The following is a 57,671-nucleotide window of genomic DNA, read 5'->3' as shown; positions in this document are numbered from 1 at the left end:
TTTTGATCAATAAAAATTACGACATTTGTTATAATGAAAACAAATTGGACAGGTTTATTAGAGTATCTTCAATTCCTCATCAAGAGAAATCCTGAATAATGGCTCTACCGAATTGAGATAATTAGTCAATTGAAAATTGACCTGATTATCTATTCTTCAATTCAAATTTTCGAATTATCTAATTTACAAATTATCTAATTGAAAAAGCCATGCCACTATATCATAAACTTGGGGATTTCCCTCAAAAAAGACACACGCAATTCGAAAAACCAAACGGCGGATTTTATTATGAACAGCTGTTTGGAACAGAAGGTTTTCACGGACATTCGTCTCTATCTTATCATGTTCACAGACCAACGCAGGTTAAAGAAATACTAAACTCTTATTCGGTTGAACCAAAAATTGCAATCGGAAAAAACATAAAATCCCTTTTGTTTAAAGGTTTTGAATTGAAACCTGAAAATGATTTTCTGGACAGCCGAAAAGCAATGTTAGTCAACAAAGACTGTATTATTGGTTTAGCAGCGCCAAAAGAATCGCTTCGAAATTATTTCTATAAAAATGCCGATGCCGATGAAATGCTTTTCATCCATAAAGGAAAAGGAAAATTAAGAACCATGTTAGGAAATATTCCGTTTGAATATGGCGATTATTTAATTATTCCACGCGGTATTATTTATCAAATTGATTTTGAAACAGAAGAAAACCGACTATTTTATGTAGAATCATATTCTCCATTTTATACTCCAAAACGTTATAAAAACCAATCCGGACAGCATTTAGAACATTCTCCATTTTGCGAGCGTGATTTTATCCTGCCAAATGAATTGGAAACACACGACGAAAAAGGTGATTTTTTGATTAAAATCAAAAAAGAAGGCATGATTCACGAAGTGGTTTATGCAGCGCATCCTTTTGACGTTGTGGGCTGGGATGGTTATAATTTCCCTTATGGATTTTCGATTCACAATTTTGAACCTATAACCGGACGTGTACACCAGCCGCCTCCGGTACACCAAACTTTTGAAACAGCAGCTTTTGTTGTTTGTTCTTTCTGCCCAAGACTTTACGATTATCATCCAAAAGCGATTCCGGCACCATATAATCACAGCAATATTGATTCAGATGAAGTTCTCTATTATGTTGATGGTGATTTTATGAGTCGTAATAATATTGAGCAGGGCCATATCACTCTGCACCCAAAAGGAATTCCACATGGTCCGGCACCAGGTGCAATGGAACGCAGTATTGGCCATAAAGAAACTCAGGAATTAGCTGTTATGGTTGATACTTTCAGACCTTTAATGGTTACGGAAGAAGCAATGGGTCTAGACGATGGACAATATTATAAATCGTGGACTGAATAATTAATCAATGTGATAATTTGATAATTAGAAAATTAGGAAATGTGGCAATTTAATAATCAAATATTGTAATTTTAAACTTACAGAATTAATTATCTAATTAACACATTCTCTAATTATCAAATTAAACAAAATGACTTTCAACGAGAAGTATAAAGACAATGCTCTTTTAATAAAAACATTCAATTTTGCATTAAATATAATTGACTACACAACCGAACTTCAAGATCAAAAGAAATTCGTGATTGCAAATCAGTTATTAAAAAGCGGAACATCAATTGGAGCCAATTCAAAAGAATCTCAAAACGCAGAAAGCAAGGCAGATTTTATTCATAAATTAAAAATTGCAATTAAAGAGGCGGACGAAACGGAATATTGGTTGTTTATATGTGACGCTCACAAAGCCTATCCAAATTGTAAAGATTTATTAAATGAATTATCAGAAATTTTAAAAATTTTAAATAAAATAATATCAACATCTAAGAGGAATTAGAAATTAGAAAATGTGACAATTAGAAAATTATCTACATTATCTCATTTCCAAAATTATCTAATTTTCTAATTGACAAATTATCTAATTATGAAACAAGTAAAATCAGTAGAATACGGATTAGAAAAAATCTTTGAAGGAGCACAAGATTTCCTTCCATTATTAGGAACAGATTATGTAGAATTTTATGTAGGAAATGCAAAACAGGCTGCACATTATTACAAATCTGCATTTGGATATCAGTCATTGGCATATGCCGGACTTGAAACCGGAGTAAGAGACAAAGCTTCTTATGTTTTAAAACAAGATAAAATCAGAATTGTTTTGACAACACCTTTAACAGCTGATTCTCCAATAAACGAACATTTGAAAAAACATGGTGACGGAGTAAAAGTTGCAGCACTTTGGGTAGAAGATGCTACAAAATCTTACGAAGAAACGATGAAACGCGGTGCACGTTCTTTTATGGAGCCAACTGTTGAAAAAGATGAATTTGGAGAAGTTGTTCGTTCCGGAATTTACACTTACGGAGAAACAGTTCACATTTTTGTTGAAAGAAAAAATTACAATGGAGTTTTCCTTCCGGGATACAAAGAATGGAAATCAGATTTTAATCCGGAACCAACAGGATTGAAATATATTGATCACATGGTTGGGAATGTGGGTTGGAATGAAATGAATACTTGGGTAAAATTCTACGAAGAAGTAATGGGCTTTGTGAATTTCCTTTCTTTTGATGACAAACAAATCAACACAGAATATTCTGCTTTGATGAGTAAAGTAATGTCGAACGGAAATGGAAGAATTAAATTTCCAATCAATGAACCGGCAGAAGGAAAGAAAAAATCGCAGATTGAAGAATATTTAGATTTTTATGGCGGACCCGGAATTCAGCATATCGCCATTGCAACAGATGATATTATTAAAACTGTTTCGGCATTAAAAGCACGTGGTGTCGAATTTTTATCAGCTCCGCCCCATACTTATTACGAAGCAATTCCAGAAAGGTTGGGTGTACACATGGACATGATGAAAGAAGATTTAAATGAAATTGAAAAACTGGCGATCATGGTCGATGCTGATGAAGATGGATATCTTTTACAAATATTTACCAAGCCTGTTCAGGACAGACCTACCCTTTTCTTTGAAATTATTCAAAGAATGGGCGCAAAAGGGTTTGGCGCAGGAAACTTTAAAGCTCTTTTTGAATCAATTGAAAGAGAACAAGAATTGAGAGGAACACTATAAAAACGCATTATTTTTGCATTATGCAGAAAAATTCTCTGTAAATCATTGATTTTTATGCAAATGTTATGTTAAACTTGACTTTTGCTATTTAATTTTTGAACTTTCTGTCTATCTTTGCACTCGCAAATCAAGAAGGGGTGGTTTCCTTCTGAATTGATATAAATTTCATAATTTATAGTTTTTTGGTTAGTTAATAGCATAAAAACTCAGTCTTCTTGACTGAGTTTTTTTGTTTTAGTACATTTGGAATAGAATTTGCATTTCTTTATCTTTATAACAGAATGTAAAAAATGTACTATGAAAAAGTTCATCCTCATTATATTAATTCTCTCTGCATTTAGTTTCGATACTCAAAAAGAAGATGCTTTTGGCACGGGGGAATATTTCAAATTCAGAATTCATTACGGAATCGTAAATGCCGGCTATGCAACTCTTGAAGTTAAAGATGCCACTATCAATAATAAAAAAGTCCATCATGCTATAGGCAAAGGATTTACAACGGGAATGTCAAAATTTTTCTTCAAAGTTGAAGATTTATACGAAAGCTATTTTGATAAAGAAAATGGCTCTCCGTATCGCTTTGTGAGAAAAATTGACGAAGGCGGTTATACAAAAAACCAAGAAGGTTTTTTCAACCAGAATGAAAATAAAGTTTTAGTAAAAGACTATAAAAGAAAAACCGAAAAAACGATTGTAATTACAGACAATGTTCAGGATATTGTTTCTTCATTTTATTTTTTAAGAAACCATCCTAATATCGATAAATTAAAATCTGGCGAATCGATTACTATTGATATGTTTTTTGATGACGAAATCACAAAATTTAAGTTAAAATATGTAGGCCGTCAAGATATTACAACTAAATTTGGAACGGTTTCTACGATGGTTTTTAAACCACTGGTACAAACAGGAAGAGTTTTTAAAGAAAAAGAAAGCTTAACACTCTGGATTACAGACGACGACAACAAAGTTCCTATTAGAATAAAAGCGGATTTAGCTGTCGGATCTCTTAAAGCAGATCTTGATGAATATAAAGGATTGAGAAATCCGTTTAAAGTTAAAAAATAATGAACCTTACTGATCATTCAGAATCAATTTTAAAAGAAATTGACCTAAAATTTCAAGCAATAAACCAAAAAACTGATGTTCAGTTACAAGGATTACTTTGGTCAAAACCCATTACTTATTGGGATTATATACAAACAGACGCTCTTTTAAATTTACAAACACAACGCACAACCCTTCCTGACGAAATGGTATTTATCATGTATCATCAGGTAAATGAATTAATTTTTAAAATGATTTTGTGGGAAATCGATCAGATCGCTGACACACAAAATATTCAGGTTGATTTTTTCAGCGAAAGACTTTCAAGAATCACCCGTTATTTTGACATGCTTACCAATTCATTCAGTATTATGGAAAACGGAATGGAAGTAGATCAATACATGAAATTTAGAAATACCTTAACTCCTGCAAGCGGTTTTCAGAGTGCGCAATATAGACTGATCGAATTTGCCTCTACAGATGTAATCAATTTAACAGACCGCCGATATAAAGCAGACTTTGACGAAAATACTGATCTCGAAACCAGTTTTGAACATTTATACTGGCAGGCTGCCGGTAAAGATTATCATACAGGTGAAAAATCATATTTGCTAAATGAGTTTGAAAAAAAATATAAAGATCAGTTTTTAAGACAAATGGCTTCGTTCAAAACGAAAAACATCTGGCAGAAATTTACTCAGTTACCAATTGAAGACCAGCAGAATCCTGAACTGATTAAAGCAATGCGCCATTATGATCATACGGTGAACATTACCTGGGTTATGCAGCACTTAAATACTGCTATAAAATATATTTTGGAAAGCGGAAAAGGAAATGGTGAAGCAACCGGCGGAAGTGACTGGCAAAAATATATGCATCCAAAATACCAAAGACGCATCTTTTTTCCTAAATTGTGGACCGAAGAAGAATTGTCCAATTGGGGAAATGAAAATCCACTATAGTTTCCTGCAAAAATTTAAAAGTTTGAAAAAAGCATTCGTAATTATAATAGTATTATTTTCAATATTTTCATGTAATAAAACTGAAGAAAAAGTTGAAATTAAAATTACAAAACCAAAAACTAAAAAAGTAGAGTTTGGTTTTAATTACGCTGATTTTAATGTGGTTAATGACACCATTTCTAAAGGAGATTCTTTTGGATCTATTATCCAGAGTCAAAACATTGGCGACAAAAAAGTATTCGATATTGTCGAACAAGTAAAAGATACTTTTGATGTAAGAACCATTCGGTACAACAAACCCTTTACACTGCTTCGTTCAAAAAACAAAACAAACAATTTACAGGTATTTATTTATCAGCCAGACGCTCTGACTTATTATGTAATCGATTTACGAGACAGCATTGCAAAGGCTTATAAAAAAATAAAACCGGTTACTTTAAAAAGAAAAATTATTGGCGGTGTTTTAAAAACTTCATTATCTGAAACTTTGGGAGATGAAGATGTAGAAACAGCTCTTGCCAGCAGGATTACAAAAGTTTTTTCATGGTCGATTGACTTCTTTAAACTTAAAAAAGGAGATCGTTACGGTTTAATTTTTACGGAACGTTTTATCAACGGAAAAACGTATGACGGTGTAGAAGATCTTGAAGCCGCATTTTTTGAATATAAAGGAAAAATCGTTTATGCTTTTCCTTTTGAAAAAGATACTCTTTCGGGAAAAATTGAATATTATGATGACGAAGGAAAAACGCTGAAAAACTTTTTCTTAAAAACACCAATCAAATTCAGCCGAATCACTTCACGTTTTACAATGAACAGATTCCATCCTGTACAACATACATGGAAAGCCCATAAAGGAACCGATTATGCAGCTCCAACCGGAACGCCAATTTCTACAACGGCATCCGGAGTTGTTGAAGCAACAGGATATACGGCCGGAAACGGAAACTTTGTAAAAGTAAAACACAACGGAACTTACTCTACTCAATATCTGCACATGTCCAGAATTTTAGTTCGCCGCGGACAGCGCGTTACACAAGGACAAACAATTGGCTTAGTGGGAAGTACAGGTTTAGCTTCTGGCCCACACGTTTGTTATCGTTTCTGGAAAAACGGTGTTCAGGTTGATGCGCTTCGATTGAATTTACCAACCGGAGAATCTTTAACCGGAAATGACAAAACACGTTTCTTTAAACAGATCGAACCTTTAAAAAGAGAATTGGACAGTATTGGCAATTTGTAACGATTTAAAAAAATAGCAGAGTCATGAAAAGAATCGAATCTATATTTAATGAAACTTTTTCTGGTTTAAAACTATTTTACAGAGACACCAATCTTCCAGAAAATTTGATTTCCAACTATAAGATTGGACAGATTATTAAAGAAAAAGGATTTACAGATATGACCCGTCTGGGCGGAGGACTTTCTGGAAATTTACGCTACTTAATCGCCAGCGCCGACGCTAAAGATTTATCGGTTTTTAATCCTGATTCGGCAAAAATTGGACATTATCTTTTAGCCGATGCCTTTTTTAAAGTTTTAGACATTCAGGAAAAAGACAGCAAAACACAGATTTTTCTTCTTCATATTCCCGAAAATTCAATTCCACTTTTTAAAAATTCAACTTCAAACATTGAAGAAGAAATTATTGAAAAAGCTGAAAAACGCTTTCGCGAAAAAATCAATGACGCGCTAATTCCGGAATTACAAACTGAAGACTGGAAAGAAAGAACCAAACTTCCGATTGGAATGAGTGAAAGCGGCGAAATGTTTTTTGATGATTCAAAAATAAAACTGGAATCTCCGAAAAGAATTGAAATCAATAAATCAGGAAAAGCTATTGAAGTAAAAAAGCCGTGGTGGAAAGTCTGGCAGTAAAATACCTATTTATATTTACTGTTTCTTCCTAAAATAACAACCTCAAATATGTTGTAACCAATACAACACAAGAAAAAAATCAGTCACGACAAAAGTTGTCCGAAAAAATTATGAAACAGATTATAAAACGTTTTCGCAACTAATTGTTATATAATCATGAAGCATTACCCTATTAAAAGTTATTTGAGTATTTTTGTGATTCTAAAAAAACAATCTCAATAATAAAAATAAAATGGCTTTAAACACAACAAACCCAACCGGGACTGAAGCGTGGAAAAATCTGCAAAACCACTATAACGCAATTCGCGAAACTACGATACAAGAATTATTTCAGCAGGATAATGCCCGTGCAGAAAAATTCAACTTACAATGGAATGACTTTTTAGTTGATTATTCTAAAAATAATATCAGCCAGGAAACAATTTCTCTTTTATTAAAATTGGCAGATTCTATTGGATTAAAAGATGCAATTGCGCAATATTTTGGAGGAGAATTAATCAATCAAACTGAAAACAGAGCAGTTTTGCATACCGCTTTGCGTGCACCGGAATCAGCAGTAATAAAAGTTGACGGTGAAAATGTAATTCCGGAAGTTTATGAAGTAAAAAACAAAATTAAAAACTTTACAAACGAAGTAATTTCGGGAGAAAGAAAAGGTTTTACCGGAAAAGCTTTTACGGATATTGTAAATATTGGAATTGGAGGTTCTGATCTTGGTCCTGTTATGGCGGTTGAAGCTTTGCAATTTTATAAAAATCACCTAAACACACATTTTGTTTCAAATGTTGACGGCGACCATGTAAATGAAATAATTAAGAAATTAAATCCGGAAACAACATTATTTTTAATCGTTTCTAAAACTTTTACAACTCAGGAAACTTTATCAAATTCTGAAACTATCAGAGAATGGTTTTTGAAATCGGCAAAACAGGAAGATGTTGCAAAACATTTTGTGGCGGTTTCGACAAATATCCAAAAAGTAACAGAATTCGGAATTAATCCAGATAACATTTTCCCAATGTGGGATTGGGTTGGCGGAAGATTTTCGCTTTGGAGTGCTGTTGGTTTAAGCATCGCACTGGCAATTGGTTTTGATAATTACAACCAGTTATTAGTGGGAGCAAATGAAATGGACGAACATTTTAAATCAGCAGAATCTGATAAAAACATTCCGGTAATTCTTGCTTTACTGAGTATCTGGTACAATAACTTTTTTGGAGCAGAAAGCGAGGCTTTGATTCCCTATACACAATATTTATCAAAATTAGCTCCGTACCTCCAGCAGGCAACTATGGAAAGTAACGGAAAAAGTGTTGGCCGCGACGGAAAACCTGTTAATTACCAAACGGGAACAATTATCTGGGGAGAACCGGGAACAAATTCTCAGCATGCATTTTTCCAATTAATTCATCAGGGAACAAAAATAATTCCAACTGATTTTATTGGATTTGTAAAACCGCTTTACGGAAACGAAGACCACCACAATAAATTAATGTCAAACTTTTTCGCTCAGACAGAAGCTTTAATGAATGGTAAAACTCCATCTCAGGTTCAGGCAGAATTTGATAAACAAGGACTTTCTGCAGAAAAAGCTTCTTATTTACTGCCTTTTAAAGTTTTTACGGGAAACAAACCAACTAATACCATTTTGGTTCATAAATTAACACCTAAATCTTTAGGTTCTTTAATTGCCTTGTACGAACACAAGATCTTTGTTCAGGGTGTTATTTGGAACATTTTCAGTTTTGACCAGTGGGGAGTTGAACTAGGGAAACAATTAGCAAATTCCATTTTAGATGAAATTAATTCTAAAAATGTTAAGACTCATGACAGCTCAACTTCATTTCTATTGAATCATTTTTTGAAAAATAAATAAGAATTAGAAAGTAATATTTTATAACATTTTGAAACGCCTTGATTTACAAAAATTAAGGCGTTTTTTCGTATAAAACAATACCAATATTGCCAATTTCTAATAATAATTGCAAGTTTAGCACTACAAAACCGATTAAAATATTATCATTTTAACAAAATACAAATATTAAAATTCAATAAATGATGATTTTATTTAAAGAAAATAGAAAAATTCATTTTAATATGCAGCACAAACTGTAAAACTTATTTTTCTTAACATTTTGATAACATTATCTGATTTTATTGTTATAATTTTGCCAAAAACAATAAACTTAAAGAACAAATGAAGAAAATGAAAAATTGGTTACTTACTGGACTATTTTTTATGATAGTTTCAACCGTATTTTCTCAAGGAAAAGTTACTGGTACTATTACCGATGGTACAGGTTCATTACCAGGCGCTAACGTTTTGATCAAAGGATCAAGCGCAGCGACTTCAACAGATTTCGATGGTAAATTTACTATCGAATCTTCAACAAGTACAGGAGAAATCGTTATCTCTTACTTAGGTTATCAAAGCCAGACTGTAAAATTTACAGTAAATGGTTCTACAAATTTAGGAACAATCGTTTTAGCTTCTAATTCAAATGAATTAAGTGAAATCGTTGTTAAAAGTACAGTTGTAGATATTGCAAAAGACAGAAAAACTCCGGTTGCTGTTTCTACAATTAAAGCTGCTGAAATCCAAGAAAAATTAGGAAACCAGGAACTTCCTGAAATTTTAAAAAGCACGCCTTCTGTATACGTTACTAAATCAGGTGGTGGATTTGGAGATTCAAGAATCAATATTCGTGGTTTTAGTCAAAATAACATTGCCGTAATGGTTAATGGTATGCCGGTTAACGATATGGAAAACGGAGCTGTTTACTGGAGTAACTGGGCTGGTTTATCAGACGTAACTTCTGCTCTTCAGGTACAAAGAGGTTTAGGATCTTCAAAATTAGCAATTGCTTCTGTTGGAGGAACAATGAACTATGTTACTAAAGCTTCTGACTTAAAACAAGGCGGTACAGTAGGTACTTCATTAGGAAACGATAATTATTTTAAATCAAATGTTTCTTATAACACAGGTAAACTAGAAAGCGGATTCTCTGCATCTATTTTATACAGCCATACTCAAGGTGATGGATATGTTGATGGAACAAAATTTAATGGAGACAATTACTATATCGGACTTGGTTATACTACAAAGAACGACAAACATGATTTCCAGCTTACAATAACTGGTGCTCCACAATGGCACGATCAAAGATCAACATTTATTACAATTGCACAGTATCAAAAATACGGTTCAGTAGATGATCCAAACATTAAATATAACTCTGATTGGGGATATAAAAATGGACAATCATTTAACATGACAAGAAATTACTATCATAAGCCAATCGTATCTTTAAACTGGGATTATAAAATTAATGAAACTTCAAAATTATCAACTGTAGCTTACGTTTCTTTTGGACGTGGAGGAGGTTCTAGAGCAGCAGGTGGTATTAGAGGTCTTAATTACAATAATGATGCTTTTAGAACTGCTGATGGTCTAATTGATTATGATAAAATTGTAGCATACAATTCAGGTCAGCCTATAACTATTAACGGAACAAGCTATACTCGTTTAACTAACGGCGCAAGCGGACAATTCCAAAATAGTGTTTCAACTGGTAGAACTGGTGCAGGAACAGCAACATCTCCATATGTTTACAATAATACATCAGGTATTTCTCAAATTTCATCTGTTAACTCACACAACTGGTATGGTGCAATTGTTAACTTTGATAAAAAGTTTTCTGATCATTTAACCTGGGATCTTGGTATCGATGTAAGAGGTTACAAAGGTATTCACTATCAAAACGTAAATAATCTTTTAGGAGCAGATTCTTATATAGATAACCTTGATACAAATAATCCAAATAGAGTTTTAACAGGAACTTATTCAACTTACCCAGCTTGGAACGTTTTCAAAAGCACAGATTCTGAACAGAAAATTAACTTCTATAATGATGGTGATGTAAGATGGTATGGTGGTTTCACACAATTAGAATACTCTAACGATAACTTAACTGTTTTTGTTCAAGGAGCTCTTTCTCAACAAGGATTTAAAAGAGTTGATTATTTCAAATATTTATCTTCAAATCCATTATCAAGCACAGATTACGAAAATATTCTTGGTGGTAACGTAAAAGGTGGTGCTAACTATAACATTAACGATCAGCATAATGTTTACTTTAACACAGGTTATTATTCAAAACAACCATTTTTTAATGCTGTTTATCCAAACAATGCATCATTGGTTAATGGTAACTTAACTAACGAAAAAATCTTCGGTTTAGAAGCTGGTTACGGTTTCCGTTCTAGAATTTTCAATGCTACAGTAAACGTTTACCGTACATCTTGGAAAGACAGATACCAAAGATCAAATGATGGTGATGCTTCAAACCCTGGAGGTTACTATGATTTCTCAGGAATTACTGAAATTCACTCAGGTATTGAGTTCGAAGGTAATGCTAAAGTTACTGACAAACTTAAAATCAATGGTATGTTCTCTATTGGAGATTGGAAATATGACGGAACAAGTACAAGTAACCGTTATGATTCAGCAAACAATCCAATTGGTGGAGGAACAACTACAACTCTTTATCTTGATGGTGTAAAAGTTGGTGACGCTGCTCAACTAACAGCTGCTGTAGGAGCAACATACGAAATTTTAACACGTTTCAACATTGATGCAAACTATAACTATAATGACAAATTATATGCAGCAATTTCTCCAGGTAACTTTACATCTGCAACTAACAGAGGTTCTTTACAATTACCTTCTTATGGTTTAGTTGATGCTGGTTTATCTTACAAATGGTTAGTTGGTAAACAAAAAAGCAATTCAGTAGGTTTCAGATTAAACGTAAACAACGTTTTTGATTATACATACATTGCTGAAGCAAAAACAAACTTCTTTGCTGCTGATTACCCAACTCAGCCAACTTACAAAGGTATTTCTACAAATAACCAAGTATACTTTGGTTTCGGAAGAACTTGGAACTTTAGCTTACGTTACGATTTCTAATATTTAGAATCTAAATAAATATCATAAACGGCATTGACTTTTAAGTCCAATGCCGTTTTTTTTTGACCAATTTTGTTATATTTGTTTTTAACAAAAAATCACAGTTTATGTATCATTTTATTCAAAAGCTTCATTCTGGCTGGGCGTATTTAGCATTATTGCTTTTATTGTTTGCCGTAATCAATGCCATTATCGGCTTGACCTCTAAAAAAGAATTCACAGCAAAAGATCGTAAAATTTCCTTATTTGCTTTAATTGGAACACATACACAATTATTAATTGGATTAATCCTTTATTTTGTTTCACCATTAGGAAAAGATGCTTTCGGCCAAATGTCTAATGCAGCTTTAAGATTAACATCATTAGAACACCCATTAATAAATCTTATTGCCATCGTTTTAATAACTATCGGATGGTCAAAACATAAAAAACTAATAAACAGTGAAGCTAAATTTAAAACCTTTGCAATTTATTATGGATTAGGATTAATCCTAATTTTAAGTAGAATACCTTGGAGCCTTTGGTTCTAACCCCATAAAAGTCCTAAATTGTAGGACTTTTTTTATAATGGCATATTATTTGTACAAACTCCCCAAGTCTGAAAAAAATAACCCATGAAAAACAAAAAAAACATTGTAATTACAACGCTTGCAACAACTTTAATAAGTTGTTTTACATATGTTGTAAGCCAGACCAAACCTACTACTGAACCAAAAGTTATTCAGGATACTGTAAAAAATGCAAAACCAAATATTATTGCATTACCAGCAGATTCTGTGTTTACAGATAAAGGTTTAAAATTAAAAACTTATAAAAAAAACGCTCATGCCTCCTACTATGCTGATCGTTTTAATGGTAAAAAAACAGCTGACGGCAGCAGATTTAATAATAACAAATATACTGCAGCGCATAAAAAACTTCCTTTTGGAACAAGAGTCAAAGTAACGAATGAAGCTAATGGAAAATTTGTAATAGTAAAAATTACGGATCGCGGACCATTTGTAAAAACCCGCGAAATAGACTTATCTAAACGGGCTTTTATGGAGATTACAAAGTTCAAAGGCGCAGGCGCAATGAAAGTAACTATAGAAACAATTATAGAATAAAAAAATCCCGCTAACAGGCGGGATTTTTTTTTAAACAAATTTTCCAATACTCATTATAATTCCAGTATGAATTCCTTCATGATAACTAACAAAATTTAAGGCTTCCTGAACATTTGTAAGGTCAAAACCCATACTGGTTCTATATGGATTATAATTAACAAAGACATTGTTTTTATAATCATTCTCTGTTTGCTGCAGGGTTTTAATTAGCATCTCTCTAATTTCATCTGCTTCTTCTTGCAAAACATCGGCTTCAGGCTTTGTTCCTTTTGAATATTTTCCGATAAATTCATCGGTTACATGCATTGGTAAACCTGATAATTTATAAACTAAAATTTGCTGTGAAGCAATACAGTGCCCTATATTCCAAATCAAATTATTTTTAAAGCCATCCGGAATTTTATTTAACTGTTCTAATGAATAATGGTCCAACACCTTCAAAAGAATTTCCCGAATAGTTTTTTGGGTTTCAAAAACTGAAGTCATAATTTTATTTTTTTTTCTAAATTAGACAATTTTAAGTTTCAAATGGATTTTCTTTGCAATCTAACAAAATCATAAAATCATGAACAAAATATACTATTTAGCATCGTGCGATACTTGCCGTAAAATCATTAAAAGTCTTCCGGAAAACAATTTAGTTTTTCATGACATCAAACAAGATCCGATTACGGAAGCGGAATTAGAAGAAATGTATAAACTTTCCGGAAGTTATGAAGCGCTGTTCAGTAAAAAAGCACAATTATATAAGTCAATGGATTTAAAAAATAAATCTTTGACTGAAGCTGATTTTAAAAAATACATATTAGAACATTATACATTTTTAAGCCGTCCGGTTTTTATTATTGACGGCAAAATTTACATCGGCAACAGCCAAAAAAATGTAACCGAAGTAATAAATGCTTTAAGCTGAAAACTTAATATTTTTTCTGCCCGACTGAAAACTGTGCCTGAACATTAATTTGCAATCGAATACAGAAAAGTTTTATTTATCTTTGCGCCTTTATACTCATTATATGATACAATCTATGACAGGGTTTGGCAAAGCTTCTTTGCAATTGCCTACAAAAAAAATTACCGTTGAAGTAAAATCCTTAAATAGTAAAGGTTTAGATTTAAACGTAAGAATGCCTTCGGTTTACCGTGAAATGGAATTAGGTTTAAGAACTCAAATCTCTACCAGGCTTGAAAGAGGAAAAATTGATTTTGCTATTTATATAGAAAGTACTGCAGAACAAACCTCAACTAAAGTAAATGTTCCTGTTGTAAAAAACTATATCGCACAATTGAGAGAAGTCTATGCTGATGCTGATGAAACTGAATTAATGAAAATGGCCGTTCGTATGCCTGACACATTAAAAACAGAACGTGAGGAAATCGACGAAAATGACTGGGAACAAATTCAGATTATTATTGATGAAGCACTTCAAAATATCTTAAATTTCAGAAAAGATGAAGGCGAATCCCTGGAAAAGGAATTTAATCTTCGCGTTGGAAATATTCGTCAATATATGAACGATGCTTTGGCATTGGACCCAGAACGCGTTCAGGCAATAAAAGACCGATTACAAACTGCAATTTCTGAATTACAGGTAAATGTTGATGAAAACCGTTTTGAGCAGGAATTAATCTATTATTTGGAGAAATTAGATATTACGGAAGAAAAAGTTCGCCTGACGAATCATTTAGATTATTTTATTGAAACTTTAAATGGTTCTGAAGCAAATGGAAGAAAATTAGGTTTTATTACTCAGGAAATGGGCCGCGAGATCAATACTATGGGTTCAAAATCAAACCATGCACAAATGCAGAAATTGGTCGTGATGATGAAGGATGAATTGGAGAAAATTAAGGAGCAGGTTTTGAATGTTTTGTAAAAACATGAAGTATTATTTTATTTGCTTCTTTCTGATTATGTTTAATTGTTTTGGACAAGAACTATCTGAAATAAATAAAATTTTAGAAATATCTGATACTTTAGAATATCAACAAGAGATTCGTATTTATAAAGATTATTCTACCACAAATGCGATTGATATTATTCGAATGTTCAGAAATAAAAATAATGAATGGATTACTTATAAGTTTTGGTATTCAAAAGATTTTAAAACTGTAACCAAAATTGATCAAATAAGTTTTCCAAAAGAGCCTATTGGGAAGTTAAAACTAAAAGATGCAGATTTAATTTGGCTGAATCTTCTAATTACAAATGTTGAATTTCTTCCCGATATGGAAGCTGTAAGATACAAATTTGGTAAACCTCATATTAATTTAGATAGAGGTGAAAGAGTTATTTCGAGAGCTAAAACACATATTTTGGATGGTACTAGATATAAAGTCTATGTTAGAAATGGAAAAAACAAAAACAGCTTTTCATTTGATAACCCAGAATCTTATCTCAAACATTATCCAACAATAGATGAATTAATCTCCTATAATGAATTACTATCTGTCTTGAAAAAAGAATTTAGTTTTTAAGACAGATCACACATAAACACACAATGAACAAAGGAAAATTAATTGTTTTTTCAGCACCATCAGGATCAGGAAAAACAACGATCGTAAAACACTTATTGGCGCAAGAAGATTTAAATCTTGAATTTTCAATTTCGGCGGCTTCGCGTGATCCTCGTGGAGAAGAAGTACATGGAAAAGATTATTATTTTATTTCGTTAGAAGAGTTCAAAAAACACATTAAAGCAGAAGATTTTTTGGAATGGGAAGAGGTTTACCGCGATAATTTTTACGGTACCTTAAAATCTGAAATTGAAAGAATCTGGGCTTTAGGGAAAAACGTGATTTTTGACATTGATGTCGCAGGCGGATTACGTATTAAACATAAATTCCCGGAACAAACTTTAGCAGTTTTCGTAAAACCTCCAAGCGTAGATGAATTGAAACGCAGACTTAAAGAACGTTCTACTGAAAGTGACGACAAAATCAATATGCGTATTGCAAAAGCATCTGTAGAATTGGCTACTGCTCCCCAATTTGACGTGATTATCAAAAACTATGATTTACCAGTTGCTTTAGAAGAAGCGCACCAGTTGGTTAAGGATTTTGTAAATAAGTAATTTTATTCTGCAGAGATTCACAAGAAAAAATACAGAGATTCGCATAGTCTGGTTAAACTTTGCGAATCTTTGTTATCTTAGTACCTTCTCTGTGAAACTACAAGAAAATGAAAATAGGCCTTTATTTCGGCACATATAATCCAATTCATGTTGGTCATATGATTATTGCCAACCATATGGCAGAATTTGCCGGTTTAGATCAGATTTGGATGGTCGTTACACCGCATAATCCGTTGAAGAAAAAAGCAACGCTTTTAGATGATCATCAGCGATTGGAAATGGTTTTTCTGGCAACAGAAGATTATCCAAAGATAAAACCGTCGGATATTGAATTTAAATTACCTCAGCCAAGCTACACTATAGTAACACTTGCACATTTACAGGAAAAATATCCAAATCACGAATTTTCATTAATTATGGGCGAAGACAACCTGAAAACGCTTCATAAATGGAAAAACTATGAAGTGATTCTTGAAAATCATGATATTTATGTGTACCCGAGAATTTCTGATGAACCTGAAAATACCGAATTAAAATCACACTCAAAAATTCATATTATCGATGCCCCTATTGTAGAGATCTCTTCTACTTTTATCAGAAACAGCATTAAAGATGGCAAAAATATTCAGCCTTTACTTCCTGCAAAAGTTTGGGAATATATTGATCATAATAATTTTTACAGGAAATAAAAGATTACACACAATATTGTCATTTCGACGAAGGAGAAATCTCCGCAAGTAACTCCTCAACGAAATTCCAATCTTTGTCGAGCTTCTCGCGGAGATTTCTCCTTCGTCGAAATGACAAACAAAACTAAAAAACAAAAACGCATAAAAAAGCCTGAATCCAAAATTCAGGCTTTGATTATAATTAAGCTTCGATACTAATATCGCTTTTTACTCTTGTCCTAATCTCACTCAAAGATTGATCTGCTAAAAGTTTTCCATCTCTGAAAACCTCTTTCAATTCGCCTTGTTTTTCTTCTTCCCAGGAAACATTATCGGTTAAATGATACTTGCCGTCGATTAGATCAATTTTCATTAATCCTTTGGCCGATTTTTTAGTTCCGTCATCTGTAATAGGATCTTTGAAGATGGCTCTTCCCTCTCCGTTTACTTCTCCGTAAGTCGCTTTCATCGCAAAACCGAAAATATCACGAGTGTTGTATTGATAAGTGAAAGATCCAATTCCTAAAACCACATTGGTAGAAGCAAAACCTTTATCTTTTAATTTTTTACAGATTTGGGTTGCTCTGGCAACGGTAATACTATCTCCGTAAATAGCCCCAATCTGCGGAACCAATTCTCTGAAACCTTTATCGTTTATTGTTCCGCCAAAAACATCCCAAAGCAATTCGATTACTCCTTTTTTCTCTTGTTCTGTTTTCCCGTCCGGATTTCCGCAGATAATTAAAATCGGGTCACCGCTGTCAGGACGAATCACAACTTTTCCTTCTCTTGAAACAATATCTTCCTTCAAACGTGGCAGATAATCTGTCAACACTTTCCATAAATCCCACGTATCAGAAACAATCGAAACAATTCCTTTTGGATATACTTCTGTAATTAATCTTTTAAAAGTTTCATATTCTCCTTCAGTCGTTCCCATACACATCACAGAATGTTCTGTTGCTGCAACTGAACCTGCAACCAATTCCTGATCTGAATTGGCGTTGTAATATTCTTCTAAGAAATCGATTGCCGGAATCGTATCAGATCCTGTAAAACTCAATAAATGTCCCGCTGCGGAAGTCAGCGCTGCTTCGATTCCGCCCATTCCTCTCATTGAGAAATCGTGTGCCTGCCAGTCTACAAATTCAGGAATAGAAGAAGTTTCTGCGGCAAATTTGTCTAATACTTTTCTGTATTCTTTTGCAATTGTCGCTGAGTTACAAGGTAACCAAACCACCGCAGAAAGTAAGGTTTCGAAATAATTTGTCAGCCAGAAAAACTCCGGAATCGTATTGTACATCGTAAACATTGGTACTCGCAACGGAACACTCGCTCCTTCCGGCAAGGCTTTAAAAACCATCGGAATATATCCTAAATCGTGTAAATCTTCGATATGCTTGGTTCCGACTAAATTTTCGCCTAAATAATTATTGATTCTGCGAGAATACTTTTTTACAACTTCTTCTTTTGGCTTTTTGAAAAAAGACTCTTCAAAGTCATGAATAATATATTTTTTGATGAAATACTGCAATCCGAAAAAGATCACTTCATCAACTTCTTCTATACGAGATTTTCTTGGTGTCCAGTTAGAATAAACTAATGTTGTTCCGTCCGGGTATTGTCTTCTGTGGTCAACTTTGTAACCATCGGTTAATAATAATGGATTCATATATTTTTATTTAAATTATCTGCTAATCTTTCAGCCAAATCTTTTATATCGTTTATACGGACTAAATTCTCAATCCATTTTTGCGGAATACTTTTCAGTCCAAAATAAATTCCTGCCAAACCTCCTGCAATTGCTCCGGTTGTATCAGTATCTTCACCTAAATTTACAGCTTTTAAAACGGTTTCTTTATAAGAATCTGAATTTAAAAAACACCACAAACTAGCTTGCAGGCTGTCTAATACATAACCGGAAGAATGAATATTTACTTCGGGATATTGTGAAATATCATTTTTTAAAATTCTGTCAAATAATTGAATTTCGACAGGATTGAAACTTTTATTTTCTAAGAACTTCGACAGCACATTTTGCATGTCTTTATAAGCTTCGAATTTATCTTTATCTTTCAGAATTTCCAAACAATATACAACGTAAATAAAACAGGCAAATATCGAACGGAAATGTGCATGCGTTATAGATGAAACTTCTTTTACTTTTTGGTAGATAACTTCAATATCATTTTGTTTTTGAAGATAAAAAACCAAAGGTAAAATACGCATTAAGGAACCATTTCCATTATCACTTTCAGAAAAACCCCCGCATAAATCTGGCTGATGTCCTTTTGCAATATTTTCAATTGCATGTGTGGTCGCTATTCCGATATCGAAAACTTTCCCATGCGGAGTCCATAAATCTGCCCCGTACCATTTAACGAAATTTTTGGCAATATCATTTAAATCATAACTTTTAGTCAAACTTTCCGCTAAACAAAAAGTAAGTGAGCTGTCATCGCTCCAGGTCCCTGCCGGTTGATAATGAGTTCCAAAACCAAACATTTCGGTAACAGGATTTTCTTTTAAATACGCTCTGGATTTAAACTCGACCGGAACTCCCAAAGCGTCTCCAACCGCTAAACCTAATAAACCGGCCTCTATCTTATTTTTCATCTTTTATTTCTTCCTTTTTCATCAGGATACAAGGTTTGCACCACATCACTCTGCCAAAACTTTTTTGACTCTACAGCAATACACGAAAGTTTTCCGTAAAAACCTGCTCCTGTATCAACATTCCAGACATTGCAGCCCTGCATCGGAATTTCGACATCATAATGAAGTGTTGGAGTATGCCCAATGTAAATTTCATTAAAAAGCAATAATCTTTTCGGATACAAATTGGAATCTTTTTGGATTCTTTTATCCATCGTCAAGGCCATTTCCCACAACGTTCTGTCCCAGGAAAAATTGCTTTGATAATGTTCTTTTTCTGGTCCGTGCATGGATGAAAAACCAGCATGGATAAATAAATTGTTATTTTCGTCTACAAAATAATCTTTCATGTTTTTAAAGAAATCAAGATGTTTCTGCTTTCGCAGAAAATCGATATTTTGATAACTTTCTATAGTTGATTTTCCGCCGTGCATAAACCAAATTTCGTTTACAACATCATTCTGAAGCCATTCGTGACACCAAACATCATGATTGCCTCTTATAAAAATACATTCCTGTTTTTGAGCTAAATCAAAAAGGAAATCTATAACCTGAGCCGATTCGCTCCAGCCGTCAACATAATCGCCTAAGAAAATTAGTCGGTCATTTTCAGACAAATCAATTCTTTCTACTAATTGAATCAAGGCTTTTAATCCACCGTGAATATCGCCAAAAACTAATGTTCTTTTCATTTTTAAAATTCAATGTATTTCGCCGGAACCTCATCCGTCAGCCAGACATTATTTTCAGATAAATAAAATGTATATCCTTCTCTGTGCATAGCACCGCTTCTAACGGTTAATATCTGAGCGATTCCTCTTCTGCTTCCTACTTTTGTTGCCGTTTCCTTGTCTTTACTCAAATGCACATGCTGACGACTCATTTTTTTCAAGCCTTCTTTACGAATACTTTCCATAAACTTACCAACCGTTCCGTGGTATAAATATTCTGAAGGTTCAGTTTCTGCCAAATTTAATTCTACAGAAATAGAATGTCCTTGGCTTGCACGGATCTTGGTTTTATCTTCGTTAAAAGCAAAACGCTTTTTATCGTTATTTTCTACAACATAATCGAGAAGTTCAGCCGTCATCTGATTTTGACTTCCTTTTTTATTACATTTTTCTATTAATTCATCTACATCTGCCCATCCATTTTCGTCTAATTTTAATCCGATAGTTTCAGGCGAATGTCGCAGCACCAGGCTCAAAAATTTGCTGACGCTTTTTGCTGTTTTTTCATTCATCTTTCTATGTTATTTTTAATTTTTTATTCAATTCTTCATTCTTAAAAAGAAATGGTTTTTCTGCCGGAATATTTAGATTTTCTAATTCTCTCCTTTGAACAAACTCATATTGTTCAGATACAAAACCCGAAATATCTTCGATCAACAGAATATCTTCTGTGGCAAAAGATCTCGTAAATTCATTTCGCAAACCAATCTGAATGGCGCGTCTTTCTAATTTTCCTCCGTACGGATCATGATCGGGATCCCACTGTAATCTTACCGAAGAGGATTTAACCTGTGCCTGCCATTCTTCATTACTTATTCCTAAATCGGAACTATAAGTAGAATAAACCGCGTTTTGAAGATATTTTTCAAAAACCTCTCTTTTCAGATGAATTGCCAAAACCACTTCCTGACCTTCTTTAGTTCCCCAGCCGTTTCGATACATCATCCAGAGAAAATTGGGTTTGATCCAGGTCATTCTGTCGAGACTGAAAGCGCCCCCAAAAAACTGATTTTTTACAGCAAAATCGCCTATTTCTTTTCGGTATGACTGATAAACTATTATTTTTTCATCATCATACTGAGCCATTATGTGATAACCTGTTTGAGGCCATTCTTGTAATTGCTCGTTATATTTTTTTAATTCTATTTTCATTTTATAAATACACAATCCGTTGATTGTGTTTGTTTGTTTTTAAGTTTACCTGAGATCTAACAGGTTTTAAAAATCTGTTAGGTCTAATGCGGTATAGTTTTTTTATTATTTAAAAGTCATAAACAACAACTTCTACATCATTGTCTGACAATTTTTGAATAATAATCGGTTCGATCATTTCCCATTTTCCACCTGCTAATCCACAGCCGATTCTGGGCATATGAACTGATGCATTATTCTTTTTTGCAAAATCAGAAACTGCCTTTAATCCTTCTTCAAAAGCATTATATCGAATTGGAGCGCTTCCGTTTTCATCTTTATTAATTTTGTGCTGACCAATTAGATTCGCCACCCATAAATCTTCTTCAACCTGAACAAACTGCACTTTTCCTAATTCGAAATCTTCTTTTGATTTGAACCATTCACGATATTGTTTTTCCGGTTCTTTCCATCTTTTTGAAATCGCCATTACAAATCCTTTTCCCCATCCGCCAATGTCATTGCAAACGTGAACAATTATTTTGTTTCCTGATGCTTGAGGCGACGTTGCATCGCCTTTTGTATATTGAATGTCTTTCATTGTTTTCTATTTTATTGATACAAAGAAGTGATGTTTTTAAAATCTTTTGAATCGGGTGAAAATGATCCGTAGATTGAATTGAATTCCGTTGTGAGACTTTCAAACTCATAATCCTGCTCCAGCTGATCCATACAGGTTACCACCAAATTTCGTTTTGCCATTGGGCTGTAAGCAGCATCGAGTTGTAAAGCATAATTTAATAGATTATAATCGAGAGCTCCAAAACGTAAGTGTTTTTGATATTCGTTGAAAACACAGGTTTCTTCTTCGTTGTTTTTTAATTTAATTTCTCCTTCATTTGGCATCCAGCCGTGTCCGTGTCGGGTCGTATAGCTTCTGGTTGCGTAATAAATCTCTACGTCTTCAATCTTTAGTTTATTACAAATTTCAATGGCATTTTTTGAAGTCGTATTGGCATACGTCACATTGGGAAAAACACCGTGATCCATATCTAATAAAATGCCTTGACTTCCTTCAAAAATTAGATTTTCGTATTTGGAAAGAAAACTATAATCGACGATATTCCATTTGAGTTTATCAATCGCTTCCAAATATTGTTTTACTTCTTCATCAATGTCATCTTCGTTTGAAAAACCATAGTAATACGCGATTTGATTTAGTTTTTCTAAAAGCATTTCGCGTGGCGCGATCAAATCAATGGCAAACAATTTATACGGACCTTCATTTCTTTTCATGGTAGAACCGATACCTTTTCCACAGGTTCCGTTTTCGATGTTTCGTACATTTCCTCTGTTGTGCCAGACATCAAAGGGCGTTGTAACTTTTGCTAAGGGATGAATGTACAAATCCAGATTAGCGTTTTTCTCTTTTAATTCTTCTCTTTCGTTATACAGAAAAAGCGGATGAATCGTACAATGCTCGCTGTAATAGGACGGAAGACCACGAAGTGCACCGCTCGCAAAACTCGAATGAACGTGTTTTCGATCGCCAATCATAACGGTATGCGCGGCCTGTTGTCCTCCGGAAAAGCGAATAACTATAGATTCAGGGTTTTGTTTTGCCAGAAAATCTGTTGTTATGCCTTTTCCTTCATCACCAAATCCTAAACCTATAACTATTTGCGCTGTTTTCATTTTGTTGTCTTTTATTTAAACACATAGAATCATAGCTTTTAGGAACGAGTAAAAGGCGTTTTACTCATTTGAACAAACATAGCTATGTGTTAGAAACTAGTTTCTTTCTACTTTCTTTTCTCAGAGACAGAAAAACCTATGTTTCTATGTGTTAAAAAATTTAAAGCATTTCTATATTATCTAAACTATCTGTTCCTGCAACTGGTCTTCCTAAACCAGAACTTTTATGTTTATCGCAGATAATCTTTTTAATTACGTTTGGAATTTCTCTGTGATCTTCAATCGATAAACAATTCTGACCTAATAATTCTTTCCATTCTACATCCGCGTTGATCGCTTGTCCAGAGTGCAAGACACTAATGTGATAGACATCGTAACGTTTTTGTGCTTCTGCTAATAATTCTAAATGCGTGTAGGTTTGCTGTCCCTGACCCATAATTTCTTTAATGGCAGAAGCCGGAAGTTTTTTTAAACCTGGTTCATCACCAACGGTAAATAACAATCCTTTTTGCCCTCTTTTTTCGAAAGCATCGGTTTTGGTATGAAAAGCTGCAAAATACCACGCTAAAAGATAACTTTCTCCAGCATTTCCTCCGCCTCCGCCTTCTATGTATGTTCTGGTTAACCACATATCCAATTCTTCGTCACCAGACTCAAACTGTCCCACCTGAAGCGGATAGCTGTCGCATTCGTGATCTCCGATTCCTAAGAACAAAAGTGCCGGATCCGGAACACCGCCCTGAATAATACCGCCCATTAATTTTGGAAGTCCGTCTTTAATCAATTCGTGCGGAATATGCCCCATACTTCCCGTTACATCCAGTCCTAAAATAATCGGAACTGTATTTGGATGCACTTCAGAATCTCTCGCTTCTCTAAAAATCACGCCATTCGGATTCATAGATTCATGAGCTCTGTGTAATGCATTCTGTGTAAATATCTCACTGGCAGATTTTTTTCCATAACCTGCCGCTTCTGCTCTGCTCAAACGAGCGCTTATATCGTATCTTGTACCTCCCATGATTAATATTTTTTACCAAATAAATATTCAAATCTCTTTTTTGTAACTTCAAACTGGATGTTTAAATTTCTAATCGTCAGCGAAAGTTCCATGTCTTTCTGAACAAAAGCTTCCGGCTGAAAATCCGCAAATGTCAAACTGTTTTTATCCAGCGGACTGATATCGATCAGTCCTTCCTGTTCTCTTTCAAGTCTTTTGATTTTTAATTCGATGTCTTCGACTCTTCTTCTGTAAATTAATTCAGAATCTTCACCAATTGTTTTGGCTCTGTCTTCTCTAATCTGATCATTGTTTCTTTTTAAAGACTCAATAAATCTTGGTTTTAAATCGTCGCTCATAATTTTTTGGTTGTTTTTGGTTTCAAGTTTCAGGTTTCAAGTTGTGTACTTGACTTGAAAATTGGTTTTAAACTTGAAACAATTAATAGATTTTTATTTTTTTAGATTCCAACAGTAACTTGAAACCTGAAACTTTAAACTAATTTGTCTAATCCAATCACCTGAACAACACTTTCACCTTCAAAATCTTTAAAAGAATTTGTTGTAAAAATGCCGTCGAAGCAATTTAAAACCTCAAAACCTTTATTAAAAATACCGTGACTTACAGCTAAGTATAATTTTCCGGCGTTTTTCTTTTTTAATTCTTCTGCCAGTCCAACAAAAGTTCCTCCTCCATCGCAAATATCATCGACAATTAAACAATCCATTCCTTCTAAATCGTCATTGTAAACTTTAAATCCAGACAATTTTCCGGTTTTTACATCACGGCTTTTACTGCATTCTACTACTTCAACACCGCCCAAAAACTCAGATACTTTGTAGATTTTCTTTAAAGCTCCTCCGTCAGGAGAAATTAGTTTTACATTTTGGCCAATTCTGTTTAAAACTTCTTTTATAAAAGTATAGTTTGGAATTACGGTACTATGATTTAAAAGAGCCGGAGTAACTTCTGAATGTGCATCAAAAACAAAAACTTTATTCAATTGCATGGCGTTGATAATATCAGCAAATACTTTTACAGACAAAGGTTCGCCCGGAATCATAACACGATCCTGTCTTGCCGCCGGGAAATACGGAATGAACAATTCGATAATTTTGACATCCATTCTTCGTAACGCATCAACAGTAACACACAATAATCCTAAATCGTTGAAAGAGTTTAATCTATGTGTGATTGTTACTTTTCGATTAACGTCAAAATCCTGAACGATTTTAATATGAGGTTCTCCTCCAGAGAAAGTGAAACTTTGAAATTTTATTTCTTCCTGATTTTGAAAAGGAGCAAATTTTGGGTCGAGATTTAGTATCATAGCTTTTTAGTTTGCGTTAATTATACGCAAATGTAGAATTAAATTTTTAATAAACAATTTATTTTGTGTAAAAATTACGCAAACTTTATTTCGAAGTGGAAGCCTTTTTCAATTAACTCTTTGTATTTCAATTTATTAAAGCGAAATAATTTTGCCGGACGTCCCGTTTTTATTGGTGAATAATTTTCTGTTTCTTCGACAATTCCGAAACTGAGTATTTTTTTTCGAAAGTTTCGACGCTCAATTTCTTTCTCTAAAATGGTGCAGTATAAATTTTCGAGTTCAGAAAAAAGGAATTCTTTTGGAAGCAAATCAAAACCAATTGGTTCATAAGTCAGTTTTGCTTTAAGTCGTTCGATTGCTTTTTGCAAAATAAGATTATGGTCAAATGCTAATTCAGGTACTTCTTCAATTTTAAACCACTGTACTTTATCAGCATCAGAATCGGCTTTAATTTCCAGTTTTGAAGGATCGACCAAAGCAAAATAAGCCACAGAAACTACCCGGTTTCTTGGATCTCTTGCAACATCATCTCCAAACGTAAATAGTTGCTCAAAATAATCCACATCTACGTTGGTTTCTTCTTTTAATTCTCTTTTTACAGCCTCTTTTAAAGATTCATCATTCTTTACTAATCCCCCCGGCAAAGCCCAATAGGAATTTGCAGATCCAAATTTCTGCTGAATCAAAAGCACATATAATTGACTATTTTGATATCCAAATACAATGGCATCAACTGCAACTCTGATATTTTGTAGGTTTTCCATACTATTCTATGTAAAGGGTTGCCACAAATTTTCACGAATTAATTATAGCTGATTTCTAAAAAAATTCGTGAAATTCGAGGCCAAAAACTATAACCTGTTTCCAAAAAATAATTTGAGTTCTTTTTCAATGACGTCAAAAATTGATTTGACATTATTGTTTTTTGGAGCCAGTAAATACACAAATTCTTCCGGAACGTGAAAACTGTTCCATACCAACTGGAGTTTATTTTTTTTGATATAATCTCTGGCATTACAATTCCATGTAACGGCCAATCCATCATTTTTAGCTAAAAGACGCAGCATCTCAGACTCTGACGGAATAATATAATTTGGAACCATCGACGGTCGTTTTTTATTAAAAGCATGCAGCCAGAATAATTTTATGTGCGGAATACGCGCATCATGACTGTACCATTTTTGTCCGTTGAGCCACTGTTCTATTTCGGTATAATTGTCTGCTTTTAATTTCTGGCGAAAATCAGTTATATCAAGATTCGTGGGAGCCACCATTATCAATTTAATTTTCCCGACAATTTCGTAAGTAGTATCAAAAGTATCGAACCTTTTGGTTGTAATTGCAAAATCTAATTTTTTAGAATCTACCAGCGCAAAAAGTTCGTCATTTTCTGCAAAGGTAAAATCGATTAAATCGAATTTGGAAATTAAAAGATCACCCACGCAGTCAAAAAGATGTTTCGAAATTCCAACAGAAATTAACCGATTGGCATCTTCTGCTTTGGCACGAAAACCGGTTTCAACACTTTCCAGACGATCAAGTGCGTCTATGATCAAATTATTCAGTAACTTAGCGTATTCGGTTGGCTCAACACCTTTTGATTTCCGATTAAACAATTTATTCCCAACATGAGCCTCCAGCATAGAAATCTGCTGACTTACTGCAGGCTGACTCATAAATAATTCCTTTGCGGCAACTGAAAAATTGCCGTTCTTGTAAACTGCCTTAAAAGTTCTGTACCATTCTAGATTTACCATGACATAAATTTATTTATAACAAACATAGTTTATTTTATTTTTACTGATATCACTTTCGGCGTAAATTTGTTAAAAATTTAATCTTATGAAAAAAATCGCATTACTCGTAATAATTGCATTTACAGCTATAAGCACATCTGCTGTGGCCCAAAAATCAAATAAAAAAAGTATGAAAAAAGTATTATTCGTTGTAACCAGTAATGATAAACTGGGCAATACAGGAGAAAAAACAGGATTTTGGTCTGAAGAATTTGCAGCACCTTATTATGAACTGCTAGACCAGGGAGTCGAAATTACAATTGCTTCTCCGCTTGGAGGACAGCCGCCAATTGATCCAAAAAGTGCTGATCCGGCATCGGCAACAGAAGACACAAAACGTTTTGATGCAGATAAAGTTTTACAGGAAAAATTAAAAAACACTTTAAAACTTTCGACAGTTAATCAAAAAGATTACGATGCAGTTTTTTATCCCGGAGGACACGGACCGCTTTGGGATTTGGTTGAAGATAAAAGTTCAATCGCTTTAATCGAAGCTTTTTACACCAACAATAAACCGGTTGCTTTTGTATGTCATGCTCCGGCTGTTTTAAAAAATGTAAAAGTAAAAGGCGACTATTTAGTAAAAGGCAAAAAAGTTACCGGATTTACCAATTCTGAAGAAGAAGCAGTTGGTTTGACTAAAGTTGTTCCGTTTTTACTTGAAGATGCTTTAAGTCAAAATGGAGCTGAATTTTCTAAAGGTGCAAACTGGCAGCCTTATGCCGTAGCCGACGGACTTTTAATTACAGGCCAAAATCCCGCATCATCTAAATTAGTGGCTGGGAAATTATTGCAAGAATTGAAATAAAAAAGGTGCTAAGGTACTGATATGCTAAGGTTCTAAGTTTTTTTCTTAGCAAATTAGAATTTTAGTATCTCAAAAACTAAAACAATAAATAAATATAAACAAGATGTTAAGGCTCTATTTTTTTAAGAAAAAAAACTTAGAATCTCAGAACCTTAGCATCTTAGAATCTTTAAAAAAAATGCTAAACTTTGAATTATATAATCCGACGAATTTAATTTTCGGAAAAGGGCAAATAGAAAAACTTTCAACATTGGTTCCAAAAGATGCTAAAATCCTTTTGGCTTATGGAGGAGGAAGTATTTTTAAAAATGGCGTTTACGATCAGGTTAAAGCTAACTTAAAAGGATTTGAAATTGTAGAATTTGGAGGAATTGAACCAAATCCGCATTTTGAAACTTTAATGAAAGCTGTGGAAGTCATCAAAGCAGAAAAAATAAATTTTATTCTTGCTGTTGGCGGAGGATCTGTAATTGATGGTGTCAAATTTATTTCTGCCGCTGTAAACTTTGAAGGAAATCCAATTGATATTCTGCAAAAAAGAATTCTGATTAAAGAAAATGCGCTGCCTTTTGGAACTGTTTTGACACTTCCGGCAACAGGAAGCGAAATGAATTCCGGATCGGTTGTTACAATCGAATCTACTCAGGAAAAACTGGCTTTTGGCGGAAGCGCATTATTCCCAAAATTTTCAATCTGTGATCCGACAGTAATTGAATCCTTACCTAAAAGACAAATTCAAAATGGAGTTGTAGATGCTTATACCCATGTTATGGAGCAATATTTAACCTATCCTCACGAAGGTTATTTACAAGACAGAATTGCAGAAGGAATTTTACAAACTTTAATTGAAGTTGGACCAAAAGTAGTTGAAAACCCAACTGATTATGCTTTGGCTTCAAATTTTATGTGGAGCTGTACAATGGCTTTAAACGGATTAATTCAAAAAGGTGTTCCGAGCGACTGGGCTACACATATGATTGGCCACGAGTTAACGGCTCTTTATGGAATTGATCACGCAAGAACTTTGGCTATTATAGGTCCAAGTTTGTACAACGTAATGTTCGAAACTAAAAAAGGGAAATTAGCCCAATACGGAAGACGTATTTTTAACCTTTCTGGTTCTGATGATGAAGTCGCAAAAGAAGCAATTAATAAAACAGTTGAGTTTTTTCACACTATGGGAATGGATACCAAACTTTCTCAATACACAGAAAACTACAGCAATACAGCAGATTTTATCGTAAACCGTTTTAACGAAAGAGGCTGGAAAGGTCTTGGAGAAAACCAATTAGTAACTTTAGATAAAGTAAAATTTATCGTTGAACTAAGTTATTAGTAAATTCCAAATTCCAACAACGTAAGAATTTTGGAATTTTTAAATAGATATTTTCACAAAAAAGGCGTTCTTAATAAATTTAGGAACGCCTTTTTAAAATACTAAAACAAAACTAACTAACTCAAATTTTGATAAATTCATTAAAATTCTAATTTCTAAACACTTAAAACGCAACGAATTAAATTTTATTGTATAAAGCCTTGAAAATATTTTTTATTATTTTGAAATGCCCTGAAAACCACAGTAATGAATGGCTCTTAATAAATTTCTTAAATTAGATTTTATGTTATTATTACATTATTAAGTACTTTTGTTTCAAATTAATAAAATAATGAGCGGAAAATTAAAATTTGCAGTAATTGGAGGAGGAAGCTGGGCAACGGCAATTGCAAAAATGTTATGCGTTAATCTTTCAGAAATTGCGTGGTATATGCGTAATGAATCTGCAATCGAACATATTCAGAAATACAAACACAATCCAAATTATTTAAGTTCTGTTGAATTTGACATCAATAAACTTAAATTAACCAGCAATATAAACGAAGCAATCGAATATGCTGATTATATTATTTTTGCGATTCCATCTGCCTTTTTAGATGCCGAATTAAAAAATATGACCGTTTCTTTATCTGATAAAATTATTTTTTCAGCAATTAAAGGAATTGTTCCTGAGACAAGTTTAATTGTTGGAGAACATTTCCACATTCAGTACGACATTCCTTATTATAACATCGGAGTAATTACCGGTCCCTGTCATGCCGAGGAAGTGGCCCTTGAAAGACTTTCTTATTTAACAATTGCCTGCGGAGATCCTGATAAAGCCTGTACTGTTGCTAAATCGCTTTCAGGAAATTATATTAAAGCTAAAATTTCAGACGATATTATTGGTACAGAATATGCTGCAATGCTTAAAAACATTTATGCTATCGCTGCGGGAATTGCTCACGGTTTGGGTTATGGCGATAATTTTCAATCGGTAATGATGAGTAACGGAATTCGCGAAATGAAAAAATTCATCAGAAAAGTACATAAAATGAAACGTAACATTAATGATTCTGCTTATTTAGGAGATTTGTTAGTGACAGGATATTCTGTTTTTTCGAGAAACAGAATGTTCGGAAATATGATTGGAAAAGGCTACACCGTAAAAAGTGCCATGATGGAAATGAGTATGGTTGCCGAAGGTTATTACGCGACAAAAAGTGCTTATAAATTAAATCAGGGTTACGGCGCAAAAACGCCAATTATTGACGCGGTTTATGCTGTTTTATACGAAGGAAAAGATGCAAAGTCTGTTTTTAAGAAATTAACCGAATCTTTGGATTAATATTTTTGAAAAATAGAATAACAATATAGATTTTCAATTTTTGAGAATAAAAAAAGAGTCAAGACATTTATTGTTACTGGCTCTTTTTCATTTATTATTCTGTTCAAATTCAAGTAGCCATTTTTTTCTCCACAAACCGCCGCCATATCCTGTTAATTCTCCGTTAGAACCAACTACGCGATGACACGGAATAAGTATTGAAATCCTATTCATTCCATTGGCATTTGCTACAGCTCTTACGGCTTCTGGTTTACAAATAGCCGCAGATTGCTCTTTATAGGACTTTACATCTCCGTATGGTATATCGCATAATGCTTTCCAAACCTTATTTTGAAAATCTGATCCCGGAGAAAATATTGGAATCGTAAAATATTTTCTATTTCCTTCAAAATATTCTTTTAATTGAATTTCTAAAACCTCAAAATGTTCATTTTCACCCTGAACAATTGTTGCCTTTAAATTTTTTGATAACGATTTTAATTCCGTTTCGAGCATTTTCCTGTCTGTAAATTCGAGAAGACAAATTCCTTCTTTTACTGCACAGGCATACATTGTTCCTAAAGGGGTTTCAATTCTTTTAAGATCAATTACATTTTTAGTTTTGCTGTTTTTGGGCGAAACTCCAAAAACTGCTTTAAAAGAATCATTAAATCCGCTTAAGGATTCATATCCGCTGTCAAAAGCAGCCGAGGTAATATTTTCTCCTTTTTTAATCTTCTTAAAAGCACTATTAATACGAAACATTCTCTGGTAAGAGTGAAATGTAATTCCGTGATTTTTTAAAAACCAGCGTCTCATTTTACTGGGTTCGATTCCGCGTTTAAGCAAGTCAGAATCTTTAAATTTAAAAGACGGATTTTCCGATAACTGTCTTAAAATTTCTTTTATAAAATCCGGCGTTTCATTAAGTTTTTCAAGCGGAAAACAAACTTTACAAGGTCTGTAACCTTTTAAAATTGCTTCTTTTGAATTGGTAAAAAACTCAACATTTTCACGTTTAGGTTTTCTGGCCGTGCAGGTTGGACGACAAAAAATTCCGGTCGTTTTTACTGCAGTAAAAAAAACTCCTTCAAAAGAAGAATCTTTATTTATCGCGGCTTCATACATTATGTCATCTGTAAGTTCCATAATTATTCAAAAATTGAAACAAAACTATTTTCCTCTAATACTCTTTTTGTTAATTTCTCAAACTGGGAATTAAGATAGTTATTTAAAAAATTTCCCATACTGATACGTTTTACACCCAGCATATTCAAAACCTTAAAATTTGGAAGATTTGGCATACACATTACATTTAACGGGAGTTTTGTAAATACTGCTATTTCTTTAATGTCATTTTCATTGGTAATACACGGCAGAAAAATACCATCTATACCGCAACTTTCATAAATCTTTATTCTCTGTTTTGCTTCTTCTAAAGCATTTTCTAAATTTAAAAGAAAAACATCACAACGAATATTTATGAATATAGCGATATTTCTTTTTGTCAATCCTTCGACAATTGTTTTTACTTTTTCAGCAAATTCAACTGTATTTTTTAAATTTCTAATTCCGTTATTTACAACTGAATCTTCCAGATTAATTCCCACTATTCCAATCTCATGTAATTTGACAATGTTGGAAATAATTTCTTCCGCTGTGTTTCCGTAACCAGCTTCTAAATCAACCGAAAGAGGAATTTTAACAGCAGATGTTATTCTTTTTATCATAAAAAAATATTCTTCAAATGACATATTTTCACCATCTTCATATCCCAATTCAGAAGCAATTGCAGCGCTTGAAGTTCCAATAGCTTTAAAGCCTAATTTTTCATATTGCACGGCAGTTGGCACATTCCACACATTTCCTAATAAAAAAGGAATTTCATTGTAATGTAATTTCTTAAACTCTTCAAATCTTCGCATCATAATAATTTATTTAATGCAAATATATTTTGCAAATCATTATAGCGGCAACCGAAAAATTGACAAGTATTTTTTTACTGTATTGAATAAAATATAATTTCTATATCTTGAGAATAAAAAAGTCCATTTCTAAATTTTAGAAACGGACTTTTTTATTCTCGCAGGACTTTATATTTTTTAAAAACCTTGCAGGATTTGCGAATATTTTACTTCACCATTACGCCATCCACAAATAAAATTGGCACTTCTTCCGTGTTATTTTCGTTAATTAAGTTTGATTTGAAAATAAATTTCTTGTCGTATAAAGTATTTCCGATGAAGAAAGTCACCATGAATTCATTATTTAAAACTAAAAGACTTTTTTCGACCATTTCGATTTTTACAACAGAAACAGCCGGAACTTCAACAAATGCGTGGCGTAAAATCGAAGTTTTTTTCATTTCGCCATCAATTGTTCCAAAAGCTTTAGAAACAACCATTACGCTGTCTAAATTAAAATCGCTGTCGTTTACTAAATAAGCGTACCAAACTTTTTCCATAAAATCGTCGCTCCATTCCTGCACTGCAGCAAGAAACACATTTTTGACTTCCGGAATTACTATATCTTTTTTCATATTAGTCAAAAGTTTTAAAGTCAAAAGTCATAAAGCCGAAAATCAAAAGCCATATTTTGGGACTTTTAACTTTCGACTTTATGACTTTGGGACTTAAATTATATATTTGCTTTAAACTGCTCTAAAAAACGAACATCATTTTCGTAAAACATACGAATATCACCAATTTGGTATAAAAGCATCGCGATACGCTCTACTCCCATTCCAAAGGCAAAACCGTTAAATTCGTCAGGATTGATATCACAGTTTTTTAAAACGTTTGGATCAACCATTCCGCAGCCTCCAATTTCTAACCAGCCCGTTCCTTTTGTAATACGGTAATCGGTTTCTGTTTTTAAACCCCAATAAATATCAATTTCTGCACTTGGTTCTGTAAAAGGGAAATAAGACGGACGAAGACGAATCTTAGATTTTCCGAACATTTCTTTTGTAAAATAAAGTAATGTCTGTTTCAAATCGGCAAAAGACACATCTTTGTCAATATACAACCCTTCAACCTGATGGAAAATACAGTGCGAACGTGAGGAAATTGCTTCGTTACGGAACACTCTTCCCGGAGAAATGGTTCGAATTGGCGGTTTATGATTTTCCATATAACGAACCTGAACAGATGATGTATGCGTGCGCAGTAAAACATCCGGATTGGTCTGAATGAAAAAAGTATCCTGCATATCACGCGCCGGATGATATTCCGGTAAGTTTAATGCCGTAAAGTTGTGCCAGTCGTCTTCAATTTCCGGTCCTTCAGAAACGTTGAATCCGATATTGGCAAAAATATCTATAATCTGATTTTTAACAATAGAAATAGGGTGGCGTGATCCAATAAGTACCGGTTCTGCTGATCTTGTTAAATCGCCAAAAACCCCTTTTGTTTCTTCTTTGCTTTCAAGCTCTTCCTGAATCGCTTTTACCTTTTCTTCTGCAGCAGTTTTTAAGGTATTCATAACTAATCCAAAATCCTTTTTCTGGTCGTTTGGAATATTTTTAAACTCATTAAAAAGTTCTCTTACTAAACCTTTACTGCCTAAATATTTAATACGGAATTGCTCTAAAGATTCTTTATTTTTCTCATTAAAGGCTTTAGCTTCCTCTATATGCTGTTTTATCTTATCTATCATTTTCCTTCAATAATTGAGAATACAAATTTAGTGTTTTTAGTTGAAAGTCATCAGTCAGAGTCACAGTTTTCAGAATATTAAACATAAAAACTAAAAAGTGTGACTCTGACTGCAATTAAAAAAACTACTCAATAAGTTTTCTTTCTAAAAAATAATTTACAATGGCTTCTTTCATTAAAACCGATTGCTCTCCTGCTTTTAACGGCGGTAATTCTTCTTTTATTTTATAATGCGGCCAGCCTTCGCTGTCAAAAAAGTCAAATTCATAATACCCGTAAGGTTCCAATAACCTGCAGATGGCAATATGCATTAAATTTAATTTTTCATCTTTTTTAAACTGACGGTGCACTTTTCCGAGTTCCTGAACTCCAATTAGGTAAATTATAGCATCCAAATCTAAATCTTCGCCTTGCGAAAACTGATTTGAAAGTATATCGACGAGCTTTTCCCATCGCTCTTTTAGTTGTATATCTCTGGACATTTTAATTTATGATTTTTGATAGTAGATTTTAGATTGCTGATTTTAAAAAATTAATTCTGAAGTAGGCAGAATTGCAATCTAACTCTAAAATTTGATTTGCAAAGATACATAGTTCAAATTCATTGCGCTTAAAAAAATTAAATACATAAAATAAATCAGGATTAAAAAACCTCTGAACCTTTGCAGCTCTAACCGATGAACCTTAAAAAAACTATATCTTTGCGCCTCATTAAACACCAAACCAAAACATGAGTTTTTTTGACATACTTGTTACCGCACTGTTAGTTTATAGTTTATATAAAGGAATTAAAAACGGCCTTTTTGTAGAGGTTGCTTCTTTTATTTCACTGCTGTTAGGAATTTATCTGGCAATTAAATTTTCTTCTTTCATGAAAGAAATAATAGGAAAACATGTTTCGTGGAATCCAAATACGATTCAGGTAACTGCTTTTATTTTAACTTTTATTCTGGTAGTAATTGGTGTTTATTTTCTTGCGAAAATTTTAACCGGAATCGCAGATTTGGCCTTTTTAGGATGGGCAAATAAACTAGGCGGCGGTTTTTTCAGAGTTTTAAAATCGATTCTTATTTTAAGCATTTTTATTGCTTTGTTCGAAAAAATAAATTTCGATAATACTTTAGCTAAAAAAGAAACTTTAGATCAATCTATTTTTTATAATCCGATTAAGAAAGTTGCAGCTTTTGTTTATCCTTCTATTGAAAAATGGTACGAAAACTTTAAAGAAAAAGAAGCTGAGAAATCAGAAGAAAAAGAAAAACCCGCAGAAAAAGAATAATTCGCATAGTAAACCCGACAGATTTTTTAAACCTGTCGGGTTTACTATAAAGTTCGTCAGGTTGAGTGAAGTCGAAGTCCTATAGGTAAACGAGCCTTCGACTTCGCTCAGGATGAGATTCATTTTCAAAATAAACTTAGAATTTCACCTCTAAATTCTCTCCTTTTTTCAAAACAATCTCCTGTTTTTTATCGCCGAAAATCAGAGTTGTTTTTCCTCCAGTTTTAGAAGAAATAATTACTTTTTGCGGTTTTTTATTACTCCAGTTCATTTCAATATCAAACCCGCCTCTGGCACAAATTCCTTTTACAGAACCTTCTTCCCAGGCGTCTGGTAAAGCCGGCAGTAACCGTATTTCGTTTTCGTCTGACTGAACAAGTATTTCTGCAACAGCTGCCGCGCCTCCAAAATTACCATCAATTTGAAATGGCGGGTGCGCATCGAATAAATTCGGATAAGTTCCCCCGCCTCTTCTTGGCTGTTCTGTTTTCTTTCCGTCCGGATCAACATAACGAAGGAGTTCACGAAACATTTTATAAGCACGATTTCCGTCCCAAAGTCTTGCCCAGAGATTAATTCTCCAGCCTTTTGACCAGCCCGTTGTTTCGTCACCTTTTATTTCCAAAGTTTGTTTCGCTGCATTTGCCAAATCGGGCGTTTTTGACGGCGTAATATGATTGCCAGGAAAAAGCCCGAATAATTGTGATTGATGCCGATGTTTCGGATCATTATCATCCCAATCAAAATACCATTCCTGCAAATTGCCCTTTTTTCCGATTTGATACGGATGAAGTTTTGAAAGTGCTGTTTCTAATTTTGTTCGGAACGCAGTATCAATATTTAAAACTTTTGACGCTTTTATCGTTTTATCAAAACATTCGCGAATCATCGCCAGATCAGCAGTTCCGCCATAGAATGTCGCGCCGACAAAACCATCGGATAATTTGTATTGGTTTTCCGGAGAAGTTGATGGTGACGTGATGAAGTTTCCATTTTTATCTGTTACCATCCAGCCAAGGCAAAATTCGGCTGCACCTTTCATCAACGGATACCCTTCTTTTTTTAAATAGGTTAAATCCTTAGTAAAAATATAATGTTCCCAAATATGTGTGCTCAGCCATGCTCCCGCCATTGGCCAGCAGGCCCACATTGGATCTTCTTTTCCAAATTGACCAACGGGATTGGTCATTGCCCAAATATCAGAATTGTGTGCTGCAGCCCAGCCTTCGTTTACGCCATAAAAAGTCTTTGCTGTTATTTTTCCGGTTATCGAAAGATTTTTTATAAAACTCAAAAGCGGCAGATGCATTTCTGAAAGATTGGTGTTTTCTGCCAGCCAGTAATTTTCTTCCAGGTTGATATTCATGGTATAATTACTGCTCCAGGGCGGATTCAAATACGGATTCCAAATTCCTTGTAAATTCGCCGGAACGCCCAAAGTTCTGGATGAACTGATTAATAAATAACGTCCGTAATTAAAATAAAGAATTTCCAGGTTTTTATCTTCTTTTCCGTCGGCGTACCGTAGTAAACGTTCGTTTGTTGGTAAATCCGGTGCTGTTGTTTTTCCTAAATCTAAAGTGACGCGATTGTAGAATTTTTGATAATCGGCAATGTGATTTTCTTTTAATTTATCGAAAGGTTTTACTAATGTCTTATTCAGGTTTTGCAGTGCAATTGCTACATCGTCCGGGCCTTCATTTGCAGGATTTTTGTCAAAACCATTAAAACTTGTCGCGGTCGAAATATAAATAACTGCTTCTGTCGCATCTTTTAGAGTTAAAGATTCTCTGGAACTTGTAATTTTTCCATCGGTTTTTTTGATTTGAACTAACGCTGTAAATTTTGTTCCTCTTTCCTGTATGTTTAAATATTTTGGAGAAACGGTATATCCTGCATTTTCATGGATGGGTGAAGAACCGGTCATGACCAAAATATTATTTCTTACAGAAACCTCAGATTTTAAAAGGCTTTTTAAATTAATATCAAAGTTTAAAGCTCCTTTTTGATCGGCTGTGAGTTTGATTACCATAATTTGATCCGGTGCCGACACAAAATATTCGCGGGTGTATTTTATACCGGCCATTTCATAACTTACTTTTGACACGGCGTTCGAAATATCAAGTTCTCTGTGATAATTTACTGCTTTTCCTTTTTCAGAATTATTGATTTCCAAAGTTCCTAAAGGCGCATACGATTCGGAGTTTTTTCCCTGGATTTTCTTGTTTAATTCTTCGGCCAGTTTGTAGTTTTCATTTTTTAATGCTTCTCTAACTGCAGGGATATTTTTATAAGCTTCGGGACTCATATTGGCATTTACAGGTTCTCCTGACCAAAGCGTAATATCATTTAGATAAATTTTATCTGCGTTTGCACCGCCAAATACCGTCGCGCCCATTTTTCCATTTCCTAAAACCAAACTTTCCTCAAAAAATTCGGCGGGTTTGTTGTACCATAAAACATTTTTCGATTGTGCCGAAATGTTTGTACCATAAGATGTGAAAAGTAAAACGAAAAATGTTTTTATGAGGTTTGAATTCATAGGTGGTTGTTTTGGTTTCATTCGGTGTTTTTGCGTGAGGGATAGAAGCAGGCTACCAAAGTAGCGCGGATAGCCCGACCCCGTTGCGTTGAGAGGGCGAATACGTACAAAGTATGTTTGCCCTCTCAACGCAACGGGGTCACGCCCAGATAATTTTATTTACTTACTTTATAAATTTCATTTTCTGTTATCATTTCCCAATTATCAGTTCTGAACGGTGATGCCGGAAATTTTTCTTTATTAAAAAGATTAATTTCCGTATCATCATCTGCCCAGCCATAATGAACAGCAAGCGGATTTTGAACCTGATCGCTTGATACAATTATTTTATCGCCTTTAATAATCGCTTTCGCGGAATGAAAAACTTTGTCTGCTCCGGCGATTTCAAAACCTTTTAGATCATCTGAATTGCCTGAAGCTGTTAAACCTGAACCAATATTGTCGAAAGTTAAAATGATTTGATTTCCTTTTATTTCCTGCGATTTGTAAGTTGGTCCGCTGTAAACCTGTTTTTTTCCATAAATATTATTCAGGGCAATTGCGGCCAAACGCAAACCAATATCTTGTTTATTGGTTGGGTGAATGTCTTTTGCATTTCCAATATCTGTCGTAACCGCCATTCCTGTATGGGGCAGTTTTAATGTTTCAGATTGTGCTTCGCGAAGTTCTGCCCAGCGGCTTCCCACTTTACTGTTTCCGTTGAATTCGTTAAAAGTTGATAACTGAACAAAGTAAAAAGGAAAATCTCCTTGTTTAAATTTTGTTCGCCAGTCTGTTATCATTAAAGGAAACGCTTTTTTGTACTGATTCGCTCTCCAGACATTGGCTTCTCCCTGATACCATAAAACACCCTGAATCGCATACGGTACCAGCGGATTTACCATCGCATTGTACAACAACGACGGATAACTGTTTGGTGACAAAGATGTTTTTACAGTAATAACTTTGAATTTCCATTTTCCGTCAAGCGGAATATTTTTACTTCCGAGAGCTAATTTTAAATCGGCTGCGTCTCCGTAGATTCCGCCGCCGCCGCCATTGTCGACGATTCTAACTGCAATTACATTTTTTCCTTCTTTTAAAATGCCTGAAGGTATTTCATAAACACGTTTTAAATCGTACTGAGTGTTTTTGCCTACTTCAATTCCGTTTACATACGTAAGGTCTTCATCGTCAATTTTTGAAAGATAAAGTGTTGCTTTGTTTTTAAGATCTTCTGCAGAAAGTGTAATCGTTTTTCTCATCCAAACCACGCCGTCTAAATCACCTAAAGGCTGATTTTCCCATAAACTTGGTGTATTTAATTCTCCCCAGCCAGCATCATTAAATGAGAAATCTTTAAAAGTATTTTCATTTTCTGTACTTACCGGAGTTCCCTGAATTTTTTCGACTCTTTCTTTCATATTTTTGGCGTACAATTTCGAGATCGAATCTACATTTAGCGAAGGAACATCCGCAATCATACTTTTAAAGTCAGCACTTTTTTGAAATGCTTCGCGGCTTGTCCAGGTTTCAACGTTGGTTCCGCCCCAGGAAGTATTAATTATCCCGATTGGAATTTTTAATTCTGCATATAATTTTCTCGCGAAATAATAGCCAACTGCTGTAAAATTGCCTACAGTTTCTTTATTTGCCATTTCCCATTTTCCGGCTTTTAAATCGTCCTTTGGTTTTCCGCTTAAATCCTGTGCAACTCCAAAATGACGAATCATAGGATAATTTGAATCTGCAATTTCTTTTTCGGCATTGATGGTTTTAAAAACCTGAAATTCCATATTCGATTGTCCGCTGCAAATCCATACTTCACCAACCAAAACATTTTTGATCGTAATTTTATTTTTTCCGATGATTATTAATTCGAAAGGTCCGCCGGCTTTTTCAGAATTAAGGTTTAAAGTCCATTTTCCGTTTTTATCTGCGGTTGTTTTTTGTATTTGTTTGTTAAAATGAACTTCTATTTTTTCATTTGCATCGGCAAAACCCCAAATTGGAATTGCTTTATTACGCTGCAGCACCATTCCGTCAGAAAACAGCAGCGGCATTTTGACATTTGCATTAGCTATCACACTTAATACCAACAAAATAAAAACAATCAACTTTTTCATTTTTTATAAATTTAAATGTTTAAACTATACAAGTGATATAAGAAAAATTAAGCAAATGAAAATCAAAAACTTAAAAAATCTTATATCACTTATACAGTTTTTTAAAAAAACTTTACTGTAATCCTTCTTTTAAACCCGTTAAAGCCTGAGTATCAAAAACAGTATTGTCGCTTCTTTTAAAAATTCCAAAACCATTGTTTCCAATGCTTCCCTCATCCCAATAAAAAGGCAACAATCCATTTGCCCGGGCTGTTTTTACAACCGTTTTTAAATAATAAGCTCTCGAAGCCAAATGTAAAGTTAACGCATCTCCGGTTAAAGTCGTTCTTCTAATGGCACCAAATTCTCCTAACAAAACCGGAATTCCTTTATCTACAAACTGCGTTTTCATTAATTTGAAATTTTTCTCCAGATCGGCTTCTTCGCCATAAGCAGCATTTCGTTCTATATCTGTTGTCGAGTGATAATTTGCTCCCCAGTAATAGAACATTTTCCCCCAGGTTTCATCTTTGGTTAATCCGCCAAAATTCCACGGAGCATAATAATGAACCTCAACCATCATTCTGCCTGTTGCAGTATCTGTTGGCAGAGTCGTCATTAATTTGTTTGTTTTTTCAATATCTGTTGTTGGCCCCTGAACAACTAAAGTACGATAAGCATTTTTTCCTCCCGTAGAACGAACGGCGTTAATAAAAGTTTGATGATACGATGTTAAAACTGCCATTTGTGCTGCATCTTCAACCGCTGGTTCGTTGGCACTTGCAAAAAGTAAATGTTCATCAAACCCGCGTAAATGTGTTGCGATTTGTTCCCAAAAGGCTTTTTGTTTGGCGTTGTTTTCTACTTTTTTGGCTTCGGTAATATTATTTTCCAGCCAGCCGCCGTCCCAGTGAATATTAACCACAACATACATATCATTGTCTACACAATACTGCACCACTTCTTTTACTCTGTCCAGCCATTCTGTTTTGATTTGTGCCGTTGCCGCATTTGCCATATTTTGATTCCACGAACATGGAATTCTTATCGCATTAAATCCATTTGCTTTTACAGCATCGATTAGTGCTTTGGTCACTTTTGGATTTCCCCATGCAGTTTCACCGCCAGTTGCTTCTAAAGTATTCCCTATATTCCAGCCTAATTTTATTTTTGATGCCAATTGAGCCGCTGTACTTCCCATTCCGGATGCATCGGCCGGGACTGGGTTTGTATTGTAACTCGGATATAAATTTGTAACTGACCCTGCAGCCTGATTAACTGTAATTTGTACAGACGAAGTTTCGCCTGAACTAATTGTAATTATAGCAGTTCTTGTTTCTGTACTTGTATTTTCTGCTGCTGTTATCTTAACGGTAACAGTTCCCGAAGTTCCTCCCGCCTGACTTAACTGAATCCAGTTTGCATTTGAGTTACTGATGCTCCATGCCGTAACATTTGACGTAATTTTTACGTTTGCTTCGCTGCCTTTGCTTACAAAATCAATTTTATTTGTATCGACTGTCAGCATTTTTACTGCTGCTTTTTCCTCTTCTTTATCTGAACTGCAAGCCCAAAGACTTAAAAATGAAAAGCATAAAAGGGTACTTAAAAAATAAGTTTTAACGATTTTTTTCATCTTATTTAATTGTTACAGCAATTTTGAATTTTAAATCTCTTGAAGAATTCCCCACTTTCAATTCATATTTTCCCGGCTCAACTGTCCATTTTTTGGCCGTAACATTATAATAAGCCAATTCTTTTACAGGAACTTTTATCGTAACGGTTTGAGAAGCTCCGGCTTTTACAAAAACTTTTGCAAATCCTTTTAATTCCTGCGCTGCTCGTGTCACTTTAGAATCTGATTTTGAAGTGTATAACTGAACAACTTCTTTTCCGTCAGTTTTTCCTGTGTTTTTTACTTCAACAGAAACTGAGATCGTTTCATTTGCTGAATAAGAAGTTTTATCTGTTTTAGGATTTCCAAAAGCAAAAGTAGTATATGATAATCCGTAACCAAAAGGATACAAAGGCGCAACGTTTTTTGTATCAAACCAGCGGTAGCCTATCAAAATTCCTTCGGCATAATTTACTGTTTTTCCTCCGGGGAAACTGTTTGTGGCGTGTGCAGGAGAATCCATAATCGCTTTAGGTATTGTCCAGGGTAATTTTCCCGACGGATTTACTTTTCCTAATAATACATCTGCTAAAGCATTTCCTCCTTCAGAACCGTTAAACCAAGACCAAACTACGGCTTGAGATTTTTTGCTGATATTTTCAATTTCAAAAGGTGCTCCGGCAACAAAAACTACAATTGTTTTTGGATTAACAGCCAATACTTTCTGAATCAGTTCTTCCTGCCCAAATGGTAATTTTAAGTTTCTGCGGTCAGATGCTTCTGTTTCGTAATCGCGGTTGGAACCTGCAAAAATAATCGCGATATCAGATTTTTTAGCAGCATCAACTGCTTCCTGAACTTTTACCGGATCAAGCGCATCAATTGTTACCGGACCGTTTGAAGTAATGTTTCCTAAATTTCCTTTATTTCTTTCATCATAACGCTCTAGGTAACCTTCAGCATAATTGATTTTTATGGATGATGGAAGTCTGTTTTTTAAACCTTCAAGCGGCGTAATTTCTCTTTTTGTTTTTACTCCGGCACCAAAACCGCCAAGAGCATTTTTCTTTACTGCATTATTTCCAATTACGGCAATCGATTTAACTCCGTCTAATTTTAACGGAAGTGCATTATTTTCATTTTTCAATAAAACAATTGCTTCTGCAGCTATTTTATAAGCATCCTGATAATGTGCTTCGGTTGCGATGCTTCCTTTTGCACGTTCGCCGCCGCCCATAGCTTTTACCTGAAATAAAACCCTTAAAATACGTTTTACATGCAAATCAATTTCTTTTTCTGAAACTTCACCAGATTTAACCGCGGCGATCAATTTGTCTGCCAAGAAAAATTCATTGAAAGGTTTTGGTGTTCCCATTTCAATATCCAATCCGCTTTTAAGTGTTTTTGCTGTTGAATGTACCGCTGCCCAGTCTGAAACGACAATACCTTTAAATCCCCATTCGTCACGCAGGATTTTATTGAGCATATAATCGTTCTCGCATAAATATTCTCCTCTGAATTTATTATATGCGCCCATTATACTGTACGCTTTTGCTTCTTTTACCGAAGCTTCAAAAGCCGGAAGATAAATTTCACGAAGCGTACGTTCGTCAATTTGTACGTCGACAAAATCACGATTGGTTTCCTGATTGTTTGCCGCATAATGTTTTACACACGCCATTACATCTTTTTCCTGTAAACCGACGATTAAAGGAACTGCGATTTTTTTATTCAAAAAAGGATCTTCAGACATATATTCGTAAGTTCTTCCTCCAAGCGGCGTTCTTACCATATTGATTGCCGGCGAAAGCAGCATGTCTTTATCTCTTGCACGTAATTCTTCTCCTAAACTGGTTCCAAAAGTATGGGCCATTTCTGCATTCCATGTTGCGGCCAAAGCTCCTCCCGCCGGATAATAGGTTGCAAAATCGTTTGTCCATCCTGCCGGAGCCCAATTGTCACGGGATATTTCTTCACGAACTCCAAGAGGACCGTCTGCCATTTTTAATTCCGGAATTCCTAAACGTTTTACACCTGAATTGGCAAACATACTGTTTCCGTGCAGCATTCCTATTTTTTCCTCAAGTGTCATTTGAGAAATTAATTTATCTATTTCGGCATCATGTTCTGAACCGATTTCTTTTCCCTGATATTCTTTTTGAGCTGATTCAGAATCTGAATTCTGTACTTCATTTTTGCACGATACAAACAGCATCACTGCCAATGCTGCCGAGAAGTAAATAAATTTATTTTTCATTGATTGTGGTTTTTTTTAGGTTTTAGATTATAGTTAGTTTACTGTTTCACAAATCTAAACATATAAACGTCATTTTCGTTAATGGCAATTTCTCTGTTGAATGTTCCTTTTGCATCGATTTTTATTTTTTCTGTTGAAAGAAGACAATCGTTATTTTTTTCTTTGAGCAATTTTACTTGTTCCTTACTCAGTTGTTTTGGGCTGTTCATAGCCAGATAATCGGCATAAACATCATGTACTTTATAACCCACTTTGTAGATTTCTAAATTGTATTTTCCTTTTGCTAAATTGTCTAATTCAATTTTAATACTGCCTTTTTGTTTCGATGGTAAATCCTGAACATAATACGTTTGATTTAAAACTTTCTCGCCCGGATGTGTGTTGGTAAAATCCCAAAACAAAAGTTGTATGTCGCCTTTTTCATTTTTGCCTGCCCATGAAGATTTGTCTGTGTTTTGAAGTTCAGTTTCTCCTAATTTATTCATTAAATAATAAGAGAAATAAGCCGGTTTTTTAATTCCCTGTGTATTCAATAATCCAAAACCACCGTGAAAGGGTGTAAATCTTGGACCTGCTTCTTCAAAAATATCCGTAAAAACCCAATACGACATTGAGTTTGCTGCATTTCCAACTTGTTTTATTTTCTGCAAAATATACGCTGCCGAATGGTAACTGTCGTGAATTGGATCTGCCGGAGTGTAAGACGAACTCCATTCTGTATAATGCAATTTAAGATTTGGCATAGCTGAATTTGAAATCTGCTTACGCGAATTAGTGACGTCTCCGCTGATACTATTCTGGTCTTGGCTCAAAACAGTTCCGGAAGTTCCGAATTCGTCCAAATAACCTTGATTTACGCCATAAGTATGTGTCGAAATAAAATCTAAAGGAACATTATTTTTAGTACAAAAATCAATTGTTTCGGGAACCCAGCCTGCTCCTGCTGTTGCCGGCCCGCCAACTTTATATTCTTTGTTTACGCTTTTTACACCTCGAGCTGCATACTCATACAGTTTAAAATAATCGGCTTGTGTACCTGTCCAGAATCCCGGTGATAAATTCGGTTCATTCCAAACTTCAAAATACCAGGTTTTTACTTCTTCTGCTCCATAACGTTCTGTAAAATGCTGTGTCAGGTTTTTAATTAAATCTTCCCATTTTTTATAATCTTTAGGAGGCGTGACATTTCCTCTCCACCAGAAAATAGTTTCTTTTCCGCTTGCCAAAGCTTCCGGCATAAAACCTAATTCTACAAATGGCTTCATTTTTAAACTTACAATATAATCAAACAAAACATCGACATATTGATAATTGTATTCGGGATTTCCTTTTCGGTCTTCACGATAAACAGCCATGTCATCGGTTAGTAAACCATGCATTCTGATATATTTGAAATCGCATTCTTTTTTGACCAATGCCAGTTGCTGCTGCCAGTCAGCACGCAAACCTTCATTTGCTCTTCCCGCACCGATGCATTCTTTGAACATTGTGTTCATTTTTCCGGCTTCTTTATTGAAATCGACTTTTATTGTTCGGCTTTGGCCAAATAAATGGACTGAACTGATTAAAATTGCTGTTATTAAAAGTTTTTTCATTTGAGAATAGTTTTATTTTTTTTGCCACAGATTAAAAGGATTTTTCTTTTCTTTTTTCTCTCGCAGATTTAGCAGATGATGCAGATTTAAATCTGCGAGAACATAAAAATTTATTTAATCATTTTAATCTGTGGCTAAATATTTATTGCCTAAATATTATGTTAGACGCACTGCAGTGCGTCTCTATGGTCAAACGCGTAGTAATTTCTAACATTTAACCTTTAACTTATAACTTCTTAAATCTAATAGCTGTTCCGCCAGCTCCGCCTAAATGCAATTTTAGAGAATCTGATGCTTTTACTGTTTTTTTAGAAATGGCTACTGCTTCCGGATTATGATTTTGGTCTGTTCCTTCGGCATCAGCGTAAATCTGGGCTTCGTATGCTGCATTTGAATCTAAGAAAGAAAGCGAAATTTCAAGTTCTCTTGGGTTTTCATTTGTGATACTTCCTAAAAACCAATCGGCACTGTTTCTGTCTTTACGGACTGTTGTAATGTATTGTCCGATTTCGCCATTCAATACTTTTGTATCTTCCCAATCTGTCGGAACGTCTTTTAAGAATTGCAGTGCTGGTTTTCCTTCGTAGTTTTCAGGAAGATCGGCAAGCATTTGAATTGGAGAATAAGTCGTTACATATATGGCTAATTGCTGACCAACTGTTCCCTGAATTCTTTTTCCCGGATAACCTTGTTTTACCTCAACATCAAAAATTCCAGGCGTAAAGTCCATTGGTCCCGAAAGTAATCTTGTAAATGGAATTATACTTAAATGATTCGGCGGATTTCCTTCGCTCCACGCATTGTATTCCTGTCCTCTCGCTGCTTCTCTCGAAACCATGTTTGGATATGTTCTTCGTTCTCCGGTATCTTTTATAGACTCATGGTATAAAACGGCAAGATCGTATTGTGCCGCTTTTTCTAAAATGTATCTGAAATAGTTTACTCCAAACTGTCCAAAATGCATTTGTTTCATATTTAGCTTAGAACCAACGTGGCCAATTTTTACGGTATGAATTCCGAGTTTTTTGTATAAGGCAAAACCTTCATCAACTTGTTTTAAATAGTTGATCAGGTTGGACCCTGTTTCGTGATAACCAATTAATTCGATGTTCTTTTTCTTTCCATACTCAACTACTTTTTCTAAATCGAAGTTGTCTGCATTTTGGGTAAAACTAAACATGTGCATGCGGTTTTCATACCAGCCCGGCGTCCAGCCTTTGTTCCAGCCTTCGATCAACAAATGATGAAAACCTTCTTTTGCCGTAAAATCAATATATTCTTCAGCATGTTTTGTAGTTGCGCCTTGTTTGTCGCTTTCCCAAAAAGTATATTTTCCAATGTGCATTCCCCACCAGATTCCTAAATATTTGTAGGGTTTGAAATAGCTGTTTGTATTTTTTAATTTGTTTGGTTCATTCAGGTTTAAAATCAAATAAGAGGTAATTAAGTCTGTTGGTTTTTCTCCTATCTGAATAGTTCTCCAGGAAGAAGTAAACGAATCTTTTACACGAACTTTAACACCGTCTGCCCAAGGCACAAGATCTGATTTTAACTGGGTTCCGGTTGTATTAACCAAAGTCATACTTGCAAAATCAATTAGATTGGCCTCATGAAAACTTATCGCCAATCCGCTTTTGCTTTCTATTGTCAACGGAGTTAAAACGGTGTCCAGCTTACTTACTGGAGCATCTTTGAATAAATATTCGTCACGGTTTTCTCTGTTTGCCGGAATCCACCATGCTTTTCCGTCTTCTTTTAGGTTGAAAGTCGTTTTTTCATCCATAATGAAGATACTGTCTTTTACATTTTGCTTTGGATAAACATATCGAAAAGCAACTCCGTCATCAAAAGCTCTGAACTGTATTTGAAGTTTACGTTTGTTTCCTGTTTTTTGCTCTAAATCGACTACTAACTGATTGTAGTGATTTCTAATATTTTTCTTTTCTCCCCAAACCTGTTCCCAGGTTTCATCAAATGAAATGTTTTTGACATTTTTGATTTCAAAATTGGCACTTAAATCTTCATTTCCTTTCAATACAAATCCCATATCAGACGGCGTAATTACTTCGGTTTTTCCGTGCGAAACGGCATATTTTGGAGCATTTTTTACCAATTCGAATTTTATTTTATTCAGACCATTTGGTGAAGCTAATTCGTAGGCATTTTTATTTTTCTGGCTGTATCCAATCGCAATTGAAAGTAACAAAGCAGGGAGAACTAGATTTTTTTTCATGATATTTTCTTTATTCATTTTTAATAAATCGGGTGTTGTAAAAGCTTCACCCGATTTAAAAACTCAACAAAAACTTATTTTTAATACTGTATTATTTTTTTAAACACATAGAAACATAGTTTTTATATCCTTATAAAAGGCGTTTCACTTGTTTAAACAAACATAGCTGAATTTGAATATTATAATTTTCACTTATCTCGTAGAGATTTTATATCGGTAGAAAAAAGAATCCCTGTTTATTTGTCCCGTCAGGGACTATATGTTTCCAATTTGTTTAGTCCCTGGTGGGACAAAATCAGAATGTGTGATATTTATCTTTTCTACCGATGTAAAATCCCTACGGGATAAAAATGATCAGCAGGTTTTTAATTCTTTATTTAGCCCATTCTGTTTTAAAAGTGGTTTTTCCGTTTAACGGATTTGCTGTTATGTCAAAATTGTTTCCGTTTTTTGTCACTTTTATTTCTTGTAAAGCATCACCGTCTGGCAGATAAACTTTAGCGGAAGCGGCTGTTGTTTTATCACTCGCAAATACTTTTAATGTCAATTTGCTCCAATCCATGTCTTTTGTAGACTGCGCTAAACCAATATGAGGAATTGCTGTTCCGTCTTTTATCAAAACAACAATTGGCACATCACCTGCTTTAATTTTATGCCAGCCTGACTGGTATACTTTTTTAGTTTGGTAATCAATCCATGTTCCTTCCGGAAGATAAACGTCTCTTTCTTCAACTTCTTCAAAAAGCGGTGCCACCAAAATACTTGAACCGAATAAATATTCGTTGTCTACTAACCATGCTCCCGGATCGTTTGGAAATTCTACAAATAAGGCACGCATCATTGGTAAACCTTTTTGAGAACTTTCTTTTGCCTGAGCGTAGATATATGGCATTAATTCGTAACGCATATTATCTGCTTTTCTAAATCCTTCTAAGAAATCTTTGCTGTATAACCAAGGTTCGCGCGGAGGCTCGCCGTGGCTTCTTACATGTGAAGTAAACATTCCGAATGGTGCCCATCTTCTGTATAAATTTTCCGGAGATTTTGTAGCAAATCCTCCTACATCATGGCTCCAGAAACTGAATCCGCTTAATCCTAATGAAAGTCCGCCGCGTAATTCTGCCGACATTGCGCCGTTTGACGTTTCGGCGTCTCCTCCCCAATGCAATGGGTAACGCTGAGATCCTGCCCAAGTACTTCTTGCCCAGATTAAAGTATATCCTTTTTCTTTTTGGGTGATTTCGGCAACAGCTTTATTGTAACGTAACGGATATAAATTGTGCTCGTAAAAACCTGTTCTTCCAGAATGGTAAATTCCGTCCGGCGGTGCGGCTTCTCCAAAATCTACTTTGAAAACAGAAACACCTTCATCAAATAATTTTTTCAATTTTCCCTGATACCAGCTTACAGTTTCCGGATTTGAGAAATCTAAAACCGCATCTTCGTAAGGAAGATTTCCTTTTCTGTCTCTAACTGCCAAATTCTTGTCCATAATTTCAGGAAACAAAGTATTCTTTGGCGTAAAATAAGGCAATTGCCACAGGCATACATGAAATCCCTGATCTTTTAAATCTGACATCATTTTTGAAGCATCGGGAAAACGGGATTTTGCAAACTCGTAATTGTTTCTCCAATCTACATCAAACCAACCTGTATCAAAATGAATTACGTCTGTCGGGATTTTATATTTGCGCAAATCTCTTGCTACGTCTCTTCCTTCTTTTTCTGAAAAATATGTAATCCGGCTCATCCAGAAACCAAATGACCAAAGCGGCGGCATTGCTGCTTTTCCGGTTAAATTCGTGTATTGATCCAGAATGTCTTTTGGTTCTCCGATGAAGAAAAACAAATCGGCTTCGTCATCCCCGATATACATTTCATTGGCGCTTCCAAAATACTTTCCGAAGTCCACTGTAATAGGTGTTGAATGATGCATGAAAACGCCATAACCGCGGCTGCTCATGTAAAACGGAATAGGCTTATACATCGTTTCATTCTGGATTCCGTTTGCATCATCTGTCCATAAAACTACTTTTTGACCACGTTTATTGAATTGAGTGAATGATTCTCCGCAGCCAAATATTTTTTCATCCGGCTCAAGGCTGAAAGCAGCTCCCATGCTTCTTGAATAATCACTGTTTCTGCGAACATACGAGAACGGAAGTGTTGGTGTATAAGAGTTTTTAAAATCGGTATCGTGAAGTGTACTTGTCAGTAATTTACCGTTTTCGTCATAGATTTTTACGTGCCAGGGTTTAGTCAAAATTTCGACTTTTCCATGTTTGCTTGTATAACTGTGACCACCTTCGATTTTAGAATATTTCCATAATTCAGGATGGTTGGGCGCTGTGCCGTCAACCAGCATTAAAGATTCTTTTTGAGGATGGAATTGCGGTCCGGAAGTGGTTTTGATTCTGATTGTTCTGTCAGAAACAAACTGAATTTCGAATGGCAAAACAGGAGATTCTTCATATTCTGTTGTTGGAAATTCGTTTGCTTTTTCCACATCCGGTTTCATCATCATGTTGTTGAAAGCCTGGCGTGTTTTGTAATTGTATCTTAGATATTTTATAGTTCCTTTTCCCGTTGCAGGATCAAAAGTTGCCAGTTCATCGGCAAAATAAAAAGTGTTCAGATAATTCTGAAAATCTTTGCTGATATCTATCGGAGCGTTTAATACATCTGCATTTTGAATTTGTGCCGAGGCATTTGGAACTGTAAGAAGTCCAAAAGCGCAAATCGAAAACAAGGTTTTTAAATGTGATTTTTTCATTAGTTTTTTTTATTTTTTGCCACAGATTAAAAGGATTAGAGAGGATTTTTCTTTTTCTTTTCTCTCGCAGATTTTGCAGATCATCCAGATTTAAATCTTTTTTACACAGATTTGGAAAATAATCTGCAAAATCTGCGAGAGCATAAAAATCTTTCTAATCCTTTTAATCTGTGGCTATATTTAAAATTTCAAAAATTTATTCTGTTGTAATTACAATTGTCGCTTGTTTTAGTCCATTCGCTTTAGCGGTCAATTCTAATCTTCCCGTTTTATCTCCAGACTGCACAATAACTAAACATTTTCCTGCCAAAGCTGTATGTTTATTTCCTTTATATGATTCGTGACTTACCGGATCGCCGCTGCAGACTCCGACAATTTTTCCATTTCCTTTTAAAGAGAAATTAATTTCGTTATTGGCATTTGGAACCAAAGTTCCTTTATCGTCTAAAATATCTACGGTCACAAACGACAAATCATTTTTATCTGCTTTGATTGTACTTCTATCTGCAGTTAATTTTAATTTTGATGGATTTCCTGCTGTTTTAATTTCTTTCTCTAAAACTGTTTTTCCGTTTTTACGGGAAACTGCTTTAAGTGTTCCGGCCTGAAATGGAATTCTCCACATTACGTGTAAATCTTCTCCTTTTTTGCTTCTTTTTCCAACTGATTTTCCGTTTAGGAAAAGTTCCACTTCATCTGCATTATTATAATATGCCCAAACGTCAACAGTTTGACCTGCTTTCCAGTTCCAATGTGGGAAAACATTCAGAACAGTTTTGTCTGTCCATTCGCTTTGGTACATATAATAAACATCTTTTGGGAAACCGGCTAAATCTACAATTCCGAAATACGAACTTACCGACGGCCATTCATAAGGAGTTGGTTCTCCGATATAATCGAAACCTGTCCAAATGTACATTCCGGAAAGGAAATCATGTTTTTTAATCACTTTCCAGGTTGCTTCGTGCGTTGAACCCCAAGGTGCCTGAACCTGATCGTAAGCTGAAACAGTGTTTCCGGGATTTCCTTCTGTAAATTTAAGATCCCATCTTACCGGCCATTTTTTTATAGTATCTGAAACAGCATCATAATAACCTCGTGTTTCTAAACCTGAAGTTGTTTCGGTTGCAATAAAAGGTGTGTTTGGGAAATTCTTTTGATGGTATTCATAAGTTTGATGGGCATAATTATATCCAATCAAATCCAGAATTCCTGATGCTGCGATTTTATTAAACTGAACATTTTTCTTCTCGAATTGTAAAGTGACTTCATCGATATTCATATTAACCGGCGGATTCATCGCTGCTGTAAGTGGTCGTGTTTTATCTGTTTTTCGAACAATAGCAGCTAATTCTTTTGCAATTTCAACACCAGTTTCATTCCATTGTTCCGGAATTTCATTTCCGATGCTCCATATAAAAATACTTGGATGATTACGATCGCGAAGCAATTGATCTACAAGATCTTTTCGGTGCCATTTGTCCCAGTCATTTGCATAATCGTATTTGGTTTTGTTTTGTTTCCACATGTCAAAAGCTTCATCCATAACAATAAAACCCATTTTATCACATAAATCTAAAAGCTCCGGAGCAGGCGGATTATGAGAAGTTCTGATTCCGTTTACACCCATTTCTTTCAGAATTTCCAACTGACGTTCGATTGCTCTTGTATTGATTGCAGAACCCAGCGGACCTAAATCATGATGCATGCAGACTCCTTTTATTTTAACCTGCTTTCCGTTTAAAATAAACCCTTTGTTCAGGTCAAATTTAAAATCCCGGATTCCGAAAGTGGTTTTGTATTGATTTAATATTTTATCGTCAAGCGAAATTTCGGTAACTGCTGTATACAATTCCGGATGTTCAACCGACCATAAAACTGGATTTTCAATTTCGGTTAATTGCTTTATTGTTTGATTAGCCTTTGCACCAATTGTAATATTTTGGGTAACAGAGGTTACTTTGGAATCTTCTTTAAAAATAGTAGTTGTAATAGTTGCTTTTTTTGATTCTGAATATTGATTTTCGATTTGGGTTTCAATATTCATTTGAGCATTTTCAGTCGTAATTTTTGAGGTAGTGATATAAGTTCCCCATTTTGAAACGTGTAGTTTATCTGTGGTTTCTAACCAGACATTTCTAAAAATCCCTGATCCAGAATACCAGCGTGAGTTAGGTTGTTTTGAATTGTCAACCTTTACAATTATTTCGTTGGTTTTTTCACCATAATTTAAATATGGAGAAATCTCATATTGAAAGCCAATATATCCGTTTGGGCGTTTTCCTAAATAATGCCCGTTTATCCAGACTTCGCTGTTTTTATAAACGCCGTCGAATGCGATTGATATTGTTTTATTTATATCTTCTTTTGAGATTTTAAATGTTTTTTTATACCATCCTAAACCTCCGTTTAATGATCCGCCTCCATATCCTGCCGGACTTTTTTTATCAAATTTACCTTCGATGCTCCAATCATGCGGTACATCTAAAGTTCTCCATTTGGTTGAAGTTCCAATCGTATCTTTATCTGTTATACTATCATTTAAATGAAAACTCCAGTCCGCATTAAAAGAGATTTTTCGGTTTATAAAAGCATCTTCTTTTTTACTGCAGGAACTTAATAAAAACATCGCAGAAAAAATCAATACGGAAAATCTGCTTAGATATTTAAATGTGGTTTTCATAGATAGTAGTTTTGTGGTTTGTATAACAAATATAAACATACCGACAGGCATCTGTATCAGGAACCTACCGGTAGTTTGTTTTTTTACAATAAGTTATGGCTTAGGTTTATAGTGAAAAACAATTAAACAAACGCCTTCGCCTGTTCTGCTCTTGTCTCTTATAACCGCCAGACGTAATGATGTTGCTGTTAATTCAACTACTTTTACACTATACCAGTTGCTTACATCTCCATAATAATCGCCACCATAAAGCATTTCAACACCACCATTAAAGGTTAGTTTGTTGTTTGCAATATCAAAATTATAGGTTGCTGATTTAGTTTTTTGCTGTGCGCTTGCAAGTGCTGTCTGAGTTACACTTGTATTATAACCCCCATTTAAGTCAAAATGCATTTCGCCCCAGTTTTTGTTTGGCATTACCCAAGAGTTGCTTGCATAATCCGGAAACCAGTTCCAGTTATCTCCAGATGCTGCAGGATAATCTAAACCTGCCCATCCTACAGGATCTGCCATGTTTAACTCCCATGTTTTTCCTGCTACTCCGTTGGTCAGCATATTCCATTTTGGGTTACTGAAATACGCTTCATCATTTTTAGTCACCGTAACTTCAACCGGAGCAGCATCTACAGAACCTCCTCTTGTATAAGCAGTATAATAAACTGTATATTTCCCTGCAAAAGGCAATGCGATTTTATCACTGCTTTTGTTTGAATGTCCTAATTCATTTCCATTGCTGTCTACATATTTCCAATACGGAATTACCGCCGGATCCGGATTGCTTAAAATAACTTCATTTGTATTTGAAGGATTTTGTGTAACCGAAAATTTAAGTGTAGACGGTGTTAAAGTTACTGCCGGCAGACTGTCGCGGTCCTCTACAGGTTCGCATGAAAATAACGTCGAACCAATAGTTACTGCAGCTAATACTATATATAATATGCGTTTCATAATCATTTTGTTTTAAAGTTAATTCCATCCCGGATTTTGAGTAATAGTTCCATTTGAAAGTATGATTTGTGACTGTGGTAAAGGCAGCCATCCTTGAGTTTCTGTTCTAAAAGTCACATTAAACTGAGAATCTCCGGTATTGTTGTCAATAGCCTGTTTTGTTACAGACATTCCTTGTCTCAATAAATCGAAATAACGAAGTCCTTCCAAAGCAAGTTCTAACTGACGCTCTTTCATAATGTTTGCTATATTAGCCGTAACTCTGTTTGCTGTATTTTTAAAAGCACGATCGCGAACTCTGTCTAAATCTGTCTGCGCTAAAGCAGGATTTGATTCTAAGTTCAATTCGGCAGCCATTAATAATACATCGGCAAAACGGATAATAGCATAATCCTGATAGTTGTCAATTTGGAAATTTCCTCCATTTGCTTCTACTACGCTTGTTCCTGCTGCATTTGTAATCGGGCAGTATTTTTTCCAGGAATATCCTGTGTACTGGCGCTGTTCTCTTGCCTGAGCATCAAAATTTAAATTTTCTGCCGCGTAATCAATAAATGAAGCAGCTTTTCTGGTATCGGCGGGACTGTAAGCTGTTACCAATTTTGGATTTACGGTTGCGCCTCCCCATCCGGTTGCATATTTTCCAATTGCTCCGCCACGTGGTGCAATATTTACCTGAAAACGGTTTCCTTCATGTAAGTCCCAGTTTCCTTTTCCTGAACCGTTAAAACGAACGGCCCAAACCATTTCTGTATTATCTTCTCCGACAAAATTTTCCAAAGATGCCGCTAACCAAAGATTAGCAAAATCTGCTACTAAGCCGTGTCCGCTGTTATTTACTACATCATTAATATAAGTTACAGCCTGCGATTTTGTAATTACACCAGCCAAATCTGTTTTGTTATAAACTCCGGTGTAGAATAAAAATGTTCTGGCTAAATAAGCTTCGGCTGCCCATTTTGTAATGCGTCCGAAATTTGCATTCCCGTTTTGAGAATAATTTTCAGGACCTAAATTATCTGCTGCAAATTTTAAATCGCTTGCAATTAATGCATAAGTAACTTCAGGAGATTGTCTTGGCAATTCAAATTCGCTTGTTGTTACGGTATGATCCAGCGGAATAATATCTCCAAACATTTTAGCCGCTGTAAAATGAAAATGTGCTCTTAAAAAACGGGCTTCGGCTTCGTATCTTGTTTTCAAAGCGGTGTTGGCTCCCCAGTTTACTTTGTCCAGATTTTCTAATAAAATGTTGGCTCTGTAAATTCCCAAATAAGCATTAGACCAAACATCTTTATTCATGTCTTTATCTGAAACATATAAAAAGCGGTCCCATTCAATATCGGCCTGACCATCGGCAATTCCATAACCTCCAAAACAATCATCAGAAGCCTGCTCACTAATTAACAAAGGTCCGCCGTAAGCTTCACGCTGCAATACGTCATACACAGCAACCAATCCTTCAAAAGCATCAGATGGTGTTTTGTAAAAGTTATCGGTTACTTTATCTGTATATGGTTCATTTTCCAAAAAATCTTCCGAACAAGATCCTAAAATAAATAGGCTTGAAAGAGCAAATAATTTTATATATAGTTTCATTGTTTTCATAATTTAAAAGTTAACATTCAGACCCATCATATAGGTACGCGGCTGTGGGTAATATCCAACATCAATTCCTTTAGCCCAGGACTGGTTTACGTTTCCAAAACCAATTTCCGGATCCATTCCCTGATATTTTGTAAATGTGTAAATGTTATTTCCGGCAACGTATAATCTGAATTTAGTGAAGAAACTAAGTTTGTTGGTCAGCTTTGTTAAATCACATCCAATTGTAGCATTTTTGATTCTGAAGAAATCAGAATTCTGAATATACAAATCAGAGAATTTAGTGTAGTTCCCGTTAGCATCCGTTCCGTAAGTAACTCTCGGCGTTCTGTTAGAAGTTCCTTCGCTTGTCCACCTGTTCAAGATATCTGTTGTGTTGTTGGTGTAAGCACGTGTATAATCATGAACACCAAAAACGTTTTGTCCTCCCGCAATACCGTATGTATTAATAGAGAAATCAAAAGCTTTGTATGAAACTTCCAGATTTACACCATAATTAATATCCGGATTTGGATTTCCAACTTCCGTTTTATCATTGGCGTCAATTTTTCCATCATTATTCAAATCCACAAAACGAACATCTCCGGGCTGTGCATTTGGCTGAACACCCGCTGCAACTTCTGCCGCATTCTGAAAAATTCCGTCTGTTTTTAATCCGTAGAAATAACCCATTGGTTTTCCAACTTCAACACGGTTCATCTCGTCTAAACCCTGAAACAATACGTTGGTTTCTCCATGAATAATTCCTTCATTGTTTGCAATTCTAAGTACCTTGTTCTGGTTGCGCGAAAGGTTTGCATTAATGCCGAAATTCCAGTCTTTCCCAATATGCGTACGGTATCCTAAACCAATTTCAAAACCTTTATTGCTTACATCACCACCATTAATATAAGGTGCCGTTGCTCCTGCATAAGTTGGAATCGAAGCCAGAACTAACCAGTCTTTTGTTTTTTTATCGTAATAATCGAATGTCAAAGTAAAATTGTTAAACAATACAGCATCAAAACCTAAATCCAACTGCTCTGAAGTTTCCCATTTTAAATCACGGTTTGCCAGCTGGTCCGGGCTTGAACCAACTAATAATGTTTCATCACCGGTTCCAAAATGATATGTTTTATCTGTAGAGTTTACGGTTGACATATAAGCAAATCGTCTTGCAAACTGGTCATTACCGTTTTGTCCCCAGCTTCCTCTAAGTTTTAAAGTATTTAAACCGTTTTTTTCTGAAAACAAACCTGACAGGAAACTTTCCTTATCCAGATTCCAACCGGCTGAAAAAGATGGAAAAACAGCATATTTGTTATTTGGACCAAATTCTGAAGAACCGTCACGACGAACTGTTGCAGAAAATAAATATTTATTGTTGTAATCGTATAGTAAACGTCCGAAATAAGACTGGATCGCATAATCTCTACGATTTCCTTTTACAACATTTGAAGTTGGATCTTTTGCATTATCAAGATAAGCATGGGCGAAATCATCAAAAATTAAATTTCTTCCCTGACCTTCCATATAATCAGAAGTATTCTTTTTAGCCGAAGTTCCTACTAAAACATCAAAATTGTGTGCGTTTGCAATTGTGATTTTATACTGCAAAGTGTTTTCAAAAATCCATCCTGAACTTTTCGTCGCGCTTTGCGTAACGCTTGAAACTGTATTATTATCATTTGAAGAAAGTGAATAAACAGGTCTGAAAGAACGGAAATTACTATCAGTCATATCTACACCAAAACTCGTTCTGAAAGTAAAATCTTTTAGGAATTTTAATTCGGCGAAAATATTTCCAACATAACGGTTATTT

The 57,671-nt window shown here is 34.7% G+C and carries 49 protein-coding genes (1 of these 49 running past the window's edge); 20 read left to right on the top strand and 29 right to left on the bottom strand.

Translation table 11 applies throughout. The annotated features are described in order from the left end of the window. Positions 1–209 precede the first annotated feature (209 nt). From ASE21_RS08300 to ASE21_RS08250, 11 genes are all read left to right on the top strand, one after another. Positions 210–1,367, top strand: a complete 1,158-nt coding sequence (locus tag ASE21_RS08300; protein WP_057122129.1) for a homogentisate 1,2-dioxygenase — start codon at positions 210–212, stop codon at positions 1,365–1,367. A 130-nt stretch (positions 1,368–1,497) separates the two neighbouring features. Continuing rightward, the gene (locus ASE21_RS08295; RefSeq protein ID WP_057122128.1) at positions 1,498–1,857 is read left to right on the top strand and encodes a four helix bundle protein; all 360 of its coding nucleotides are present in this window, start codon (positions 1,498–1,500) and stop codon (positions 1,855–1,857) included. A gap of 84 nt (positions 1,858–1,941) precedes the next feature. Beyond that, entirely contained in the window at positions 1,942–3,102 is a 1,161-nt protein-coding gene (hppD, locus tag ASE21_RS08290) for a 4-hydroxyphenylpyruvate dioxygenase (protein ID WP_057122368.1), read from the top strand. A 297-nt stretch (positions 3,103–3,399) separates the two neighbouring features. Then, positions 3,400–4,170 (top strand): DUF3108 domain-containing protein, encoded by a 771-nt coding sequence (locus ASE21_RS08285; protein ID WP_057122127.1) that lies wholly within the window; start codon positions 3,400–3,402, stop codon positions 4,168–4,170. Beyond that, a complete protein-coding gene (locus ASE21_RS08280) occupies positions 4,170–5,111 on the top strand; it encodes a tryptophan 2,3-dioxygenase family protein (protein WP_057122126.1) in 942 nt (313 codons plus the stop codon). Before ASE21_RS08285 ends, ASE21_RS08280 begins: the two co-directional genes overlap by 1 nt. Positions 5,112–5,133: 22 nt before the next feature. Then, positions 5,134–6,354: a M23 family metallopeptidase gene (locus ASE21_RS08275; RefSeq protein ID WP_057122367.1), complete on the top strand. Its 1,221-nt coding sequence runs from the start codon at positions 5,134–5,136 to the stop codon at positions 6,352–6,354. 23 nt (positions 6,355–6,377) lie between these two features. Beyond that, positions 6,378–6,989 carry a hypothetical protein gene (locus ASE21_RS08270; protein WP_057122125.1) on the top strand — a complete coding sequence of 204 codons (612 nt, stop codon included), beginning with the start codon at positions 6,378–6,380 and terminating at the stop codon, positions 6,987–6,989. Positions 6,990–7,221: 232 nt separating this feature from the next. Next, positions 7,222–8,865, top strand: a complete 1,644-nt coding sequence (gene pgi, locus ASE21_RS08265; RefSeq protein WP_057122124.1) for a glucose-6-phosphate isomerase — start codon at positions 7,222–7,224, stop codon at positions 8,863–8,865. A gap of 321 nt (positions 8,866–9,186) precedes the next feature. Beyond that, on the top strand, positions 9,187–11,961 hold the full coding sequence (locus ASE21_RS08260; RefSeq protein WP_057122123.1) for a TonB-dependent receptor: 2,775 nt from the start codon (positions 9,187–9,189) through the stop codon (positions 11,959–11,961). Positions 11,962–12,068: 107 nt separating this feature from the next. Then, the gene (locus tag ASE21_RS08255; RefSeq protein ID WP_057122122.1) at positions 12,069–12,491 is read left to right on the top strand and encodes a hypothetical protein; all 423 of its coding nucleotides are present in this window, start codon (positions 12,069–12,071) and stop codon (positions 12,489–12,491) included. A gap of 84 nt (positions 12,492–12,575) precedes the next feature. Next, the gene (locus ASE21_RS08250; RefSeq protein WP_057122121.1) at positions 12,576–13,067 is read left to right on the top strand and encodes a septal ring lytic transglycosylase RlpA family protein; all 492 of its coding nucleotides are present in this window, start codon (positions 12,576–12,578) and stop codon (positions 13,065–13,067) included. A 30-nt stretch (positions 13,068–13,097) separates the two neighbouring features. On the opposite strand, the gene ASE21_RS08245 is transcribed toward ASE21_RS08250, so the two are convergent. Next, positions 13,098–13,553: a DinB family protein gene (locus ASE21_RS08245; RefSeq protein ID WP_057122120.1), complete on the bottom strand. Its 456-nt coding sequence runs from the start codon at positions 13,551–13,553 to the stop codon at positions 13,098–13,100. A gap of 79 nt (positions 13,554–13,632) precedes the next feature. Between ASE21_RS08245 and ASE21_RS08240 the strand changes: the two genes are divergently transcribed. The 5 genes from ASE21_RS08240 (at position 13,633) to nadD (ending at position 16,830) form a co-directional block, all read left to right on the top strand. Then, positions 13,633–13,980, top strand: a complete 348-nt coding sequence (locus ASE21_RS08240) for an arsenate reductase family protein (protein ID WP_057122119.1) — start codon at positions 13,633–13,635, stop codon at positions 13,978–13,980. A gap of 103 nt (positions 13,981–14,083) precedes the next feature. Continuing rightward, a complete protein-coding gene (locus ASE21_RS08235; RefSeq protein ID WP_057122118.1) occupies positions 14,084–14,944 on the top strand; it encodes a YicC/YloC family endoribonuclease in 861 nt (286 codons plus the stop codon). A 4-nt stretch (positions 14,945–14,948) separates the two neighbouring features. Further along, positions 14,949–15,545, top strand: coding sequence for a hypothetical protein (locus ASE21_RS08230; protein ID WP_128414672.1), 597 nt, complete (start codon positions 14,949–14,951; stop codon positions 15,543–15,545). 23 nt (positions 15,546–15,568) lie between these two features. Beyond that, positions 15,569–16,141 carry a guanylate kinase gene (gmk, locus tag ASE21_RS08225; protein WP_057122116.1) on the top strand — a complete coding sequence of 191 codons (573 nt, stop codon included), beginning with the start codon at positions 15,569–15,571 and terminating at the stop codon, positions 16,139–16,141. 107 nt (positions 16,142–16,248) lie between these two features. After that, positions 16,249–16,830 carry a nicotinate (nicotinamide) nucleotide adenylyltransferase gene (gene nadD, locus ASE21_RS08220; protein WP_057122115.1) on the top strand — a complete coding sequence of 194 codons (582 nt, stop codon included), beginning with the start codon at positions 16,249–16,251 and terminating at the stop codon, positions 16,828–16,830. 181 nt (positions 16,831–17,011) lie between these two features. Here the strand turns inward: nadD and ASE21_RS08215 are convergent, their stop codons facing one another. From ASE21_RS08215 to ASE21_RS08160, 12 genes are all read right to left on the bottom strand, one after another. Next, positions 17,012–18,481 carry a nicotinate phosphoribosyltransferase gene (locus ASE21_RS08215; RefSeq protein WP_057122114.1) on the bottom strand — a complete coding sequence of 490 codons (1,470 nt, stop codon included), beginning with the start codon at positions 18,479–18,481 and terminating at the stop codon, positions 17,012–17,014. Beyond that, positions 18,478–19,425, bottom strand: a complete 948-nt coding sequence (locus ASE21_RS08210) for an ADP-ribosylglycohydrolase family protein (protein ID WP_057122113.1) — start codon at positions 19,423–19,425, stop codon at positions 18,478–18,480. The genes ASE21_RS08215 and ASE21_RS08210 overlap by 4 nt, the downstream gene beginning before the upstream one ends. Then, positions 19,422–20,156 (bottom strand): metallophosphoesterase family protein, encoded by a 735-nt coding sequence (locus ASE21_RS08205; protein ID WP_057122112.1) that lies wholly within the window; start codon positions 20,154–20,156, stop codon positions 19,422–19,424. Before ASE21_RS08205 ends, ASE21_RS08210 begins: the two co-directional genes overlap by 4 nt. 2 nt (positions 20,157–20,158) lie before the next feature. After that, a complete protein-coding gene (locus tag ASE21_RS08200; protein ID WP_057122111.1) occupies positions 20,159–20,707 on the bottom strand; it encodes an RNA 2'-phosphotransferase in 549 nt (182 codons plus the stop codon). 4 nt (positions 20,708–20,711) lie between these two features. Continuing rightward, complete coding sequence (locus ASE21_RS08195; RefSeq protein ID WP_057122110.1) at positions 20,712–21,347, bottom strand: DUF4291 domain-containing protein; 636 nt, start codon at positions 21,345–21,347, stop codon at positions 20,712–20,714. A 109-nt stretch (positions 21,348–21,456) separates the two neighbouring features. Further along, positions 21,457–21,927 (bottom strand): macro domain-containing protein, encoded by a 471-nt coding sequence (locus ASE21_RS08190; RefSeq protein ID WP_057122109.1) that lies wholly within the window; start codon positions 21,925–21,927, stop codon positions 21,457–21,459. Positions 21,928–21,938: 11 nt separating this feature from the next. Then, the gene (locus ASE21_RS08185) at positions 21,939–23,021 is read right to left on the bottom strand and encodes an adenylosuccinate synthetase (RefSeq protein ID WP_057122108.1); all 1,083 of its coding nucleotides are present in this window, start codon (positions 23,019–23,021) and stop codon (positions 21,939–21,941) included. Positions 23,022–23,181: 160 nt separating this feature from the next. Continuing rightward, a complete protein-coding gene (locus tag ASE21_RS08180) occupies positions 23,182–24,042 on the bottom strand; it encodes a hypothetical protein (RefSeq protein WP_057122107.1) in 861 nt (286 codons plus the stop codon). 2 nt (positions 24,043–24,044) lie between these two features. Then, positions 24,045–24,380: a hypothetical protein gene (locus tag ASE21_RS08175; RefSeq protein WP_057122106.1), complete on the bottom strand. Its 336-nt coding sequence runs from the start codon at positions 24,378–24,380 to the stop codon at positions 24,045–24,047. A gap of 134 nt (positions 24,381–24,514) precedes the next feature. Then, positions 24,515–25,351: a ribose-phosphate diphosphokinase gene (gene prs, locus ASE21_RS08170; protein ID WP_057122105.1), complete on the bottom strand. Its 837-nt coding sequence runs from the start codon at positions 25,349–25,351 to the stop codon at positions 24,515–24,517. A 74-nt stretch (positions 25,352–25,425) separates the two neighbouring features. Beyond that, positions 25,426–26,118, bottom strand: a complete 693-nt coding sequence (locus ASE21_RS08165) for an NUDIX hydrolase (RefSeq protein WP_057122104.1) — start codon at positions 26,116–26,118, stop codon at positions 25,426–25,428. An 87-nt stretch (positions 26,119–26,205) separates the two neighbouring features. After that, on the bottom strand, positions 26,206–27,111 hold the full coding sequence (locus ASE21_RS08160) for a LysR family transcriptional regulator (RefSeq protein ID WP_057122103.1): 906 nt from the start codon (positions 27,109–27,111) through the stop codon (positions 26,206–26,208). An 85-nt stretch (positions 27,112–27,196) separates the two neighbouring features. On the opposite strand from ASE21_RS08160, the gene ASE21_RS08155 reads away from it, so the two are divergent. From ASE21_RS08155 to ASE21_RS08145, 3 genes are all read left to right on the top strand, one after another. After that, positions 27,197–27,958 (top strand): type 1 glutamine amidotransferase domain-containing protein, encoded by a 762-nt coding sequence (locus ASE21_RS08155; protein WP_057122102.1) that lies wholly within the window; start codon positions 27,197–27,199, stop codon positions 27,956–27,958. Between the two features lie 178 nt (positions 27,959–28,136). Beyond that, on the top strand, positions 28,137–29,294 hold the full coding sequence (locus ASE21_RS08150) for an iron-containing alcohol dehydrogenase (RefSeq protein ID WP_057122101.1): 1,158 nt from the start codon (positions 28,137–28,139) through the stop codon (positions 29,292–29,294). 331 nt (positions 29,295–29,625) lie between these two features. Continuing rightward, the gene (locus ASE21_RS08145; RefSeq protein WP_057122100.1) at positions 29,626–30,621 is read left to right on the top strand and encodes an NAD(P)H-dependent glycerol-3-phosphate dehydrogenase; all 996 of its coding nucleotides are present in this window, start codon (positions 29,626–29,628) and stop codon (positions 30,619–30,621) included. An 87-nt stretch (positions 30,622–30,708) separates the two neighbouring features. Here ASE21_RS08145 and ASE21_RS22405 read toward each other — a convergent pair whose 3' ends face one another. The 5 genes from ASE21_RS22405 to ASE21_RS08120 all read right to left on the bottom strand — a co-directional run bounded on the left by ASE21_RS22405 (position 30,709) and on the right by ASE21_RS08120 (position 34,738). Continuing rightward, positions 30,709–31,749, bottom strand: coding sequence for a bifunctional transcriptional activator/DNA repair enzyme AdaA (locus ASE21_RS22405; RefSeq protein ID WP_057122099.1), 1,041 nt, complete (start codon positions 31,747–31,749; stop codon positions 30,709–30,711). A 2-nt stretch (positions 31,750–31,751) separates the two neighbouring features. After that, complete coding sequence (locus tag ASE21_RS08135) at positions 31,752–32,528, bottom strand: isocitrate lyase/phosphoenolpyruvate mutase family protein (protein WP_242410238.1); 777 nt, start codon at positions 32,526–32,528, stop codon at positions 31,752–31,754. Between the two features lie 203 nt (positions 32,529–32,731). Then, a complete protein-coding gene (locus ASE21_RS08130) occupies positions 32,732–33,139 on the bottom strand; it encodes a hypothetical protein (protein WP_057122098.1) in 408 nt (135 codons plus the stop codon). 98 nt (positions 33,140–33,237) lie between these two features. Next, positions 33,238–34,257, bottom strand: a complete 1,020-nt coding sequence (pheS, locus tag ASE21_RS08125; RefSeq protein WP_057122097.1) for a phenylalanine--tRNA ligase subunit alpha — start codon at positions 34,255–34,257, stop codon at positions 33,238–33,240. A 124-nt stretch (positions 34,258–34,381) separates the two neighbouring features. After that, on the bottom strand, positions 34,382–34,738 hold the full coding sequence (locus tag ASE21_RS08120; RefSeq protein ID WP_057122096.1) for a hypothetical protein: 357 nt from the start codon (positions 34,736–34,738) through the stop codon (positions 34,382–34,384). 248 nt (positions 34,739–34,986) lie between these two features. Between ASE21_RS08120 and ASE21_RS08115 the strand changes: the two genes are divergently transcribed. Continuing rightward, positions 34,987–35,535, top strand: coding sequence for a CvpA family protein (locus tag ASE21_RS08115; protein ID WP_057122095.1), 549 nt, complete (start codon positions 34,987–34,989; stop codon positions 35,533–35,535). A 136-nt stretch (positions 35,536–35,671) separates the two neighbouring features. Here ASE21_RS08115 and ASE21_RS08110 read toward each other — a convergent pair whose 3' ends face one another. The 11 genes from ASE21_RS08110 to ASE21_RS08060 form a co-directional block, all read right to left on the bottom strand. Then, positions 35,672–38,077, bottom strand: coding sequence for a glycosyl hydrolase family 95 catalytic domain-containing protein (locus ASE21_RS08110; RefSeq protein ID WP_057122365.1), 2,406 nt, complete (start codon positions 38,075–38,077; stop codon positions 35,672–35,674). A gap of 155 nt (positions 38,078–38,232) precedes the next feature. Beyond that, positions 38,233–40,182: a sialate O-acetylesterase gene (locus ASE21_RS08105; protein WP_057122094.1), complete on the bottom strand. Its 1,950-nt coding sequence runs from the start codon at positions 40,180–40,182 to the stop codon at positions 38,233–38,235. A 112-nt stretch (positions 40,183–40,294) separates the two neighbouring features. After that, positions 40,295–41,797 carry a cellulase family glycosylhydrolase gene (locus ASE21_RS08100; RefSeq protein ID WP_082603450.1) on the bottom strand — a complete coding sequence of 501 codons (1,503 nt, stop codon included), beginning with the start codon at positions 41,795–41,797 and terminating at the stop codon, positions 40,295–40,297. Between the two features lies 1 nt (position 41,798). Continuing rightward, entirely contained in the window at positions 41,799–44,033 is a 2,235-nt protein-coding gene (locus tag ASE21_RS08095) for a glycoside hydrolase family 3 C-terminal domain-containing protein (protein ID WP_057122093.1), read from the bottom strand. 38 nt (positions 44,034–44,071) lie between these two features. Further along, on the bottom strand, positions 44,072–45,628 hold the full coding sequence (locus ASE21_RS08090; protein ID WP_057122092.1) for a GH39 family glycosyl hydrolase: 1,557 nt from the start codon (positions 45,626–45,628) through the stop codon (positions 44,072–44,074). 226 nt (positions 45,629–45,854) lie between these two features. Further along, a complete protein-coding gene (locus ASE21_RS08085; RefSeq protein ID WP_057122363.1) occupies positions 45,855–47,861 on the bottom strand; it encodes a glycoside hydrolase family 97 protein in 2,007 nt (668 codons plus the stop codon). Between the two features lie 373 nt (positions 47,862–48,234). Then, the gene (locus ASE21_RS08080; RefSeq protein ID WP_057122091.1) at positions 48,235–50,634 is read right to left on the bottom strand and encodes an alpha-xylosidase; all 2,400 of its coding nucleotides are present in this window, start codon (positions 50,632–50,634) and stop codon (positions 48,235–48,237) included. 196 nt (positions 50,635–50,830) lie between these two features. Continuing rightward, the gene (locus ASE21_RS08075; protein ID WP_057122090.1) at positions 50,831–53,317 is read right to left on the bottom strand and encodes a glycoside hydrolase family 2 TIM barrel-domain containing protein; all 2,487 of its coding nucleotides are present in this window, start codon (positions 53,315–53,317) and stop codon (positions 50,831–50,833) included. A 93-nt stretch (positions 53,318–53,410) separates the two neighbouring features. Continuing rightward, on the bottom strand, positions 53,411–54,265 hold the full coding sequence (locus ASE21_RS08070; RefSeq protein ID WP_057122089.1) for a hypothetical protein: 855 nt from the start codon (positions 54,263–54,265) through the stop codon (positions 53,411–53,413). 18 nt (positions 54,266–54,283) lie between these two features. Then, positions 54,284–55,864, bottom strand: a complete 1,581-nt coding sequence (locus tag ASE21_RS08065) for a RagB/SusD family nutrient uptake outer membrane protein (protein ID WP_057122362.1) — start codon at positions 55,862–55,864, stop codon at positions 54,284–54,286. A gap of 12 nt (positions 55,865–55,876) precedes the next feature. Then, positions 55,877–57,671, bottom strand: partial view of a SusC/RagA family TonB-linked outer membrane protein gene (locus ASE21_RS08060; protein WP_057122088.1) — the 3' portion only. The gene runs 1,310 nt beyond the window's last position; only the last 1,795 of its 3,105 coding nucleotides appear in the window; its start codon lies off the right edge, out of view; the stop codon is at positions 55,877–55,879.

This window comes from Flavobacterium sp. Root901 (assembly GCF_001429765.1).
Taxonomy (GTDB): domain Bacteria; phylum Bacteroidota; class Bacteroidia; order Flavobacteriales; family Flavobacteriaceae; genus Flavobacterium.
The sequence above is the reverse complement of the archived record's forward strand: the minus strand, read 5'-3'. Positions and strand labels throughout refer to the sequence as shown.

Coding starts and splice junctions, on each gene's coding strand:
- ASE21_RS08110 (WP_057122365.1), bottom strand. CDS start 38,077: ATGAATTCAAACCTCATAAAAACATTTTTCGTTTTACTTTTCACATCT.
- ASE21_RS08195 (WP_057122110.1), bottom strand. CDS start 21,347: ATGAAAATAGAATTAAAAAAATATAACGAGCAATTACAAGAATGGCCT.
- prs (WP_057122105.1), bottom strand. CDS start 25,351: ATGATACTAAATCTCGACCCAAAATTTGCTCCTTTTCAAAATCAGGAA.
- ASE21_RS08300 (WP_057122129.1), top strand. CDS start 210: ATGCCACTATATCATAAACTTGGGGATTTCCCTCAAAAAAGACACACG.
- ASE21_RS08115 (WP_057122095.1), top strand. CDS start 34,987: ATGAGTTTTTTTGACATACTTGTTACCGCACTGTTAGTTTATAGTTTA.
- ASE21_RS08090 (WP_057122092.1), bottom strand. CDS start 45,628: ATGAAAAAACTTTTAATAACAGCAATTTTAATCAGTTCAGTCCATTTA.
- ASE21_RS08100 (WP_082603450.1), bottom strand. CDS start 41,797: ATGAAAAAAATCGTTAAAACTTATTTTTTAAGTACCCTTTTATGCTTT.
- ASE21_RS08190 (WP_057122109.1), bottom strand. CDS start 21,927: ATGAAAGACATTCAATATACAAAAGGCGATGCAACGTCGCCTCAAGCA.
- ASE21_RS08075 (WP_057122090.1), bottom strand. CDS start 53,317: ATGAAAACCACATTTAAATATCTAAGCAGATTTTCCGTATTGATTTTT.
- ASE21_RS08270 (WP_057122125.1), top strand. CDS start 6,378: ATGAAAAGAATCGAATCTATATTTAATGAAACTTTTTCTGGTTTAAAA.
- ASE21_RS08145 (WP_057122100.1), top strand. CDS start 29,626: ATGAGCGGAAAATTAAAATTTGCAGTAATTGGAGGAGGAAGCTGGGCA.
- ASE21_RS08245 (WP_057122120.1), bottom strand. CDS start 13,553: ATGACTTCAGTTTTTGAAACCCAAAAAACTATTCGGGAAATTCTTTTG.
- ASE21_RS08255 (WP_057122122.1), top strand. CDS start 12,069: ATGTATCATTTTATTCAAAAGCTTCATTCTGGCTGGGCGTATTTAGCA.
- ASE21_RS08080 (WP_057122091.1), bottom strand. CDS start 50,634: ATGAAAAAATCACATTTAAAAACCTTGTTTTCGATTTGCGCTTTTGGA.
- nadD (WP_057122115.1), top strand. CDS start 16,249: ATGAAAATAGGCCTTTATTTCGGCACATATAATCCAATTCATGTTGGT.
- ASE21_RS08200 (WP_057122111.1), bottom strand. CDS start 20,707: ATGAATGAAAAAACAGCAAAAAGCGTCAGCAAATTTTTGAGCCTGGTG.
- ASE21_RS08240 (WP_057122119.1), top strand. CDS start 13,633: ATGAACAAAATATACTATTTAGCATCGTGCGATACTTGCCGTAAAATC.
- ASE21_RS08120 (WP_057122096.1), bottom strand. CDS start 34,738: ATGTCCAGAGATATACAACTAAAAGAGCGATGGGAAAAGCTCGTCGAT.
- ASE21_RS08150 (WP_057122101.1), top strand. CDS start 28,137: ATGCTAAACTTTGAATTATATAATCCGACGAATTTAATTTTCGGAAAA.
- ASE21_RS08105 (WP_057122094.1), bottom strand. CDS start 40,182: ATGAAAAAGTTGATTGTTTTTATTTTGTTGGTATTAAGTGTGATAGCT.
- ASE21_RS08210 (WP_057122113.1), bottom strand. CDS start 19,425: ATGAAAAATAAGATAGAGGCCGGTTTATTAGGTTTAGCGGTTGGAGAC.
- ASE21_RS08095 (WP_057122093.1), bottom strand. CDS start 44,033: ATGAAAAATAAATTTATTTACTTCTCGGCAGCATTGGCAGTGATGCTG.
- ASE21_RS08160 (WP_057122103.1), bottom strand. CDS start 27,111: ATGGTAAATCTAGAATGGTACAGAACTTTTAAGGCAGTTTACAAGAAC.
- ASE21_RS08235 (WP_057122118.1), top strand. CDS start 14,084: ATGATACAATCTATGACAGGGTTTGGCAAAGCTTCTTTGCAATTGCCT.
- ASE21_RS08065 (WP_057122362.1), bottom strand. CDS start 55,864: ATGAAACTATATATAAAATTATTTGCTCTTTCAAGCCTATTTATTTTA.
- ASE21_RS08085 (WP_057122363.1), bottom strand. CDS start 47,861: ATGAAAAAAAATCTAGTTCTCCCTGCTTTGTTACTTTCAATTGCGATT.
- ASE21_RS08175 (WP_057122106.1), bottom strand. CDS start 24,380: ATGAGCGACGATTTAAAACCAAGATTTATTGAGTCTTTAAAAAGAAAC.
- ASE21_RS08280 (WP_057122126.1), top strand. CDS start 4,170: ATGAACCTTACTGATCATTCAGAATCAATTTTAAAAGAAATTGACCTA.
- ASE21_RS08130 (WP_057122098.1), bottom strand. CDS start 33,139: ATGAAAAAAGATATAGTAATTCCGGAAGTCAAAAATGTGTTTCTTGCT.
- gmk (WP_057122116.1), top strand. CDS start 15,569: ATGAACAAAGGAAAATTAATTGTTTTTTCAGCACCATCAGGATCAGGA.
- ASE21_RS08185 (WP_057122108.1), bottom strand. CDS start 23,021: ATGAAAACAGCGCAAATAGTTATAGGTTTAGGATTTGGTGATGAAGGA.
- ASE21_RS08215 (WP_057122114.1), bottom strand. CDS start 18,481: ATGAATCCATTATTATTAACCGATGGTTACAAAGTTGACCACAGAAGA.
- ASE21_RS08205 (WP_057122112.1), bottom strand. CDS start 20,156: ATGAAAAGAACATTAGTTTTTGGCGATATTCACGGTGGATTAAAAGCC.
- ASE21_RS08285 (WP_057122127.1), top strand. CDS start 3,400: ATGAAAAAGTTCATCCTCATTATATTAATTCTCTCTGCATTTAGTTTC.
- ASE21_RS08165 (WP_057122104.1), bottom strand. CDS start 26,118: ATGGAAAACCTACAAAATATCAGAGTTGCAGTTGATGCCATTGTATTT.
- ASE21_RS08155 (WP_057122102.1), top strand. CDS start 27,197: ATGAAAAAAATCGCATTACTCGTAATAATTGCATTTACAGCTATAAGC.
- ASE21_RS08230 (WP_128414672.1), top strand. CDS start 14,949: ATGAAGTATTATTTTATTTGCTTCTTTCTGATTATGTTTAATTGTTTT.
- ASE21_RS22405 (WP_057122099.1), bottom strand. CDS start 31,749: ATGGAACTTACAGATGACATAATGTATGAAGCCGCGATAAATAAAGAT.
- ASE21_RS08250 (WP_057122121.1), top strand. CDS start 12,576: ATGAAAAACAAAAAAAACATTGTAATTACAACGCTTGCAACAACTTTA.
- ASE21_RS08135 (WP_242410238.1), bottom strand. CDS start 32,528: ATGATGCGAAGATTTGAAGAGTTTAAGAAATTACATTACAATGAAATT.
- ASE21_RS08295 (WP_057122128.1), top strand. CDS start 1,498: ATGACTTTCAACGAGAAGTATAAAGACAATGCTCTTTTAATAAAAACA.
- ASE21_RS08070 (WP_057122089.1), bottom strand. CDS start 54,265: ATGAAACGCATATTATATATAGTATTAGCTGCAGTAACTATTGGTTCG.
- pgi (WP_057122124.1), top strand. CDS start 7,222: ATGGCTTTAAACACAACAAACCCAACCGGGACTGAAGCGTGGAAAAAT.
- ASE21_RS08180 (WP_057122107.1), bottom strand. CDS start 24,042: ATGGGAGGTACAAGATACGATATAAGCGCTCGTTTGAGCAGAGCAGAA.
- ASE21_RS08260 (WP_057122123.1), top strand. CDS start 9,187: ATGAAGAAAATGAAAAATTGGTTACTTACTGGACTATTTTTTATGATA.
- pheS (WP_057122097.1), bottom strand. CDS start 34,257: ATGATAGATAAGATAAAACAGCATATAGAGGAAGCTAAAGCCTTTAAT.